This is a genomic window from Prosthecobacter sp. GW821-HT29F12, from assembly GCF_058803405.1.
This window is the reverse complement of the sequence record NZ_CM179517.1, coordinates 2,758,342-2,816,012: the sequence shown is the minus strand read 5'-3', so window position 1 is coordinate 2,816,012 and position 57,671 is coordinate 2,758,342. Positions and strand designations below refer to the sequence as shown.

Annotated in this window: 38 protein-coding genes, 2 tRNA genes and 3 rRNA genes (1 of these 43 running past the window's edge); 24 read left to right on the top strand and 19 right to left on the bottom strand. The window is 60.6% G+C overall.

What is annotated here, in order from left to right:
* Positions 1–101 precede the first annotated feature (101 nt).
* The 3 genes from AC3RLQ_RS11600 to AC3RLQ_RS11590 all read left to right on the top strand — a co-directional run bounded on the left by AC3RLQ_RS11600 (position 102) and on the right by AC3RLQ_RS11590 (position 2,358).
* Positions 102–875 (top strand): SDR family NAD(P)-dependent oxidoreductase, encoded by a 774-nt coding sequence (locus tag AC3RLQ_RS11600; RefSeq protein WP_493037202.1) that lies wholly within the window; start codon positions 102–104, stop codon positions 873–875.
* 44 nt (positions 876–919) lie between these two features.
* Entirely contained in the window at positions 920–1,186 is a 267-nt protein-coding gene (locus tag AC3RLQ_RS11595; RefSeq protein WP_493037200.1) for a hypothetical protein, read from the top strand.
* A gap of 119 nt (positions 1,187–1,305) precedes the next feature.
* The gene (locus AC3RLQ_RS11590; protein ID WP_493037198.1) at positions 1,306–2,358 is read left to right on the top strand and encodes a sialidase family protein; all 1,053 of its coding nucleotides are present in this window, start codon (positions 1,306–1,308) and stop codon (positions 2,356–2,358) included.
* Between the two features lie 20 nt (positions 2,359–2,378).
* On the opposite strand, the gene AC3RLQ_RS11585 is transcribed toward AC3RLQ_RS11590, so the two are convergent.
* From AC3RLQ_RS11585 to AC3RLQ_RS11560, 6 genes are all read right to left on the bottom strand, one after another.
* Positions 2,379–3,122 carry a PaeR7I family type II restriction endonuclease gene (locus AC3RLQ_RS11585; protein WP_487689465.1) on the bottom strand — a complete coding sequence of 248 codons (744 nt, stop codon included), beginning with the start codon at positions 3,120–3,122 and terminating at the stop codon, positions 2,379–2,381.
* 8 nt (positions 3,123–3,130) lie between these two features.
* Positions 3,131–4,843 (bottom strand): Eco57I restriction-modification methylase domain-containing protein, encoded by a 1,713-nt coding sequence (locus tag AC3RLQ_RS11580; RefSeq protein WP_487689468.1) that lies wholly within the window; start codon positions 4,841–4,843, stop codon positions 3,131–3,133.
* A gap of 116 nt (positions 4,844–4,959) precedes the next feature.
* Positions 4,960–5,127 carry a hypothetical protein gene (locus AC3RLQ_RS11575; protein ID WP_493037195.1) on the bottom strand — a complete coding sequence of 56 codons (168 nt, stop codon included), beginning with the start codon at positions 5,125–5,127 and terminating at the stop codon, positions 4,960–4,962.
* A 232-nt stretch (positions 5,128–5,359) separates the two neighbouring features.
* On the bottom strand, positions 5,360–7,069 hold the full coding sequence (locus AC3RLQ_RS11570) for a DUF3987 domain-containing protein (RefSeq protein ID WP_493037193.1): 1,710 nt from the start codon (positions 7,067–7,069) through the stop codon (positions 5,360–5,362).
* A 50-nt stretch (positions 7,070–7,119) separates the two neighbouring features.
* The gene (locus tag AC3RLQ_RS11565; protein ID WP_493037191.1) at positions 7,120–8,169 is read right to left on the bottom strand and encodes a hypothetical protein; all 1,050 of its coding nucleotides are present in this window, start codon (positions 8,167–8,169) and stop codon (positions 7,120–7,122) included.
* A 31-nt stretch (positions 8,170–8,200) separates the two neighbouring features.
* Entirely contained in the window at positions 8,201–8,533 is a 333-nt protein-coding gene (locus AC3RLQ_RS11560) for a helix-turn-helix domain-containing protein (protein WP_493037189.1), read from the bottom strand.
* Between the two features lie 463 nt (positions 8,534–8,996).
* Between AC3RLQ_RS11560 and AC3RLQ_RS11555 the strand changes: the two genes are divergently transcribed.
* Together AC3RLQ_RS11555 and AC3RLQ_RS11550 are read left to right on the top strand one after the other, a co-directional pair.
* Entirely contained in the window at positions 8,997–9,755 is a 759-nt protein-coding gene (locus AC3RLQ_RS11555) for a transglutaminase domain-containing protein (protein WP_493037187.1), read from the top strand.
* Between the two features lie 99 nt (positions 9,756–9,854).
* On the top strand, positions 9,855–10,289 hold the full coding sequence (locus AC3RLQ_RS11550; RefSeq protein WP_493037185.1) for a hypothetical protein: 435 nt from the start codon (positions 9,855–9,857) through the stop codon (positions 10,287–10,289).
* Between the two features lie 31 nt (positions 10,290–10,320).
* Here AC3RLQ_RS11550 and AC3RLQ_RS11545 read toward each other — a convergent pair whose 3' ends face one another.
* Positions 10,321–15,861 (bottom strand): hypothetical protein, encoded by a 5,541-nt coding sequence (locus tag AC3RLQ_RS11545; protein ID WP_493037183.1) that lies wholly within the window; start codon positions 15,859–15,861, stop codon positions 10,321–10,323.
* A 94-nt stretch (positions 15,862–15,955) separates the two neighbouring features.
* The gene (locus tag AC3RLQ_RS11540; RefSeq protein ID WP_493037181.1) at positions 15,956–17,686 is read right to left on the bottom strand and encodes an ABC transporter ATP-binding protein/permease; all 1,731 of its coding nucleotides are present in this window, start codon (positions 17,684–17,686) and stop codon (positions 15,956–15,958) included.
* A 145-nt stretch (positions 17,687–17,831) separates the two neighbouring features.
* Between AC3RLQ_RS11540 and AC3RLQ_RS11535 the strand changes: the two genes are divergently transcribed.
* Positions 17,832–18,842 (top strand): YihY/virulence factor BrkB family protein, encoded by a 1,011-nt coding sequence (locus AC3RLQ_RS11535; protein ID WP_493037179.1) that lies wholly within the window; start codon positions 17,832–17,834, stop codon positions 18,840–18,842.
* Between the two features lie 19 nt (positions 18,843–18,861).
* Here AC3RLQ_RS11535 and AC3RLQ_RS11530 read toward each other — a convergent pair whose 3' ends face one another.
* The 4 genes from AC3RLQ_RS11530 to AC3RLQ_RS11515 all read right to left on the bottom strand — a co-directional run bounded on the left by AC3RLQ_RS11530 (position 18,862) and on the right by AC3RLQ_RS11515 (position 20,822).
* On the bottom strand, positions 18,862–19,329 hold the full coding sequence (locus tag AC3RLQ_RS11530) for a hypothetical protein (protein ID WP_493037177.1): 468 nt from the start codon (positions 19,327–19,329) through the stop codon (positions 18,862–18,864).
* 14 nt (positions 19,330–19,343) lie between these two features.
* Complete coding sequence (locus AC3RLQ_RS11525) at positions 19,344–19,841, bottom strand: hypothetical protein (protein WP_493037175.1); 498 nt, start codon at positions 19,839–19,841, stop codon at positions 19,344–19,346.
* Between the two features lie 88 nt (positions 19,842–19,929).
* Positions 19,930–20,376 (bottom strand): hypothetical protein, encoded by a 447-nt coding sequence (locus AC3RLQ_RS11520; RefSeq protein ID WP_493037173.1) that lies wholly within the window; start codon positions 20,374–20,376, stop codon positions 19,930–19,932.
* Positions 20,334–20,822 carry a phage holin family protein gene (locus AC3RLQ_RS11515; protein ID WP_493037171.1) on the bottom strand — a complete coding sequence of 163 codons (489 nt, stop codon included), beginning with the start codon at positions 20,820–20,822 and terminating at the stop codon, positions 20,334–20,336. The genes AC3RLQ_RS11520 and AC3RLQ_RS11515 overlap by 43 nt, the downstream gene beginning before the upstream one ends.
* Positions 20,823–21,054: 232 nt before the next feature.
* Between AC3RLQ_RS11515 and AC3RLQ_RS11510 the strand changes: the two genes are divergently transcribed.
* From AC3RLQ_RS11510 to AC3RLQ_RS11495, 4 genes are all read left to right on the top strand, one after another.
* Positions 21,055–22,041, top strand: a complete 987-nt coding sequence (locus tag AC3RLQ_RS11510; protein ID WP_493037169.1) for a DHH family phosphoesterase — start codon at positions 21,055–21,057, stop codon at positions 22,039–22,041.
* Positions 22,019–22,750: a tRNA pseudouridine(55) synthase TruB gene (truB, locus tag AC3RLQ_RS11505; RefSeq protein WP_493037167.1), complete on the top strand. Its 732-nt coding sequence runs from the start codon at positions 22,019–22,021 to the stop codon at positions 22,748–22,750. The genes AC3RLQ_RS11510 and truB overlap by 23 nt, the downstream gene beginning before the upstream one ends.
* 247 nt (positions 22,751–22,997) lie before the next feature.
* A complete protein-coding gene (locus tag AC3RLQ_RS11500) occupies positions 22,998–24,452 on the top strand; it encodes an IS4 family transposase (RefSeq protein WP_493037165.1) in 1,455 nt (484 codons plus the stop codon).
* 228 nt (positions 24,453–24,680) lie between these two features.
* Positions 24,681–25,655 carry a hypothetical protein gene (locus tag AC3RLQ_RS11495; RefSeq protein WP_493037163.1) on the top strand — a complete coding sequence of 325 codons (975 nt, stop codon included), beginning with the start codon at positions 24,681–24,683 and terminating at the stop codon, positions 25,653–25,655.
* A gap of 87 nt (positions 25,656–25,742) precedes the next feature.
* Here the strand turns inward: AC3RLQ_RS11495 and AC3RLQ_RS11490 are convergent, their stop codons facing one another.
* Entirely contained in the window at positions 25,743–25,931 is a 189-nt protein-coding gene (locus tag AC3RLQ_RS11490) for a hypothetical protein (protein ID WP_493037161.1), read from the bottom strand.
* A 183-nt stretch (positions 25,932–26,114) separates the two neighbouring features.
* Here AC3RLQ_RS11490 and AC3RLQ_RS11485 point away from each other — a divergent pair.
* The 5 genes from AC3RLQ_RS11485 to rrf all read left to right on the top strand — a co-directional run bounded on the left by AC3RLQ_RS11485 (position 26,115) and on the right by rrf (position 31,272).
* Positions 26,115–27,660 (top strand): 16S ribosomal RNA (locus tag AC3RLQ_RS11485).
* A 163-nt stretch (positions 27,661–27,823) separates the two neighbouring features.
* Positions 27,824–27,899: transfer RNA gene (locus AC3RLQ_RS11480), tRNA-Ala, on the top strand.
* 12 nt (positions 27,900–27,911) lie between these two features.
* Positions 27,912–27,988 (top strand) — tRNA-Ile (locus AC3RLQ_RS11475).
* A gap of 182 nt (positions 27,989–28,170) precedes the next feature.
* Positions 28,171–31,014, top strand: a 23S ribosomal RNA gene (locus tag AC3RLQ_RS11470).
* Positions 31,015–31,156: 142 nt separating this feature from the next.
* A 5S ribosomal RNA gene (gene rrf, locus AC3RLQ_RS11465) occupies positions 31,157–31,272 on the top strand.
* The 16S, 23S and 5S rRNA genes sit together here with 2 tRNA genes alongside, the layout of an rRNA operon.
* 142 nt (positions 31,273–31,414) lie before the next feature.
* On the opposite strand, the gene AC3RLQ_RS11460 is transcribed toward rrf, so the two are convergent.
* Positions 31,415–32,587, bottom strand: a complete 1,173-nt coding sequence (locus tag AC3RLQ_RS11460) for a XylR family transcriptional regulator (RefSeq protein WP_493037159.1) — start codon at positions 32,585–32,587, stop codon at positions 31,415–31,417.
* 111 nt (positions 32,588–32,698) lie between these two features.
* Between AC3RLQ_RS11460 and AC3RLQ_RS11455 the strand changes: the two genes are divergently transcribed.
* The 4 genes from AC3RLQ_RS11455 (at position 32,699) to AC3RLQ_RS11440 (ending at position 37,471) form a co-directional block, all read left to right on the top strand.
* Complete coding sequence (locus AC3RLQ_RS11455; RefSeq protein ID WP_493037157.1) at positions 32,699–34,306, top strand: family 10 glycosylhydrolase; 1,608 nt, start codon at positions 32,699–32,701, stop codon at positions 34,304–34,306.
* Between the two features lie 153 nt (positions 34,307–34,459).
* Entirely contained in the window at positions 34,460–36,541 is a 2,082-nt protein-coding gene (locus AC3RLQ_RS11450; protein WP_493037155.1) for a penicillin-binding transpeptidase domain-containing protein, read from the top strand.
* A gap of 19 nt (positions 36,542–36,560) precedes the next feature.
* Positions 36,561–36,986, top strand: coding sequence for a DUF6941 family protein (locus AC3RLQ_RS11445; RefSeq protein WP_493037153.1), 426 nt, complete (start codon positions 36,561–36,563; stop codon positions 36,984–36,986).
* Positions 36,987–36,991: 5 nt separating this feature from the next.
* Entirely contained in the window at positions 36,992–37,471 is a 480-nt protein-coding gene (locus tag AC3RLQ_RS11440) for a hypothetical protein (protein ID WP_422319012.1), read from the top strand.
* A gap of 19 nt (positions 37,472–37,490) precedes the next feature.
* On the opposite strand, the gene AC3RLQ_RS11435 is transcribed toward AC3RLQ_RS11440, so the two are convergent.
* Positions 37,491–39,299, bottom strand: coding sequence for an exosortase/archaeosortase family protein (locus tag AC3RLQ_RS11435; protein ID WP_493037151.1), 1,809 nt, complete (start codon positions 39,297–39,299; stop codon positions 37,491–37,493).
* An 84-nt stretch (positions 39,300–39,383) separates the two neighbouring features.
* Here AC3RLQ_RS11435 and AC3RLQ_RS11430 point away from each other — a divergent pair, with 84 nt between their 5' ends.
* The 3 genes from AC3RLQ_RS11430 (at position 39,384) to AC3RLQ_RS11420 (ending at position 46,347) form a co-directional block, all read left to right on the top strand.
* Positions 39,384–40,490: a hypothetical protein gene (locus AC3RLQ_RS11430; protein ID WP_493037149.1), complete on the top strand. Its 1,107-nt coding sequence runs from the start codon at positions 39,384–39,386 to the stop codon at positions 40,488–40,490.
* Positions 40,491–40,548: 58 nt separating this feature from the next.
* On the top strand, positions 40,549–41,751 hold the full coding sequence (gene glgA / locus AC3RLQ_RS11425) for a glycogen synthase (protein ID WP_493037147.1): 1,203 nt from the start codon (positions 40,549–40,551) through the stop codon (positions 41,749–41,751).
* 261 nt (positions 41,752–42,012) lie between these two features.
* Complete coding sequence (locus tag AC3RLQ_RS11420; protein WP_493037145.1) at positions 42,013–46,347, top strand: PAS domain S-box protein; 4,335 nt, start codon at positions 42,013–42,015, stop codon at positions 46,345–46,347.
* Here the strand turns inward: AC3RLQ_RS11420 and AC3RLQ_RS11415 are convergent.
* The 4 genes from AC3RLQ_RS11415 to AC3RLQ_RS11400 form a co-directional block, all read right to left on the bottom strand.
* Positions 46,344–47,543: a family 10 glycosylhydrolase gene (locus AC3RLQ_RS11415; RefSeq protein ID WP_493037143.1), complete on the bottom strand. Its 1,200-nt coding sequence runs from the start codon at positions 47,541–47,543 to the stop codon at positions 46,344–46,346. The genes AC3RLQ_RS11420 and AC3RLQ_RS11415 overlap by 4 nt on opposite strands.
* A 112-nt stretch (positions 47,544–47,655) precedes the next feature.
* A complete protein-coding gene (locus AC3RLQ_RS11410; RefSeq protein ID WP_493037141.1) occupies positions 47,656–49,971 on the bottom strand; it encodes a PVC-type heme-binding CxxCH protein in 2,316 nt (771 codons plus the stop codon).
* A 132-nt stretch (positions 49,972–50,103) separates the two neighbouring features.
* Positions 50,104–51,738, bottom strand: a complete 1,635-nt coding sequence (locus AC3RLQ_RS11405) for an outer membrane protein assembly factor BamB family protein (protein WP_493037139.1) — start codon at positions 51,736–51,738, stop codon at positions 50,104–50,106.
* 43 nt (positions 51,739–51,781) lie between these two features.
* Positions 51,782–54,064, bottom strand: coding sequence for a PQQ-like beta-propeller repeat protein (locus AC3RLQ_RS11400; protein WP_493037137.1), 2,283 nt, complete (start codon positions 54,062–54,064; stop codon positions 51,782–51,784).
* 506 nt (positions 54,065–54,570) lie between these two features.
* Between AC3RLQ_RS11400 and AC3RLQ_RS11395 the strand changes: the two genes are divergently transcribed.
* Together AC3RLQ_RS11395 and rbbA are read left to right on the top strand one after the other, a co-directional pair.
* Positions 54,571–55,614 carry an HlyD family secretion protein gene (locus AC3RLQ_RS11395; protein ID WP_493038721.1) on the top strand — a complete coding sequence of 348 codons (1,044 nt, stop codon included), beginning with the start codon at positions 54,571–54,573 and terminating at the stop codon, positions 55,612–55,614.
* Positions 55,611–57,671, top strand: the 5' portion of a protein-coding gene (gene rbbA / locus AC3RLQ_RS11390) for a ribosome-associated ATPase/putative transporter RbbA (protein ID WP_493038719.1). The gene runs 693 nt beyond the window's last position; only the first 2,061 of its 2,754 coding nucleotides appear in the window; the start codon lies at positions 55,611–55,613; its stop codon lies off the right edge, out of view. The genes AC3RLQ_RS11395 and rbbA overlap by 4 nt, the downstream gene beginning before the upstream one ends.

Genomic DNA, 57,671 nt, shown 5'->3' with positions numbered 1-57,671 from the left:
CGTTCACCCATCTTAACCGCTCGCCATCCCCCGCACGCCATCCTTTCTGATCTTTTATCTGGCATTTGCGCCGGCAGGAGTCAGCTATCGGCCCACCTCTTATGCCTGCCCAATACGCCCGTTATCCTTCGCTTGTGGACCGCACTGTTTTCATCACGGGCGGTGCGGATGGCATCGGCAGTGCGCTGGTGGAGCAGTTTGCGCGGCAGGGCAGCCGGGTGGCGTTTGTGGACAAAAACGTGGCCTATGCGCAGGCGACGATCAAGCGCTGCAAGGACGCGGACGTGGCGCATGCGCCGTTGTTTTATGAGGTCGATCTGCTGGATATCGAGGCGCTGAAGGCGGCCTGTGCGGCGGCGGTGCGGGATCTCGGCAGCGTGACCGTGCTCGTGAACAACGCCGCCAATGACGACCGCCACGAATGGCAGGACGTGACGCCCGAGTATTTTGACAACCGGATCCACACCAACCTGCGGCATTACTTCTTCGCCATCCAGGCCCTGGCGCCGCAGATGATCGCCGCTGCGCACGGCTCCGTGATCAACATCGGCTCCAGCAGCTACATGATGCAGGAGGATTTCTTTCCCGGCTACGCCATCGCCAAGTCCGCGGTGGAGGGCATCACCCGCACCATGGCTCGCACCTTAGGCCCCCATGGCGTGCGCGTGAATACCGTGCTGCCCGGCTGGGTGCCCACCGAGCGGCAGCTCACCAAATGGTGGTCGCCCGAAGGAGAGGCGGGCACGATGAGGGATCAGGCGATCAAACGCCGCATCCTGCCGGAGGAGTTTGCGCAGATAGTCCTTTTCCTCGCCGCCGACGATGGCGCCGCCTGCACCGCGCAGCAGTTCATGGTGGATGGTGGTAGGTTTTAGGGAGCATTCAAAAACAAGAACCGTGCAGCCGGAAATCCGTGTGAATGAAAACTAAGGCGACGATCCTCTGCTCGGCAGTCTTTTCTTCTGCCGCCGCAGGATTATCGTTCCTGTTCTGGCAGCTTTACGGCCATGACCTGGACTACGATGTCTACTACAACAGCACCTATGCTTACTCCGAGCACTATACCGAGGGCTTCCGGCTTTTCACCGCCGTCGCTCCGTCCCTGCCTCTTGCAGCCTTGGTCACGTGGCTGCTTTCTTGGATTCGTCGCCGGTCCGAAAGGCCGGTGAGGGCACCTCGGCAGTGATGAGCACGAGTTCCATGCAACGAAGATTTCCACATGAAACGGCGGCTGATCCAGCGTTGTAGGAAACGGTTCCGGCGGCTCCATCACCTGCTTTGGGCCCTTCATTGAATCCTTTCCTCATGCGCCACATCCTCACCACACTCGCTCTCCTGCTGCTGGGTTCCGCCCAGGCTGCGGACACACCGCCGCAGGTCACCGTCAGCAACATCCGCCGCATCTTCCACAACGGGGAGCACAATGCCTTCACGGATCTCGTGCGCTTTCGCGGCCAGCTCTACCTCTGCTTCCGCAGCTGCCCGGACGGCCACATGGTTTTCAACACCGCCTCCGCCATCGTCATGCGCAGCGCGGATGACGGCGCCACGTGGACGCAGGTGCACCGCTTTGCCGTCAAAGACCGCGACACGCGTGATCCCCACTTCCTCGTCTTCAAAGACCGGCTCTTCGTGTACACCGGCACCTGGTGGAGCGGCCCCGGCAGCATCCAGCCCAAGGACTACGACATGAACAAGATGCTCGGCTTCGCCACCTGGAGCGATGATGGCACGAAGTGGAGCGAGCCCGAGCTGCTGGAGGGCACCTTCGGCCTCTACATCTGGCGCGCCGCCGCCTCCGGTGGCAAGGCCTACCTCTGCGGCCGGCGCAAGCCCGGCTACGACATCGGCCCCAAAGGCGAGGGCGACAAGGTGCAGTCCCTCATGCTGGAAAGCGATGACGGCCTCATCTGGAAAAAGCGCGTCTACTTCACCGAAACCGCCGGAGACGAAACCGCGTTTCTCTTTGAGAAAGACGGCAGCCTGCTCGCCATCGGTCGTCATGGCGGCGGCAAGAACGCCCTCGTCATTCGCTCCCAGCCACCCTTCACCGAGTGGAGCCGCCAGAGCCTCGATCGCCCCGTGGGCGGCCCGCTCGTCGTGAAATGGGGAGAGCACACCCTCGTCGGCGGACGCAAGACCACCAAAGAGCAGGGCGCCAAGACCTCGCTCTGCTGGCTCGTCGGCGATGTCCTGCAAGAGTTCGCCGAACTCCCCAGCGGCGGCGACAATTCCTACCCCGGCTTCATCGCGCTCTCAGACAAACGCGCCCTCGTCTCCTACTACTCCAGCCACGAAAAAGACGCCGCAGGGAAGACGATCACCGCGATCTATCTCGCGGAGCTCACGCTGAAGTGAGGGCGTTTGGCCTGTTTGATTTATGGATTTGCGGCCGCTGCGCCTGCGATATGACCAGCAAAGCTTGTGATGAAACTTTTGAAACTGGTCATCTCGCTCAGTCCTGTGAATGCACCGTCGCGTGATGCCGATCTGGGTGAAGCCAGAATGGTTGCGCTGGTATAGAGCTGCTCACGAACGAGCTTTTTGCAAAGGATGTTGTATCGGTCAAGATAGGAAGCCTTCTGAAATTCAGGGAAGACCGCAAAATGTGGACATGCGTCCCGCACGGGGGTGCGTGATTCTGGTGCATCCTCCACGAGCATGAGCCACCCGACGAAGGGCTTTGCCGCTTCTTCGCCAAACGCCTTTTCACGATACGCGGTCCAAAAGTCATGAGCAGTGCCGATGGCCTCTTCGGTGCGGTTGTTGAAATTGTTTCCAAAGGATGGACCCACCTGTGACTTGAACTCCAAAGCTGCAATCAACTTTCCCTTGTTCAGTATCAGCAGGTCCCACAGCTTGGTAGGTCTGAAATACCCGGGAAGAGTCAGGACCTTGCGCTCCAAGTGAATCTCAGCATGCGAGAATCCATTGGCATGAACCAAGTCAGTCACAATCTGAATGAAGCCATCCATGTTCTTGCCGCCAGTGACCGCTCCACGGCTGCCTTGATCCACTTTGCCTGAAACAAGCTGCTTCTGAGCTGCCGATTCACGGCCACCCCAAAAAGCCTTGACCGCCAGCCGAGCCTTCTTTTCGTAGTTTACTAAATCGAGTGCCATGGAAGTCCTTAGTTTGTTGCAATCAGTTCACGCTCTTTGGAACTGAGACCAAACATTTTCGCAACGATTTTATTGCAGGCTGTTTCATCGCCGGATTCCGCTGCCGCAATCAGTGAGTCCTGCACAGATGTAGAAATGCTGGACCATTTTGGGATGCGGATACGGCGAAGGTATTGTGCCTGAAAGCGGAAGCAACCACCTCTCATCTTCGTTGAATAGGTCGCCACAAAGAGCCTTGCCAGACCAGACATCAGTACTGCCTGCAACGCTTTAAGATTCCATTCGTCTGACGTGATGAAATACAGATTGTGATGAGGGTAGAGCAGGCCTTCTTCAAAAACCACATGTGCCCGGCCCTTGATGTCGGGGATCAGGAGTTTCGGCTGACGCGCCAGACTCGGGGTGATCTTGTCGATGGTCCGATACCAGCAACCACCACCTTTCTGCGCCACATGGCGCTTCTTCAAATCTGCGCTGTGCTTTTCAAAATAGCTCTTCAACAGCGGAAATTTCTCAAGATCCACGGCCTTGCCATCATCACCAAAAGGATTGACCACTCCGAGACCATGCCAAGTCACATGACCAGCATCGATGTCTCGTGTCATCACCAAAGGCAGCTTGCGGGACGGTTCTACATCCAGTTCATCCATCTTTCCGATAAAGACACGGTCTGCGCCCGTCGCTACACCGATGCCCACTTTGCACCCAGCTTCTTCGAGCGTGGGGAAGGCAGCTTCCAGACGACGCACCAGGCCAAGTCCCTCCAGCGAGTCCTCTTCAAGAACCCATGGCTCTGATCCGCCCACAACCGCAGGCAGTTCCTTCACCGCGCCATTGAGTTCTTTGCCTGTGCCCTTCAGCTTGCTTACCAGCAGCTTCAGTCCTTCAGCATTGATCTCCGGCCTGTGCGCGACGCGTGTAATGACTCCTTTCTCTCTTGTGATGACCGTGATTGCAGGATACGCCGTCACCTCGGTGGTGAATGCCGGAGTGCCCACCATGTCCACATAATACCGTAGATGGAAGTCACGGCTGACCATCTCTCTGAGAGGCCCGCCATATTTGTTTTTCATCCAGCGGTCGGAACAGATGAAAGCCACTGAACCACCTTGATTAAGCAGGGTAAGCGCTTTCTCGATGAAGGGGACATAGAGATCGGCACGGTCATACATCGTCGAGAACTGCTGACGATACTCAAATAGCAGTTCATTGGGAATCATCTCCTGCCGCACATAGGGAGGATTCCCGACAACCACGTCAAAATGGCCCTGCATTCGCTTCAAGAGGAAGTCGTCCTGATGCAGCCATGCCTTCAAAAGCCGGTCTGCGGTTTCTGCCTCAACGTCCTGCCCAACCAAGAATTCTTTGAGCCTCTGCTTGGTGGAGTGGAAGGTATCACGGTGCACTTCGATTCCCACCAGTGCAGCTTCGAGCTGGTCAGTGTTACGCCTCCCACTCCGGCTCCATGATTTCAGCAGCCGCGAGATTACCCCTTCAAGGAAGTCCCCGTGACCAAAAGAAGGTTCAAGCACCCGCATTCCGCAAAGGTCTTTTTCTGGCGTGTAACCGACAAGGTCCAGCATGAATTCCACAACCTCAGGTCGCGTAAACACGGCACCTCTTTCCGAGCCTGCGCTCAGTGACAGGCGCTCGATTGCACCCGCCAGTAACACAGCGGGATCAAACAGACCTGGAAGAGGGGAATTGAGCGCTGAAATCATGCCGTTTTAAATGAGGCTGTTCGTTGTTCCGTCACAGCACAGAGGTTTGTTCAAAAGAACACTTTATCAACAGCCTTTTTTAAGGCGACAACTATCCTCCGTGTAAACGAGACACATCACTCAATGACCGCATCGAGCTCTGCCATGACTTCCTCGTGCGTGCAGGAGCGGGTTTTGCCGCTCTCACGGCGCTGCACGCGGGCGTCCATTTCTTCGCGCCAGTGCGCTGGCATGGCGAGGGCGCTTTGGAGGACGCTGGTGATGTCGAGGGCGTCGGTGGGCATGCGTGGAGTGTATCAGCCTGCGGCGTGGATTTCAACTGAGGATGCGGCTCCATGCTGGCCGATCCCGGAGCAAGCCGGAGGCTTGCGCTACGGCCAGGCATTCCCGCCCTCGCGCCGCGCCCAGACTGCCACATCTTCCACATTTTCAACGGGGGGTGTGTGCCACTCCCCGCGTCTGCCGGGGAGTGACTTCCACATCTTCCACAGTTTCAACGGGGGAGTGTGTGTTCGCTCACTCCCAGGTGAAGGTGTAGGTTTGCAGTTTGCCAGTTTTGCTCACCACACACTGCTGGCGTGAGACGAGGTGGGGGATGATCTCGCTGTAGAGCTTGGAGGCGGTGAGTGCGCCGAGACGCCCGGGATTGGCGGCAAAGCGGTGGGTGAGCTGGCTCCGGGTGTACACGGCCTGGCGCTGGCCGGGTTTGACACTGTGATCTCCCATGATCTGGGCCAGCAGCCATTCGGCGGTGTCGTCCACCTGAAGGCGGCGGCTCATGCCTTCGAGCTCCATCAGGGCATCGAGACAGGCGTTTTGATGCGCCTCCGCAATCTCCAGGATGTCCGGGGTGATGGTGAAGGGATCTTTGATGCTGCCTCTGGCCCAGCGGCAGGCCTGGAAGATGACGGCGAGCTTCAGGCAGCGGGCGGGGCTTTCATTGAGGCTGGAGAGGAGGTTCTCACTTCCTGTGGTATAGTCTGGTATTGATTCGCAGCGGGCGCGGTTGCGCTGCTGCAGGTCCACCCAGTAGTGTTTGGCGGCCTTGGTGAAGCTGTCCCTGCCCACGGTGCCTTTGAGGCTGGTCAGATTGCGGAAGAGGTCGGCCATGTTTTGCAGGTCGTCTCCTTCCAGGGTTTCCGGCCACCAGATCTGCCGTGCCTGCCGGGTGGCCACGTAGAAGCCAAAGCGGCGGCGCAGACCGCAGCCGGCGGCGATCTGATCCAGCCGGGCCACGCCAAAGGTGCTGCCAATGCACAGGCTCAGCGTGGCCTGCTCAATGTGGCGCTGGGACTCGCCATCGGCGTTGTTCTTGCCTTCACGCAGGAAATTCTGATGCCAGGGTGAACCATCGTAGAGGCCCAGGTAGCGTGCGGAGACCTCTCGCCCGTAGGACTGCGTCTCCCAGCTGCGCAGGATGGCGTTTCCTTCGTCCTCAAACTGCAGGCGGTGGGGCTGCTGCTCAAAGGTGTCAAACAGCGCTGAGTCGCTGGCGTTTCCTCCGATGAGATCGTCCGGTGTGAGGATGTGGCGTGCGAGCTGGACCGCTGGCAAAAAGGTGGTGCTCTTGCGCATGCCTGCGCGGCTGGCCACGAAGTTGAAAATCGTCAGCGGTTTGCGACCACCAAAGCTTAGTGTGACATTGGGAGTGAGAAGCCTGCCACACAGAGCCAGGATGGGGGCCACGATGAGGCCGTCCGGCAGTTCTGAGACATTGCGCGTGAAGTCGCGGTAATCCATGAGGATGGAATCCTCCGGGATGGGATGCTCACGTATTGTCTCACTCTCCCCCGTTGAAACTGTGGAAGAAGTGGAAGTCTGCGCCTTGGGTGTGGCGGGAGAGATACTCACCCCCGTTGAAACTGTGGAGGATGTGGAAGTCTGCGCCTTGGGTGTGGCGGGAGAGACACTCACCCCCGTTGAAACTGTGGAAGATGTGGAAGTCTCCGCGCTCGTGGCCGCAGGTGGTGCTTGCGCGCATCCTCCCGCCGAAGTGTTGGATGTTGCCGTTGTTTTCTCCTCGGCGGGCGGCTTGGGCTGGGGTTTGTACCAGTCGGGCACGGGAGCGTTCACGGGGCGCAGGTAGCTCGTCCAGTCGGCGGAAGGCCGGAAGGCGGGGCGGGCCTGGAGCTCGGCGGTGCCATCCGTGAGGACAGGGGGCGTGGCGCTGGGATTGGAGCTGGAGTTCGAATCGGAGTTTGAATTGGAATTGGAGTCAGAGTTCATGGTAGAAAAGTTGTCGGGTTCAGAGGATTCAGATGAGTGGAGATGTGGATTCATTTTCGGGTGGTGAAGAGGCCGTCGAGGATGGACTGGCGCTCGGCCTCCCGCATTTGGAGGACGTCGCCGAGGTCTTTGCAGGGCTTGGGCAGGAGGCGGGCGATGGCGTACACGCCAGCGGCCTGCAGGTCTGCCAGCCAGGAGGAGGCGGCGTCCATGCCGGCCTCGTCAGCGTCCGGAATGATGTGCACCTCCCTGCCGCGCAGCCGCTCCAGCAGCGCAGAATCCCGCGCAAAGCGGGAGCTGGCGCTGGTGGCGGCGAGGATGCTCCACGCGTGCGGCGTATCCACGAGCAGCATGGCGGCGAGGCCCTCGATGAGGCCCACCGTGCCCTCCACCAGCAGCACGTGCGTGGTTTCTCCCAGCCAGCCCTGCCCGATGAAGGCGCCCTGGGAGACGGAGAGATTGCGCGCTTTGATGCAGGTGCCGTCTCCTCTTTCCAGCGGCTGCCCGTCCAGCCGCCGCGCCTGCGCAAAGGTGCCCTCTGTGATGATGAGGCAGCGGTGCCCCTGCACCCCCGCCACACGGAGAAACCCGTGCCGGTGCGCGAGATCCACCGCATCTGGCAAGATGCTGCGCAGATCCGCCACGGTGAGGATGTCTTCCTGCGTGAGCGGGTGAAACTCCGGCCACTTTTCGCGCAGCCGGGCGGGGTCTTCGGCGGGGGTGGCGGGTGTTTGGGGAGCGGTGTGCTCTGCACGGCTCTGTGAGGAGGAACCGGCCTTGCCGGACCTGTTCTTGCCCGGGGTCTTGTTTCCCGCCTTCCCGCCCGGTGCCATCTCCGCATCCCGCAGATACCCCGCAGGCTTCCCCGCGCTGGTGGTGGCGGCGCAGTGCAGCTTGTGGCGCAGATCCTTTTCCTGCCAGGGCGGGCGGCAGTCCTTGTTCCAGTGGCTGAGCAGGGGCAGGGCCTCCTCCTCGGAGAGGTCAAAGCCGCGCACCAGCGCCACGGCGGCGCGGAAGGCGGCGGCATCCCCCCTCTGCCCGGAGATGGAGACGGGCATCCTCGCCAGATAGGCGCTGGCACGCTCGGTGTTGGATTTCATTGTGTGGTAGAATGTGGTTTTAATGAGCAGGCTAGGCGCTGGGCGTGGCTGCTGCGTTCAAGTCACCTTCCCGGGAGGAGGAGCATGAGGCAGAGGAGGAGGAGGAGGATTTTGCGCTGCCAGAGGCATTCACCTCGTGCTGCAGCAGCGCGGCCCAGACCTTGGCGGGTTCAAAGCGGCAGAAGCCGCGGATCTTGATCATGGGCACCGCCCCGCTGAGCACCCAGGTGTGCAGGGTGCGGCGGGTGATGCCGAGCCGCTGCGCCATCTCCACCTGTGTGAGCAGTTCCACCGGCGGCGGTGGCATGGGGGCTGTCTGGTCGGCGCTGAGGTCTGCGGATGCTGTTTGAATGCTGGATTTCATAAGGCTGTCGTTTTGTTGTAATGAGTTCAATGGTAGTAAGATATGATTTTAACTGGTGCCTTGTGGTATCATGCGGCCGTGCCGGGGCATGGAGATGCCGTTTGGCGCGGAGTCCGCGTGAGGTCGGGCGTGAGTGGTGGGCCGGAGGCCGTTCAGGGCCGCCGGGATTTGTGCCGGGTGCGAATGCCAGAGTTCTTCACTGCCGTCTCGCCGCCATCTCTGCCGGGGGCCGCGTTCTTCACACCGGCCGTCCTCAGGAATGAAGAAAGACTTGGGTCCGGATTTCGAAAGTCAAAAAGATTTTCCGAAAAATGCAGATTCAGCGCACAGCGTTCGGAAAGCGGATGCCAGGAAACGAAAACGTTGCACGGCATTTGGCATGCAACCAGCCATCCTTTTCACCGCGATCCATTCCGTAAAACATTCTCCCCCTACACTCATGATACTCCAAGCCAGATGCGAAATGACCGTGGAAACAACCGTTCCCGCCGCCACCGTGATGATGATCGAGCCCGTGTCCGGCCCTGCGCAGGTCATTCAACACAGCTCGGTGACGATTGATCCCATGACGCCCCACGTCAAAACCGTGGACGTGTATGGCAATGCATGCCAGCGCGTGGTATTGCCCGCAGGCACTTCCGTGATCAAGGCGGAAGTCACCGCCAGCGTGCCCGATGTCATCGATGTGGACCCCTCCGCGCCCTTCACGCCGGTGCAGGATCTGCCGGACAGCGTGCTGCACTACCTGCTGCCCAGCCGCTATTGCCAGAGCGATCTGCTGCTGGATCTCGCCACGCAGATCATCGAAAACGTCACTCCCGGGTATGCCCAGGCCGAGGCGATCCGACAATGGATCCACAACAACATCTCCTACCAGTACGGCTCCAGCGGCCCCAGCACCACGGCCATGGACACCGCCAACAGCCGCATGGGCGTGTGCCGTGACTACGCGCACCTCGGCATCGCGCTCTGCCGTGCGGTGCGCATTCCCGCCCGCATGGTGTCGGGGTATCTGTATCAGCTCGATCCCATGGACCTGCACGCGTGGTTTGAAGCCTTCGTCGGCGGCCGCTGGTACACCTTTGACGCCACGCAGGACCAGCCCCGTGGCAACCGCATCATCCTCGCCTACGGCCGCGATGCCGCAGACACCGCGCAGCTCAGCGAATACGGAAACCTGGTGATGAAAGGCATGCACGTGCAGGTGGATGCCGCGCCGTGAGTTTGGTCTCTACCTTCTCGGATGAGGAATGGCGTTGATTCTTTCATCAGGCGTCCCATCCCGGCATCCAGTTGGCGGCGCTGCTGCGTTTCCTCCAGCATGAACGAGAGCTTCCATCCTGCCTGGCGGAGTCTTCTCTCCGGTTACTCGCTGCCACCCGCCTGGGAGGCCGTCTGGGGCTGGGATGGCCGGGAGATTCAAAAGGTGCTGCTGCACAATGAGGAGTTCGGCAGCAGCGGCTACTGGACGGATTTGAGCGACCACCGCGTGGGCACCATCTCGCACTGGATGCCCATCGCCGAAAATCCCGATCAGCCGCCTCGCCCGCCGGATCGCTGGTCCAACCGCCACGACGGCCTCTCCCAGCCGCCCGAGGATTCCAGCTTCGTGTGGGCCTTCATCGGCGATGACCCGCCCCGCCGCGCCCAATACATCGACGACCACTGGCTCGATCTCGACGGCCACCTCCTCGATGCCCGCGGCCTCAAATGGCTGCGAGATCTGGAGTACACGGATGCCATGGTGCGGGCGTGAGTGGCATGCGGAGTCGGTGACTGGCGGACGCTTATCTAAGCGACGGCCCGGGGCCTCGAAAAGGCGCAGACCGCTCACTTGCGCGGAAGGGAATGAGAGGAGGAGGGGTGAGGTAGTTCACATAGATCGTCCGCAGCGCGGCGACGGCGGAGGGTGAGAGCCGCAGGAAATCTCTGGCATGGGCCGCAGCGAAAGCGACGAGCGGCGCGGGACCGGTGTTGGGGCTGTACTCTTCCCCCGGGTACATGCGGATGCACTCGGTGCTTTTCAGCAGGGTCAGCGTGAGCTGGATGCCAAAGGTCTGCTCAGGCTCGGCCAGGAGCCGCTGCTGCAGCCATTTCGCATCTTGATCTTCCCGTTTCACGAGGTTGATGATCCTGAGCAGGAGCGTCGTGTTTTTGGAGTTGCGGCCTGTGCCCACCACGAAGTCATTGAAGTGCTCCGCATCGGCCAGCAAGGGGCTGCGCGTGAAGATCGCCGCGATGTATTCGCGGCTGGGTTTGATGGGGTAATCGGTCATCTTGCTGGCAAAGCCCTCCGTCCACGCCGCATCGAGCTGCAGGTTCTCACTTTCAGCCAGACGCATGCACGTGGCGAGGAGCTGCGGCACCTGGCCCAAAGACTGAATGAAGCGAGCGACGGGCGTGGTCGAGATCTGGCCTAAAAACCGTTGCTGCTCATCCTCCGGCGTCTGGCGCATGAGTTCACACATATGGAGGACCACCTGCTCCACTTTGGCAGGATGCCGCCGTGCGGCCTGGGCCAGCAGCGGCGGGTACTGCCAGTAGAAAGCATCCACCTTCATGCCCACATCGGCCCATTCCTTGGCGGCCAGAAGGCGGTCCAGCTCAGGCACAAGGTCATCCGCCTCAGCCGCCAGAAACGGCTGCAGCGCCCTGGCAAGACCAGCGTCCAGCTTTGACACATCCGGATAGTCCGGCAGCTCCTTGCGCAGCATCAGCGAGAACGCCCGGCGCTGCGCCGGTGGTATGGCCGCCAGCTCCGCCTGCCGCCGCGTCAGCACTTCACGCAGCAGCTCATCGCGCTTGTCCAGGTCCAGACCATGCTGAAGGACGTTGGTCCGGCTCAGGGCCAGGAGGGCCGCGAAGATCTCGCTGCCCAGCGTTTGCGGCTGGCGCGCTGCCAGCAGCGGGCGCAGCGGCGGCACTGGCTTGGCACTGCTCATCCCATTGTTTTTCCTGAATTCTCGCAGTTGTTCAGTCAGGCTGCTGATCCAGGTGTTGGGCTCGCCGTAGGGCGAGAGGATGTAGTTGCGCCAGCCTGGCGCGTCGGCCAGAAAGCCGAGGTTTTCAGCCAGAGTGATGATCGCTTCAGGTGATCTCAGCATCTCCGATGTCACCAGCTCACGGGCCACCGGAGCGAACTCGTACGGCCCGCAGAGCAGTCCTTCCTCCAAAGCCAGCGGCAGCAGGCAGAAGAGCGTGGGATCACGCAGGGCGCCCTTCAGCCAGTCTGAAAAATTTGGCACGTATGATGTCGTTTCCTCAGGATCAGAGCTGCGGTAGCGCGCTAGTTTGGCATGCCATGCCTTGATCAAGCGCTGCCGCACTACGGGATCGCTGCTGATCATCAGATCACGCAGCATTTTGACACAGGTGATGGCCTCGTCCTGACGCTTCGCTTTGACCAGCAGGGTGAGGTAGCGTGTCAGCGTCTCGGGCACGGCGCCGCGCTTCAGTTCGGCGCGTGCCAGATCGCTTTTGAGCAGAGTCTCGCTCAGGTCCACCCGCAGCGCGCGCCACTGCCACACATTCAGCACCTCGTTAAAGCTTTTCACCGGGGGATACTCCTGTCTCGGGCGCGTCGCCAGCCAGGCGACTGCCGCAGCAGGGTAGTCCGGCTCAGGCACGGTGAAGAGGCGTGCGTAAAGCCGGGCGCCGGTGGCCGCAGGGGAGCCCAGCGCTTGATTGATGAGCGGCAGGAACTCCGTTTCAAAACTCTTGAAGTCCTTTTTCTGCGCGGCGCTTCGCACCAGGATCGTCATGGGGCTGGGCACCGCGATGGAGCCTGGCCCTGCAAAGAGTTCACCACCACCCACAGGATTCAGCCATGATCGCAGCGGCGCCCAGGCCTGCGGATCACGCAGCAGGGCCGCCGCGTGCTGCGCGCATTCGCTGAGATCTCCGCCGTCATGGATGACCAGTGAGGCCAGCGCCGCCAGGGCGGAGGGCTGCTCCTCTGGCAGTCGCAAGAGGGCGCGGCAGAGATCGTCGTGCGCCTGGCGTGCCTCCCTCATGGCCTCGGCATTCGCGCCTTCCACCGTGAAGTGGTCTGGATGATCGCTGGCTTGATTGAGCGGTGGGAAACGCCTGGGCTCATCGGCTGCGCCATACCGCGTCATCTGAATCAGGCTGCTGCAGATGGATTGATTCAGCAGCGGAGCCAGATCGGCGGCATTCTCCGTGGAGTTGATCCAGCGGGTGATCAGCCGCGCCACTGCAGCCCGGTGCGCGGCGGGTTCATGCCCATTCACCAGCATGGCAAGCGGTGAGCCATCATAATCGGAGGCCACCACCGACTGCAGGCGTATCGAGCGCAAGTAGACCAGCGCCGTGGCGGGGTCGTTCTCTACAAGACAAGCGGCGGCATACACTCGTGGCCGGATGGCATTGACGTCACGCCTCGCCATCTCGGTGTACATTTCCCGGGCTGCCGCTTCATCGCCAAAGTTGATGAGGGTGTCTGCGTAGCGCAGCAGTTCGGCTTCGCCGCTGTCAGCATCGGGCTTGATGGCCTGCAGCAGCAGCTTGAGTGCTTCCGGGCCACCCAGCAGAGTCTCCATCTCCTCCCGGGAGTAGGTGCCGCCATCCGCACGGCTCCAGGACCAGCTCCTGCCCACCTCGGCGATGGCAGGCAGATTGCGCGCCTTGAGCACGTCGATCATGCGCTGCGTTGCCTCGTTGAAGCGTGCTTGCTGCTGGTTGTAGGCGGCATTGCGGGAGTAGGGCGACAAATCCGCTTTGGCAAACCGGGCCAGCTGGGCCTGGCGTTCGCTTTCCGCTATCTTCTCCAAATCCGCAGGAGTTCCGATGGTGCTCAGGGCTCTGTGGGCCCTTTCGGTGGAGGCCGGGTGCAGTTCGGCGCCCTCCAGCCTTTGAATGGAAGCGATCACAAAAGTCCGCAGCGGGTCGCTGAGTTTTCCCGTGGAGTGGTCGATCGATTGCAGCACGTATTTGTCGATGCTGCGGAGCTGGCCGGCATCCCGCACCAGTGCGCTGGCAGCGGCCAGATGCTTGAGCGCACCCACCGTGTCGTTCCGTACGCGTGCCAGCCAGGTTGCCAGCATATGGTCAGCCAAAGTCGGCTGGGGCTGGGCGAAGCGCCGCTGCATCTCCTCATCGATTTCTGAAAAATCAGCGAGGCAGAGCTCCAGCGTCAGCCGGACCTCCGTTTCGTAAACCTGGGCCAGCCTGGCGTGGACTATGGCCTGGGCGGGCTCGCGCGACCTGCGTGCCTTTTCCCACCACGCCCCCTCCGCCGCCACTGCGGCCAGCACCGGATGGGTGATGCCCAGCTCAGTCACTGGCTCCGGCAAGGATGCATCTGCCGACACGACCGGGGGCAGGCCTGAAGGTGCTGCCACGGCGGGCGCAGATGTTTTGGCGAGCGCACGCATCAGACGGATGGCATCCTCCAGGTCATTCATCCGAACGGCGGCACCAATGATGGAGATCGCCACTTTGGCTCGTTCGTCCGGGCTGCTCGCAGGCGCTTGCAGGGCCAGATCCACCGCCCGTGCAAGGATGCGCAGCTCCTCTGCCGAGGCCGCCACCACCGAATTCTTTGCCCCTGGACCATCGCGAGGTGGCAGCAGACCCAGCAGCGTGTTGATGGTCTTAGGGCAGGAGGGGATCTGATCCGCCAGCTTCAGCGCCAGTGCCCGCCGTGCCGCTGCCGAATCCGGCTGCGCAGCAGGCGCAGGCACCCCTGCCTCCAGCGCCACTGCCGCATGATACGCCCGGCACGCGGCGATGAAGGACAGATGCGGAAAGGACTCACGAAAAAGCTCCACCTCAGCGTCCAGCACCTCCAGAGGCAGCCTGTCGCCATACACTGCATCAAGCAGCCGCGCCGCATGCAGCGCCAGATCACGTGGGTGGCGGGACAGCACGCCCGGCGGCTCCATGCCCGCTGGATCCAGCAGCACCTCAGGCGGCTCCAGCCCGCCTGCCACCAGCGCCTTTTCCGCCTCTGCACGGCGCGCGGCAGCCACGCGGGGAAGGAGATTTTGCAGATGAGCGAGGGCGAGGTGCTTGGCATCGAGCAGCGTTTCTGGCAGCGCGATGAAGGCTGCCGGCGGGGCGTCCTCCACCTGCGTAAACGCGTAGCACGCGCTGTAACCGATGCTGTTCCGCCGGTAAATGTAGGCACTCATCCGCACTTTCCGGCTGTGCATGATCCCCAGCGTTCCTGGCGGAAGCGCAAGCCCCTTCGGCGAATCGTCATTGTAAACGGGGTGGAAAAACCGGCCGTGGAGATCCCCGCGGAACCTCCCGCCAAACCAGGGCGACTCATCCACCGGCATCTCCGCTGCCTGCGTGATCATCGCCATGAAGGCCGTGACCGCCGCCTCATGCTCTCCCATTTCCTCCAGAGCCACGGCACGCAGGTGCTGCATCTGGTAGTTCGTGGCATGAGCCACCAGCGCCTGGTCCAGCAGGTGCGCCGCGGCCCTCCAGTGCTGGCTGCGCGCCAGCGCATCCGCCGTGGCCAGCACCAGCTCCGGGTCCGCATCCGGCGGCGGCGTGAAGCCCTCCAGCACTGCCAGCGCCTTGGTTTCCTCGTCACAGTCCAGCCGTATCAGGCAGCGCAGCAGCTTCGTGCTTGCAGATTTCTCCAGCTTGTCCACCTCATCCAGCGTGCGCAGCGCCTCCGTCAGGAGGCCGAACCCAGCCTCACGCCGGGCGATCTCCAGCCGCAGCAGCGCGTCCTTCGGGCGCAGCTTGGCCGCCTTGTACACGCAGCGGCGGCTCTCCTCTTCCTCCCCGGCGCGGGCCTGCACCACGCCCAGCTCCAGCCACCCGTAGGCATCATTGGGCTCCTCCTTCATCTTCTTCACCATGGCATCCCGCAGCCCGCGCAGCCGGCCATTCTCCTGCAGCACCATGGCGAGCTGACGCAGGCATTCCAGCCGCGCATGTGGCGGGGAGGGCAGTTCATAAAGCTGCCTCAACACGGCCTCTTCATCATCATAATACCTGCCTTTGCTGAAAGCGCGCGCCAAGGCAGAGAGCGACATGCGGTCCGCCGGATGCCTTTGTGCATTCTGGCGCAGAACCGTGAGCGCCTCGGCATCACGCCCTGCTTCCTCCAGCAGCATCGCCAGCAAAACAGCCTCGCCGGGCCGCGTCTTGCCACCACTCGGCAGAGCCGAAAGCTCCGCAATGACCGAGTCCCTGGAGCCATCACGCGAGATGCTCTGCACGTAGGTGTCAAAGCCCAGTCCCGGCAGAGGACGCACACTCAAAGAGTTGCGTAGGGACGATTGCCCGTGGCCGACCTTCGGCAGAAACAACAGCGCAACGAAGGCGACGACTAAACGTGATGTCATTCCCCGATTCTCAGATGCCAGCTCCTGCTCTGCAAGACTCAAATCGCAACAGGATTGCCCACACCTAGGAAAAGTTCCGCAATGCCTTCTGCACCTACTCCCGCCTGCTCAGCACCCACTCGCCCGCGCGCTCCAGCCGCAGCACGTGCTCATGAAACGGCAGCAGTGTCTCGCGGTGGCCCACGCTGATGAAGCCGATGCCGGATTCACGGAGGAGGTTGTAGAGGCGGCTTTGATTGTTTTCGTCCAGGGCGCTGGTGGCTTCATCCAGGAAGGCGAATTTCGGCTGGCGCAGGAAGAGGCGGGCGAAGGCCACGCGCTGCTGCTCGCCCAGGGAGAGGATGTTCGTCCAGTCGATCACGCGTTCCAGATCTCCGTCCACGCGGGCGAGCACGTCGGAGAGGTTCACCTGCTCGACGATGCGGCGCACGGTGTCGTCCTCCACACTGTTGCTGTGGTCTGGGTAGCGCAGTTGATCGCGCAGGCTGCCGGGCACCATGTAGGGGCGCTGCGGGAGAAACATCAGGTGCTGCAGGGCAGGGCGCTCCAGCGCGCCCGCACCGCCGGGCCACAGTCCGGCGATGGTGCGCAGCACGGAGCTCTTGCCGCTGCCGCTCGCGCCCATGATCATGAGGCTTTGATTTGGGCCCAGCTCAAAGGTCAGCTCATGGGCCAGCACCTTGGTTTTGTCCGGCGTGAGAACGGTGAGCTTGCCCAGCTTCACCGTGCTTCCGGCTTCATCGAGCTGCTGCAGGCTCTCGCGTGCGCTGCGCTCCTCTTCCGCATCGAAGTCATCCAGATCATCCCACAGGATGCCGATGCGCTGCACTCCCGCGAGGTAGGTGCTGAGGTCTTCGAAATTGTTTGCCACGATGGACACCGCGCCGAGCACCTGCGCAAAGGATTCGATCGTCTGCGTCACCACGCCAAAGGGCGCTGAGCCGTTCATGAACATGGGCGCCACGATGAGGATGGGCAGGATGAGCGCGAGGTAGTTGTAGCTGTTGCGGAAGAAGCCCAGGTTGCGGTTCCAGAAGATGATGGTGCGCATGTTTCCCACCACGGCGGAAAGCCGGTGCACCAGGTCCCGGTGCTCGCGCTTCTCACCACGGTAAAACGCGATGGACTCCGCATTGTCGCGGATGCGCACCAGCCCGTAGCGGAAGTCGGCCTCCTTCTGGTACTTGTCGTATTGCAGGGACACCAGCCTGCGGCCGATGACGAAGCACATGAAGGTGCCAAACGCGGCATACACCAGCGCCACACTCACCAGCATGCCGGAGATGCTCCACAGCACGCCAAAGAAACCGATGAGCGTCATCACGGAGTTCACCAGCATCAGTGCGTAGGTGAGGGAGTCGGAGGTGAAGTTCCGCACGTCTTCGCTGATGCGCTGGTCCGGGTTGTCGATGCTCTCGGAGCCGCGCAGGCGGTAGTAGGCGCGGTTGTTGAAGTAGCGCTTGATCAGGTGCTGCGTCATCCATTCCCGCCACAGCAGCGCCAGCGTCTCCTGCGTCCAGCGGAAGAAGACATTGATGAGGACGGCGGCGACAAACGTGGCCGCATACCGGCCCATCGCTTCCCAGTAAGCGTGGGAATTCTTGCTCTCGATGGCCGTCATGAGATCCCGGCCCGCGTAGCTGATGAGAACGATGACGCCAACGTAGGCCACCGAGAGCGCGATCAGCAGGATCAGCCAGCCCCGCGCCTTCGCTCGTCGCTCGGATTTGAAAAACGCCCGGGTGATGGAACGAAACTGCCGCACCGTGTTGCGAAAGTTTTCTTTGGCAGCGATGCGGTTGGCCGGGGTGATGGGTTCATTCATGCAGTCATGCTTCGTTCGTAGCACCCGCCAGTGGCGGCCTTGTGGATGTGGGCGCTATTCACCAGTAGTGCATCTGCGGAGCCGATGGCATGGGGTGTTATCCTACCTCGGGTGGAATGGCCGATGCACAGCAGCATCGCCGCCCATGCGACGACCCTTTACAGCCACAGGCACCTGCGGGCGCGATGTCACAGACATGAAGTTCAAAGCGATCCTGCAAAATCGTTGGGTCTCGCTCATCAGCCAGACGGCCACGGAGTGGGTGGAAGACGGGGCTCTGATGCTCAGTGCAGCCCTCGCCTTCTACTCGGTCTTTTCCATCGCACCGCTCCTGATCATCAGCGTCAGCATCGCAGGCCTGGTGCTGGGCCCCGAGGCCGTGCGCGGCCACCTCGATGAGCAGCTCAGCGGCTACATTGGCAAGCAGGCGGCGCTCGGCGTGCAGAGCATGGTGCAGGGAGCCTCCAAGCCCGCGCAGAGCTGGATGGGTGCGGTGATGGGCTTCACCGTGCTGCTGGTGGGGGCCTCCGGCGTCTTCAACCAGCTCAAGGAAGCGCTCAACATCATCTGGGATGTGAAGGTGACGAAAAAGGTGGGCGTGGCGGGGTTCCTGCGCTCCTACCTGCTGTCCTTTGGCATGGTGCTCGTGCTGGGCTTCCTGCTGCTGGTGTCGCTGCTGCTGAGCGCCGCCATCGCCGCGCTGAACAAGTATCTGAACTACTACCTCGGCCTGCCTGTGGAGGTGTGGACCATTCTGGCCGCTCTCGTCTCCATGTCGCTGCTGGCACTTTTGTTTGCCACCCTTTTCAAAATGCTGCCAGACATGCAGGTGCGCTGGCGGGAGGTGTGGGTGGGCGCCGTGGCCACTGCCGTGCTGTTTGAGGCGGGCAAATACGGCCTCGGCTTCTACCTCGGGCGCGAGAGCACTGCCTCCACCTACGGCGCCGCCGCCTCCGTGGTCCTGCTGCTGCTCTGGGTGTACTACGCCTCCTGCATCCTGCTCTTTGGCGCGGAGTTCACGCAGGTCTATGCCCGGGCCTCCGGCCGGCACGTCAAACCTGCGCCGCATGCCGAACTGATCACCGAGGAGAGCTCAGGAAAGCACCCCATGACTGTGGGCGGCGAGCCTGCGGAGGTGCGGAAAGAGAAGGTGTAGTTGCGCGATCCAAGTTGAACTAAATATGAACTTTGCCGGGATCGGCCCACAGCTTGTCGAGAAAGACCAGCAGCGAATCAGTCCACGGCGTGAAGGCGGCTCGCGGCGCGGTCTCTTCACCCCAGAGCACCTCGTGCGAAACGAAGCCCATCTGCAGGCCGGAGGCTTCGTGGGTGTCGATCACCAGCATGTCCCCGCCAGGACTGGAGCCAATAAAGAGAAGCCCCTCACGCACAAACTCGTCCGGGGTGTCCATGACTCCTGCAGGCGTCTGCCAGCCGATGCATGCGAGGTCGTCCTTCCAAAGCATGTTCATGCCGGTGTCATCCAAGGTCTCCGCCGTAAAGCGGCTGAAATCTTCGGCGAATGGCCAGTGCGGAAAGCGTGATGTGAGCCAGGTGCGGTACTCTGGCTGATCGCTGAGAGTGCAGGTGGTGTTCCAGCGGCTCAGGCTCGTCATGAGTTGATCGGCAATGAGGGGCTTCATGGGGCACAGGGGGCTTAGGTGCGGATGTTGATCTCGTAGCTGATGCCGCGTACCAAGTCGATCAGGATGCAATGAAAACTCCCCGGTGAGTTCGGGATGTGAATGTAGTTTTCGGGACGCGCTGCACGGTCGATGACCAGATCACGCGGTGCGTTGTCCTCAATTTCCCAGCGCCACCAGATGTTTTCGGGCAAGCCTGCGGCCCACTTCTTATCCCTGCCAAGACATGCTTTCATTTTCAGAACATCTGCGAGGGGAAAGCAACAGATGGTCAGTTCCTTGCCGTCGCCATTGAACCGGGTGGAGCGGCCAACCTCGACAACACGAAAAATGGTGGATGGATAGTTGGCCTCGGCGAGCCGTTGCATGAGCTCTGCACTGGGTTTGCCGTCCCGCTTCCAGCTGTCCGTCTTCGTGGCCATGTAAAAGCCTGCCACGAGCAAGGCCATGCCCCCCAAACCGACAAGAAACACGATGCCGAGGAGATTTCGAATGAAACGAGGCTTCGTCATGGTCTGGGGGCACGGCTCATCCATGCGGAACCATGCGATGGATCACACCTCTGTCCAGCACGTGAACTAAGGCATGCTGGGCCCAGGCCTACGGCGCAGGCACGTTCGTTTCAGACGGCGATGCGGCGCGAGGGGCATGCCCGGTCCGCATGTAATGATCGCGCACCATTTTGAGGAGCATGGGCTTGCCCAAGTCGAGAGCCATCTTGCCCAGCAGTCCCAGCAGCACCGCCGTCAGGGAGCGGGATTCTATCTTTTTCGCTGACTCAGCGGCGGCCACAGCTTTCAGGCTGGCACGCGACTCACGGCGTGATCTGGATTTTCGGCTGGAAGGAAGGTAGGAGAGCAGCAGGCCGGACACCGCCGCAGAACCGAGAAACAGTCCCGTGTGATCCTGGTAGGTCTGCTGCAGGCGGCTTCCCACATGCGTCGTGCGGTGCAGGGCCGCACGATGCCCTGCCAGCACTTCACGATTCCGCGTGATCTCGGCGATCAGCTCGTCGGTGGACGGGGATGAGTGGGAGTCTTGGGCCATAGGATGTCCTTCTTGAATTCTTCTTTGGTTTTCTCAAACACACCCGCCTTCAGGCGCGCCTTTGCCATCAGCACAAGCACCACCGCCAGCAGCAGGTGCAGCGCCGTGGCTCCTGCGGTGATCTTGAGCCACACCAGGTCTCCATGCATCCATTCCGCCAGCGCAAACACTGCGGTGAGAATCAGGAACACATAAGCAAACACGCCCACGATGAGCGCGCCCACCAGCAGGCCGGCGATCACGGCAAAGTGTGAGCCCGCCTCCCGCGCCTCCATCATCGCCAGCAGTGCCCGCAGTTGCAGGTGCTTCACCGTGGCCTCAAACCAGCCCCACACATGGTGGAAAAAGCCTGAAGACGAGTCTTGAAACGCATCCGGCGCGAAGGCGTCCGGCGGCTGCGTCTCTGTGCCTGTCTTTGAGGTGGGGCGGGCAGGGGGAGGACTCATGTAGGGGGCGCTGTGGGTACTTCGGCAGCGGGACACAGGCCGGATGTGCGATCCTTTTTTTAAAGTGACTCCATCGAAGCACGCGCACCCCCGGGTCGCTTCCAGTCGCAGGCATGAGCGCACGCTCATCCTTGCGGCGGGTGCCTCTGTAGGTGCTCCCGCAAACATCTGGGAGGGGCTGCATCTTCACCTTGCAGCTTGGCTGCCGTGGTGCTTTGTGAATGCCCCCCGGATGCCAGCCAACTCCACCACCGCCGAAATCGTCGCCGCCATGCGCTCTGCGCAGCGCATCGCCATCGTCGCGCATGTGAGGCCGGATGGAGATGCGGTGGGATCAGTGCTCGGCCTCGCGCTCAGCCTGCGGGCCATGGGCAAGGACGTCATCGCCATGCTGGAAGACGGCGTGCCTTCCAATCTCGCCTTTCTTCCCGGCACCGACACCGTGATTCAGCCCGGCACCGAGCCGCTGAACATCGACCTCGCCATCGCGCTGGACACCGCCACGCATGAGCGCGTGGGGGAGAAAACCAAGGCCCTGCTGGATGCCGCACCGCTGCTGGTGGACATCGACCACCACCCCGCCAATCCCGGCTACGGCGCGCTCAATTACATCGACGCCGCATCTCCCGCCACCGGGCAGATCATTTACAATCTGCTCAGCGAGCACGGCCTGCCCATCGATGATGCCGTGCGGCAGAATCTCTTCATCGCCATCTCCACGGACACCGGCTCCTTCCAGTATTCCAGCACCAATGCGCGCACGCATCGCATCGTGGCCGAGATGATCGATGCCGGGCTGGACACCGCACACCTCGCGAAGCTCATCTATCAGAGCTACCCCGTGCGCCGTCTGGAGCTCATGCGCGACATGCTCAACCACATGGAGTTTCGCGCCGAGGGCCGCATCGTCAGCTGGCAGCTCAAGCAGGAAGTCATGGACGCCATCTCCATGGAGCCCGGCGATACCGAGGGCCTCATCGACACCCTGCGGATGATCGACTCCGTCATCACCTGCGTCATTTTTGAAGACATCCCCGGTGGCAAGGTGCGCGTCAGTTCGCGTTCCAAGGACAACCGCCTCGATGTCTCCGCCGTCTGCGCCCAGTTTGGCGGCGGCGGTCATCGCATGGCCTCAGGCGCACGCATGAAAGGCCCCATCGGCGCAGCAGCAGACAAATTTTTGCAAGCACTCGAACATGAAGTCAGACGAATTGATTAGCGGTGTCCTCCTGGTGGACAAAGACCAGGACATGACCTCGCACGATGTGGTGGCCGTCGCACGGCGCTGCCTGAACATGAAGAAGATCGGCCACTGCGGCACGCTCGACCCCATGGCCACCGGCATGCTCATTCTCGTGCTTGGAAACGGCACCCGCCTTTCGGATCTCCTCATGTCTGAGGACAAGGAATACGTCGGCACCCTCAAGCTCGGCCAGACCACCAACAGCCAGGACGCTGAAGGCGAAGTGGTGGAGGAAAAGCCCGTGCCTGCAGACCTTACTCTTGAGCAGGTGAAGGCCGCCTTTGACAGCATGAAGGGCGATTTTTACCAGATGCCCCCCATGGTCTCCGCCATCAAGATCGGCGGCGTCCCGCTCTACAAGCTCGCCCGCAAAGGCCAGGAAGTGGAGCGCGAGCCCCGCTTCGTGCGCGTGTACGATTACGAGATCACCCGCTTTGAGCCGCCCTTCGTGGACTTCCGCGTCGTGTGCAGCAAGGGCTTCTACGTCCGCACGTATGCGCATGACGTCGGCCAGAAGCTCGGCTGCGGAGCCCACCTCAGCGCCCTGCGCCGCACCCGCTCCGGCCACTTCAAGCTCCTCCCCGGCAAGCACGTCACCTTTGATCAGCTCAAGCAGGGCAAGAAGGACGAAGTCCTCGCCGCCATGCTGACGCTGTATGACGTGAGCAAGCTCCGCGGAGCGTAGCAGGGCAGGGGATAGGCAGGTCATTAAGGAAAGACGCGCCGCAATGGCAAAACGCGGGCGTATTTCAGAGAGGACACAAGGTGTCACCACCCCGCGTTGGGACGAAGGATTCAAGAGACACGCCCAGCGCGCCGTATCAACACAGCGCTGCCTCAGGGGATGGTAGGGAACCGCTGAGTCCTAACTCTTACCCACAAGTTTGAGGAAGGAGCGCTGTACAAAAACGGGTGCGGTTAAACTATGGGAGATGACAGCAGCAACGTCATCGAAAAGCAAAAGTATAGGCAGTCCCGTGGCGGCGGGCTGGTCGCAACGCGAGCTGGCGCATCTCAGTGGCATTGATCCGCGTCTTGTGCGACGGCTGGCCATCATGCTTGAAGATTGGGCGGCGCAGCCGCAGGCCTCCATCCCTGAAGGCAGCCGCAGCAAAGCGGCTGCCAAAGCTTCCTACCGTCTGCTCTCCAATGAACGGCTCGAAGCTGCTGACATTGGGCAGAGTCATCGAGAGGCCACCTGGGGGCGCATGGCCGGCCATGAGGTCGTGCTGGCCGTGGCTGACACGACGAGCTTCAATCACACGACTCATGCTGGCACGGAGGGTGTCGGCCCCATCGGCCAGGGCAATGGCTGCGCGCAGGGCTTCTTGCTGCACAGCGTGCTGGCTTTCAGCGAGCAGGGCGAAGCTCTCGGCGTGCTCCATGCCCACACCTGGGCGCGCGAGCGTGACGGCCCCTCGCGGCGGCAACGGCAGGCGCAAAAGAACCGCAAAGCGCTCGATCAGCGCGAGAGCCACCGGTGGGTCAGCGCTTATGAAGCCATCGTGGCCCAGCGTCAGGCGGCTTCCGGCAGGCAGCCTCGGCTGGTGCTCGTCGCTGACCGGGAGAGCGATCTTTACGAGCTCTTTGTGAGCAACCGGCAGCACGACGAGCAATGTGCGGTGCTCGTGCGCGCCCTGCATGCGCGCCGCCTGCACGAAACGGGAGAGGTGGTGTGGGACCACCTCGAAGCGCAGCCGGAGCTGGCGCGTGTTGAGATCGTGGTGCCAGCGCAGGGCACGCGCAAGGAGCGCACGGCCACGCTGGTGCTGCGCAGCGCGCCGGTGAAGCTGGGGGTGCCGCGGGACAAGGCGCGGTTCTTTGGTGCGAGCACACCGCTGGATCTCTGGGCCATCGACGCGGTGGAGACTGGCGCGCCAGAAGGCAGCGAAGCGTTGCACTGGAAGCTGCTCTCCAGCATTCCCTGCGGGGATGCGGCGCAGGTTCAACGGCAGCTGCAGTGGTATGCGAAGCGCTGGGGCATCGAGGTGTTCCACCGCACGCTCAAGAGCGGCTGTCAGAGCGAGGCGCGGCGTCTGGGCAGCCTGGAGAGACTGCGCAAGGCGCTGAGCCTGGACTTGATCGTGGCCTGGAGGCTCATGGCCTTGCGCGATGCCGCGCGTCAAAAGCCGCAGGAGCCCGCGACCCAGTGGCTGGAGGCCGAGGAGTGCGCGGTGTTAAACGCCTGGGCCACGCGTCAGCTCAAGACGAAAACTCCAAGTCCACCCAGCATCGTCGAGGCGGTGCGCTGGATCGCGCGGCTGGGAGGCTACCTGGATCGCAAGAACGATCCACCGCCAGGCATGGAAGTCCTCTGGCGAGGTCTGCGCCATCTTCACGACATGACCGAAACCTGGAAGCTGCTTCATGTTGTGGGTAAGAGTTAGGCTGAGTCGGGTCCGTGATTAAGGGGCTATGGCGTCTCAGGCGCTGAAAAAGGTCCGCCGTCCTCATCGCAATGAAAATGCATGTGGCGCTCATCTTCGATCCAACCGCTTTCAGTTCTCCCACGGCCTAAGCATGGCTTGCGCATCTCCGCTGCTTTCTTGCCCCTGTGAAAACTTCAGGCGGGCCGCACTGTTTCATCCGCACAGCCCCAACCGGCTGCTTCCACCATGAAACTCTGCTTCCTTCATCGTTACGTGGCGTTGGTGTTGGCCTGGTACTCCGGCCAGATGCTTTTCGCCCAAGCACCTGCGGCTCCGGCCTCTCCCCCGCCGGCAAAGGCTCCGGCGCTCACTCCCGCCCAGGCCGTCCTCAAAGCCCGCCTCGCAGGTCAGGCTCAGCGCGCCAGCCTGCTGGGCAGCGAGATCCACAACGCGGACCTGCGCATTGAAGCCCGCTTTGACGATCTCCTCACCACCCTGCGCGTTGTCAGCGACTCCAAGGACTCGCGCACCAAGGTTACACGCATGAAGGAGCAGACCATCGCCAGCCTGCAGCAGGCCGTCACCTACTACCAGCAGAAGCGCGCCTGGCTGGAAGAGCAGATGGTGCGCCCCACCTTCAATCTCACCCAGACGCAGAAGCAGATGATCAGCAATGACTTCGAAGAGCGCATCGAGAAGCGCGTGAAGCAGATCGTGGATCTCTTCAAAACCTTCCCCAAGCACGAGGAGTTTGAGCGTTACAAAGCCACAGGCATCAACAGCTTTGGCGGCGTGAGTTATGAAGACAGCGAGGACTACCGGCAGAACCTCCGCCTCTCCAGTCATACCACCACCATGCGCAGCAAGCTCATCAAGGACATCCAGGCCAGCATCAATCAACTCGATCAAGAAAACCTCACGCTCGCAGACATGGCCTCCAAAGCCGCCAATCCCGAGCTGGGCGAGGTGTATGGCGATGAACAGCGCAAAAACGAACAGCTGCGCGACGTCCTCAAAGAGAATCTCGAAGCCATCAAGGCCGGGCCCACGGTGCCTGGCCGCCCCGTCAGCGGCCACGAGGCGCAGGCTCTCGACAAGGTCATCAAACACTCCGTCGATTCGTTGCAGGGAGAGTTCACACTCCTCTTCTCACGCTATGCCGACTGGCTCACGGCAGCCTCTGCCCTCAACACACTGCGTGCGGCCGTGGCAAAGCCGTGATGAATGCCTGCTGCGTGCTCTTCATTACCATCGATTGCATGGCTTCAGGAGATGCCTTCGCGTCATTCATACGTCATTGGTGTGATATCACGGTTCCTCACGCCAAATGAGGTCGTTTGAGCCGCGTTTCTCGAAGGCAAACACCCAATCGGCGAAAAAAAAATGCATTTTGATGCACAATGATGTTGCACCATCTCCGACCTGCGTTACTCTCCTAACCCGCAGCGAAAAACGCGGGCTGAGAAAAAGAAGATTGGGAAGCGAAAAGCGGCTCATGAAACTTGGAATCAGAAACGATCTTTTAGAAAACACAGAAGCAGTTTTAGCGAGGCGAAAGCCGAGTGAAGACTGTTAGAAAACAGAAAGCTAAATTGTGCGCTGTGCATGAAAATGCGCAGGCATCTGTGGTTTAAACAGATGCAGTCAATAGAGATCGTCTTGAAAAGAGACGGCTCGAAATTTTTGGAGAGTTTGATTCTGGCTCAGAACGAACGCTGGCGGCGTGGATAAGACATGCAAGTCGAACGGGACACCATGAGTAGCAATACAAGTGGTGTCTAGTGGCGAACGGGTGCGTAACACGTGGATACATTCCGGGAAGCGGGGGATAGCCCAGGGAAACTTGGATTAATACCGCATGTGGTCGAAAGACTAAAGGCAGGGACCGCAAGGCCTGCCACTTCCCGATTGGTCCGCGGCCTATCAGCTAGTTGGCGGGGTAAAAGCCCACCAAGGCTACGACGGGTAGCTGGTCTTAGAGGACGACCAGCCACACTGGAACTGAGACACGGTCCAGACACCTACGGGTGGCAGCAGTCGAGAATCTTTCACAATGGGGGCAACCCTGATGGAGCGACGCCGCGTGGAGGATAAGGTCTTCGGATTGTAAACTCCTGTCATGTGTGAACAAGGCTGTCTCGTTAATAGCGGGGCAGATTGATGGTAACACAAGAGGAAGAGACGGCTAACTCTGTGCCAGCAGCCGCGGTAATACAGAGGTCTCAAGCGTTGTTCGGAATCACTGGGCGTAAAGGGTGCGTAGGTGGCGTGGTAAGTCAGATGTGAAAGCCCGGGGCTCAACCTCGGAATAGCATCCGATACTACCATGCTAGAGTACTGAAGAGGTGACTAGAATTCTCGGTGTAGCAGTGAAATGCGTAGATATCGAGAGGAATACCAACGGCGAAGGCAGGTCACTGGGCAGTTACTGACACTGAGGCACGAAGGCCAGGGGAGCAAACGGGATTAGATACCCCGGTAGTCCTGGCAGTAAACGGTGCACGTTTGGTGTGGGCGCAATCGACCGCGTCCGCGCCGGAGCTAACGCGTTAAACGTGCCGCCTGGGAAGTACGGTCGCAAGATTAAAACTCAAAGAAATTGACGGGGACCCGCACAAGCGGTGGAGTATGTGGCTTAATTCGATGCAACGCGAAGAACCTTACCTGGTCTTGACATGCATTGTGTCTCCGGTGAAAGCCGGATAGGGTAGCAATACCCGCTTTGCACAGGTGCTGCATGGCTGTCGTCAGCTCGTGTCGTGAGATGTTGGGTTAAGTCCCGCAACGAGCGCAACCCCTGTGATTTGTTGCCACCGGCGTATGCCGAGCACTCGAATCAGACTGCCTCGATCAACGAGGAGGAAGGTGGGGATGACGTCAAGTCCGTATGGCCCTTACGACCAGGGCTGCACACGTACTACAATGCCCAGTACAATGTGAACCGAGACCGCGAGGTGGAGGAAATCAATAAAACTGGGCTCAGTTCAGATTGGAGTCTGCAACTCGACTCCATGAAGCTGGAATCGCTAGTAATGGTACATCAGCTACGGTACCGTGAATACGTTCCCGGGTCTTGTACACACCGCCCGTCACATCATGGAAGCTGGTTTCGCCCGAAGTGCATGCGCCAACCGCAAGGGGGCAGTGCCCTAAGGCAAGACTGGTGACTGGGATGAAGTCGTAACAAGGTAGCCGTAGGGGAACCTGCGGCTGGATCACCTCCTTTCTATGGAGAATGTCCGATGGCTCACGCCTGATAACGGACAAGGTCGACACTGACTGCCAGCAATGGCAAAGTGTGTGAATGATGAAAGTCCTCACAAACCTTAATACTGCGAGCAAGTAGTCGCAGCGCACAATTTAGTTTTTCTGTTTTCTGTGCCTTGAGCGGGGGTTTAGCTCAGTTGGTAGAGCGCTAGCTTTGCAAGCTTGATGTCAGGAGTTCGAGTCTCCTAACCTCCACCATCAATGATCAGCGGGCATGTAGCTCAGTTGGTTAGAGCACCGCCTTGATAAGGCGGGGGTCACTGGTTCGAGTCCAGTCCTGCCCACCATTCATTGTGCACAATCTGTTTTTTTGGGAATCATGTTCTTTGACAACTGTATATAGGGTAGAAAACAAATTCAATTGAGCCATCTTGAGAACCGTGAGGTTTGTAAAGATAAGTAAAATTAAGAATCAGGCGAAAACATTTCGGCGCGGTGAAAGCCGCGCTATTCGAAATGGATTTTAACAATGTAAGATTTATAGGGTATGTAGTGAATGCCTTGGCACTAGCAGGCGATGAAGGACGTGGTAAGCTGCGATAAGCTCCGGACAGCCGCAAACTGGCTTTGACCCGGAGATCTCCGAATGGGATAACCTGTAACGATTCATCTCGTTACGTGACGCTCTGAATACATAGGAGCGTCGACGCAATACCGCCCGAAGTGAAACATCTCAGTAAGGCGAGGAAAAGAAAGCGAATGCGATTCCGTCAGTAGTGGCGAACGAAAGCGGAACAGCCTAAACCGGAAGTTTACTTCCGGGGTTCGGGGCCCGATGTGGTAGTTGAAGAGTTAGGTGAAGCGAATGGAAAATCGCTCCAAAGAGGGTGAGAGGCCCGTAACCGAAAACTTAACAACGCCTAGGGATTCCCAGAGTAATACGATCCACGTGGCATTTCGTATGAATATGTGCCGACCACGGCATAAGGCTAAATACTCGCTAGTGACCGACAGTGAACAAGTACCGCGAGGGAAAGGTGAAAAGAACCGCCGTGAGCGGAGTGAAATAGTACCTGAAACCACATACCTACAAGGTGTCAGAGCCGGCTTGTCCGGTGATGGCGTGCCTTTTGCAAAATGAGTCTGCGAGTCAGTCTGTGTGGCAAGCCTAAGTCCTTCTGGGACGGAGGCGGAGCGAAAGCGAGTCCGAACAGGGCGACAAGTCGCACGGGCTGAACCCGAAGCGGAGGCGATCTACCCATGGCCAGGTTGAAGCGTTGGTAATACGACGTGGAGGACCGAACTGGTGAACCTTGAGACGTTCTCGGATGAGCTGTGGGTAGGAGTGAAAGGCTAATCAAGCCCCGTAATAGCTGGTTCTCCCCGAAATGTATTTAGGTGCAGCGTCATGCGCTGATCGAGGGGGGTAGAGCACTGAATGAGCTAGGGGACATACCCGTCTACCAAACTCAATCAAACTCCGAATACCCTCGAATGTAGCATGGCAGTAAGACAGTGGGGGATAAGCTTCATTGTCGAAAGGGAAACAGCCCAGCCCTGCAGCTAAGGTGCCCAAATGCCGCTAAGTGGAAAGGAGGTGAGATTTCATTGACAGTGAGGATGTTGGCTTAGAAGCAGCCACCATTTAAACAGTGCGTAATAGCTGACTCATCGAGAGATCTCGCGCCGAAAATGATTGGCGATTAAGCGGCATACCGAAGCTCTGGATTGTATCAGCTACGGTTGATACAGTGGTAGGGGAGCGTTCTGTGAGCGTCGAAGCGTGAAGGCGACTGACCGTGGAGTTCACAGAAGTGAGGATGCAGACATAAGTAACGTTAAGGGCGGTGAAATCCCGCCCCGCCGTAAACCCAAGGTTTCCTGGGCAACGATATTCGTCCCAGGGTTAGTCGGGAGCTAAGTCAAGGCCGTATGGCGTCGGCGATGCACATTGGGTTAATATTCCCAAACCGGCTATGGTTAAACCAGGACGTTCGTGGAAATTGAGAAAGCATGCCGGCTGAAAGTGGCAGAAGGAGGCGGGGCAACCCAAATCCGGTCTTTTGATCCGACCACCGAGAAAAGCGTTTTGGCCCTTTCCATGGCCGCCCGTACCGCAAACCGACACAGGTGGGTGGGTAGAATATACCAAGGCGAAAGAGTGAAACCTCGTTAAGGAACTCTGCAATCTAGTCCCGTAACTTCGGAAGAAGGGATGCCCTCTTAGGAGGGTCGCAGTGAAAGGGGACAACCGACTGTTTATCAAAAACACAGCATTGTGCCAAGACGAAAGTCCAAGTATACGATGTGACACGTGACCAATGCGGAAAGATTAAGGCAAGGGGTTAGCCGCAAGGCGAAGCTCTGAACCCAAGTCCCCGTGAATGTCGGCCGTAACTATAACGGTCCTAAGGTAGCGAAATTCCTTGTCGGGTAAGTTCCGACCTGCACGAATCGTGTAACGAGTTGTCCGCTGTCTCAACGAGGGGCTCAGTGAAATTGTATTAGCAGTGAAGATGCTGCTTACCCGCAGAAGGACGGAAAGACCCTATGCACCTTAACTGTAAGCTGTCACTGGTCGTTTGGTTTCCATGCTTAGCGTAAGTGGAAGACTTTGAAGCGTAACTTTCGGGTTACGCAGAGTCGTCAATGAAACACCACCCTTGGGTATTGAACGATCTAACCGCAGTCCATGAATCTGGATGTGGGACCATGTCAGCCGGTCAGTTTTACTGGGGCGGTATCCTCCCAAAGAGTAACGGAGGAGCGCGAAGGTTGGCTCAGCGTGGTTGGTAATCACGTGTTGAGTGCATTGGCATAAGCCAGCCTAACTGTGAGACCTACAAGTCGAACAGATGCGAAAGCAGGCCAAAGTGATCCGGTGGTTTAATGTGGAATTGCCATCGCTTAACGGACAAAAGGTACGCTAGGGATAACAGGCTGATTTCATCCAAGAGTTCATATCGACGATGAAGTTTGGCACCTCGATGTCGGCTCGTCGCATCCTGGGGCTGGAGAAGGTCCCAAGGGTCCGGCTGTTCGCCGGTTAAAGCGGCACGCGAGCTGGGTTCAGAACGTCGCGAGACAGTTCGGTCCTCTATCCTCTGTGGGCGCAGGAAAGTTGAGGGGTTCAATTCCTAGTACGAGAGGACCGGAATTGACGCACCTCTGGTGTTCCAGTTGTTCTGTCAAGAGCATCGCTGGGCAGCTATGTGCGGAAGGGATAAGCGCTGAAAGCATCTAAGTGCCAAGCCCATCCCAAGATTAGCTTTCCCTGAAGGATCGTGGAAGACTACCACGTTGATAGGCCACGGGTGCAAGCGCAGTAATGCGTTCAGCTTAGTGGTACTAATCATCCGTTTGTCTTACATTGTTCCATTTTAAACTGAAGCCTGGTTCAAAGGCTCAAGAAGAATTTGATACTCCCTATATGCAGTTGTCAGAGAACACTCCCTGAAGTGTCTCCAGACACTCGGTTCATTGCCTGCCTCATCCGCAGCGCACATGGGCCGCAGTCTGGTGACCATGGCACAGTGGTACCACCCGTTCCCATTCCGAACACGGAAGTGAAACGCTGTTGCGCCGATGATAGTATGGCGAAAGGCTATGCGAAAGTAGGACGTTGCCAGATTAAACATCATCCCGCATCTCGTAAGAGATGCGGGATTTTTTGTGCCCGCGTTCCGAGACCAAACCAAGCACTGCGACCACAGGCCGCAAACCACGGGCGCAGCCCCAGCACCACAGACAACAAACCCGTAGGTCCTCACCGTTCAGCCAGGCGCCGGCGCACGGAACGTCTTCGGACTCGGCCACGCCTGGCTCTTGAAGGCCACGCACAAATACTCGCCCGATGAAAAACCGGCGCGCTCGGCAACTTCCGCCATCGAAAGCCGCGTCGTGCTCAGCAGCTGACGCGCATGCTGCAGCCGCACCTTCAGGATCTCTTCATACGGCGAGCATCCGAAATGACGGCGAAACTTCCGCTCAAACGCCGTCCGCGACATCGGCACCGCCTGCAATACCTCCTGCACACCGATTCCTTCGCATGCATGTTCTCGGATGTACCGCACCGCCGCAGCCAGTTGTGGGTCCGGCACGGCGATTGCGTCCGTGGATTGACGGGCGATCACTCCCAGCGGCGCAATCTTCAGCGGCTTCGTGCTCACTCGCTGGCCGCGCATCATGCGGTCCAGCAATCGGGCCGCTTCAAAACCTGCCTGCCTGGCATTGGGCATCACGCTGGACAGCGGCGGCTGGCAGAACGCGCACAGAAGTTCGTCATTGTGCTGGCCAATCACAGCCACTTCATCCGGCACCTGCACGCTGAGCTCCCGGCAGACATCCAGCACATGCTGGCCACGGATGTCATAGCTCGTCATGATGCCCACGGGTTTGGGCAGCGCCGAGATCCAGCGTGCCAGCTTGCGGCGCTCGCGATTCCAGTTCAGCGCGTCACCGGGCTGGGAATCAAACACATCGCACCCATGCCCCGCACGTTGAAGTGCCGCTACGAAATGCCGCGAGTAGTCGCGAGCCCAGGCGAAACGGCAGTCTCCACAAAAGCCAAACTGGCGGAAGCCGCGCTGCAGCAGATGCTCCGCAGCCAGCCTTCCCAGGGCCGCGCCATCCGCGATCACCGCAGGAAACTCCGGCGCCAGCTCTGCACCACTCACATTCACCACCGGTACGCCCTTGGCTCGCACGGCTTTTTCAATCACTTCATTCTCGATACGGGCGATCACGCCATCGCCCTGCCAGTTGGCAAACCACGGTGCTTCACCGCTGCGGCCCAGCTCCGTGAGATGCACGGCCCATTCGCCATGCGTGCGCAGGTAGTCACGGATGCCCTGCAGCAGTTCACGGGAGTAGGCATTGGAGGTTTCGATCAGCAGCGCCACCGCTGGAAGCTGCGGCTTGCGGCCCTTCGTTCGTTTCGTGGCCATGGCAGAGAGCTTGCGGCAGGCTGACGCAAAATCACAGAAAAATTGTGCAAAGTCGTCTGGAAGCGCAGGCCCGCCCTGTGTTTGTATGTAGTGTAACCATCCACGCCAGCCATGCGCCTTCCACTTTTCCCTCAATTCTTTCTCGTCCTGCTGACATGTCATTTCACCCACATGTCAGCCGGCGGTGCAGACAAGTCCCCGCCGGCCAAAGAAAAGCGCCGCCTCGTGCTGTGCAATGACGGCGGCTCCCTCGGCGCACCGGACATGGAGGCTCCCATCGGCATTGAAGGCCTCGCGCGCGAAGCCATTGACCCTCTGCGTGACACCATGGTGGACACCTTGTACTGGCAGATCGGCGTGGACCCCTGGATGGGCACGGACACGCATCGCCTGAGCGACTGGTATCTGCACCGCACGAAAGTGGGCACCCTGTGGGGCTCAGACCGCGACAAATTCAAGACCGCCTCTGAATGGCGCATTTATGAAAATGCTCACCAGATGATGGAGCAGGGGACTGATCCCGTGGCCGTCGTCATCGAGCACGGGCACAAGGCCGGGCTGGATGTCTTCGTTTCCTTCCGCATCAATGACGGTCATGATTCGCGCCTGAAGGATGGCAGCAAGGACACCAACCTCGTCCCCATGCGCCGTGATCATCCCGAGTGGCTGATCCAAGGCGATGGCTTCGCCAAGTTTGAGTACAACTTCGCCGTTCCCGAAGTGCGCGCTTACACCCTGGCGCTCATCACGGAAGCCATCGAAAACTACGATCTCGACGGCTTCGATCTCGACTTTTGCAGGCAGCCAAAGCTCTTCAAGAATGGCGAGGGCGAGAAGAACATCGCGCTCATCACCGACATGGTGCGCACCGTCCGCACTGCGCTGGATGCACGGGGCAAAGTGCTTGGCCGCAAGCTTCTCCTCTCCATGCGCGTGCAGCCCGAGCTGGATAAAATGCATGACGAAGGCATGGACGTCGCCTCGTGGATCAAGGACAAGCTGGTCGACATCATCATCGTTGGCGATCCCTTCGGCTGGAATTACCGCCTTCCTGTTGAGAAGTACAAAGAACTGGCGAAAGGCACCGGCTGCAAGATCCTCGCGCAAAATCTCTGCGCCTTCAAAGAAGACCGCGGCCGCTCCGCCAGCGTGCTCTTCGGCGAGCGCGACTACTACAGCACCGCGCAGTTCCGCGCCGTGGCCGCACTGCACTGGCAGGCCGGCGCAGACGGCATGTACCTATGGAATCAGCACTGGCTGAAGCATTACCGTGACGCCCAGTTTGACCGCCAGTCATGGAAGGAAATCGGCGATCCCGCCGTGCTCGCCCACAAGGACAAGCATTACATCGTCGGCCCGCAGGAGCGTGGCGGTCCGCTGCCGCTGACTCTCGCGCAGGCTGGGGACAACGTCGAACTCAACGTCGAAATCGCCGACGCCCCCACCGCTTCCGGCGCTCAGGCCACTCTGCGCCTCATGATCGAACAACTCACCACCCTCGATCATATCGACCTCCGCCTCAATGGCACCGTCCTCGACCTGGCCTCCGCCAAGAAGCGCCTCAACTACAACGACTGCTGGCTCGACCTCGATGTCACCAAGCTCATGCGCAAAGGCGGCAACGCACTTGTCATCAAATGCACCGCCCGCAATCCTCATGTGCTCGCACCGCTGAAGGTGAGGCGTGTGGATGTGCTGGTGAACGGACTGGGGAAGTAACAAGGGTGAATCTGCTCTGGCTGGTGACGAAAAAGCCACCTCCTGCGAAATATCCCACCCCTGACCTCCGGCTTGACGCCGTGGGTGCGTAGCCGCATGTTCCCTTCAGGCCCGGCCACTCGTAAGCACTTCCGGCGCTTGTCTTTTATTCCCATGCTTTTTTCGTATGATCTGACCTCGTCGTCCCTGCTCAGCCGGTTTCTGGCGGTGGGTTTTGGGATGCTGGCCGTGCTCGGTTCGCAGGTTCGGGCCCAAGTGGTGCTGAAGGCACAGCCGGTCGTGTCAGTCGAAGACGAGTCGAAAAAGGTGAAGCCTGCCGTGCCGGAAAAGCAGGATCTGAGTGCCTCATGGGCCACGCAGAAAGAGGCACGGGCCATGACCCTGAGCGTGCCGGCACCCCGAGGGCAGATCGTGGACCGTCACGGCATCCCCTTTGCGCAAAACCGCGCCGCCAACTACCTGGCGCTCGTCATGCCCTACATGGATCGCGCCACGGATGCTGAGATCACCAGCTTTGCCCGCACGACCATCGACAAGGTGAATGCGGCGCTTGGCAAGACTTGGTCCCTCTCCGACGAACGCGTGCTGCTTCACTACAAGCACCGCCGTTGGTTGCCGCTGGTCTTTTCCGTGGAAGAAGGTCTGAATGTGGAGATCACCCCGGACATGGAGGCGAAACTCAAGCCCCTTCTTGGCAGCAGTCTCGTCATCCAGTCGGCCTATCTGCGGCATTACCCCCAGGGGGCCACCGCCTGCCACATCATCGGCTACACAGGCAAGACCCGTCCTCTGCCCACCGGTCCCATCGTCGATGGCGATCCCGTGTTTGAAGAAATGGAAGGCCGTGAAGGCATCGAAACCGCCTTCGACACGGATCTCAAAGGCCAGTCGGGCATTGTGAACGTCCTCTTCAGTCCAGATGGCAAGCGCCTCTCCGAGGATGTGCGGCGTGCGCCAAGTCCGGGCCACAACGTGGTGCTCTCCATTGATTATAACTTCCAAAAATACGCCGAAAACGCCCTCAAAAAACACACCACGGGCGGTGCCATGGTCATCATGGACGTCACCAATGGCGACATCCTCGCCATGGCCTCCAATCCCGGCTTTGACCTCAATGAATTCGTGCCCGGCATCCGCCAGAAGCGCTACGATGAACTGACGAAAGATCCGCATCTGCCGCTCTACCCGCGCTCTTTCCGCGGCGAATATCCCCCGGCCTCCACCTTCAAGATCGTCACCGCACTGGGCGCGCTGGACAGCGGCAAGGTGGACGCCAAAACGCAGTTTGACTGCCCCAATGCTCTGGAGATCGGCGACCGCGTTTTCAAGAACTGGAACAAGGAAGGCGAGGGCTCCATGAACGTGGTCACCGCCATCAAGCGCTCCTGCAACACCTGGTTCTACCGTGCCGCGCTTGAGTCGGGCGCTGATTACATCACCAACATGGCCCTGCGCCTTGGTTTTGGCGAGCGCACCGGCATTCCTCTCAAAGCCGAAGGAGAAGGCTTCGTGCCCACCAACAGCTACCTCCTCCAGCATCGCGGTCACAAGATGCTGCCGGGAGATCTGGCCAACGTTGCCATCGGTCAGGGCATGGTGCTGGCCACGCCGCTCCAGGTCTGCCAGTGCATGGCCGGTCTCGGGGACGGAGCACGCATCCCCCAGCCGCGTCTGGTGCTGCAGGTTCAGGACTTGGGCGACCGTGTGGTGATGGCCTACGAACCCAAGGACCGCAGGCGCATCGACCTCAATCCCGAACAGAGGCAGACGGTGATCAGCGGCATGGTGGCCGTCGTCAATGGTGGCGGTGGCACCGGGCACGCAGCGGCCATCAAGCAGGCTGAGATCGCGGGCAAGACCGGCACCGCCCAGTGGCGCATCAACAAAGATCAAAACCTCGCCTGGTTCACCGGCTTTCTGCCAGCGGGCAAGCCCATGTTTGCCTTCGCTGTCGTTTATGAAGGTGAACCTGGTGAAGACATCAGCGGTGGTAAAAAGGCCGCACCCATCGTGAACGAAGTTTTCACCAACATCTTTGAAAAAGCTCCGGCGGACGACCCCATGCTGCTGGCCATGAAGGAAGTTCCGAAGGCCAGTTTGGTGGAGGAGAATTCCGGAGGAGGAGGCGGAGAAAGATCTTCGGAGGTGCAGAATGCCAAGCCGGTCCAGCCACCGCCACCGCCACCCCCTAAAAAAGGCATCGGCGGCTTTTTCAAAAGACTCTTTGGCCGCTAGCCGCCGCCCCAATACACGCATGAACATCCAGCTCGCCATCGTCTGTGACTTTGCCGCCGACTACCAGGGCAAGCTCTGCATCCAGGGCGCGTTTGACACGCTCTGCGCCCAGACCTTTCCCGTGGTGCATCCGCAGTGCTCCATCGCCGTGCGGGCGGTTTTTCAGGCGGAGGACGCCGGCATGCATGAATTCGTGATTCGCTGCGTCGACCCAGACGGCAAGGAATGCCTGCCGCCCATGCCTGCGCAGCTGGACGTGACCTTCCCCTCGTCCTTCATCCCCTTCGTCTCACGCAACATCGTCTACACGCTGCAGCGCTTGAAGTTTGAGCGTCAGGGCCTCTACCGCTGGCTGGTCCAGCATCAGGACGAAACCCTGGCAAGCATCCCGCTGCGCGTGACCTTGTTCGATGAGCGCCGCTCCGCCACCGGCCCAGCAGGCTAGCCCCCATGATCACCTCCAAACCCAAGACACAATCCGAAACCAGCACTCCGGCAGGCACTCCCGTACGGCAGTTGTCCGTGTTCCTGCACAATCGTGTCGGAGCGCTCATGTCCCTGGTCAAGCTGCTCACAGAGCACCGCATCGAAGTGCTGGGCCTCTCCTTGCAGGACACCACCGAGCTCGCCCTCGTGCGCCTCATCCCCAGCGATCCTGAAACCACGGAGATGCTCTTCATTGAAAAAGGCATCCCGCATGTGGTCTTTCCCGTCACGGTTGTTGAACTGCGTGAGACGGACCATTCCCTGCCTCATGCGCTCTCCGCGCTGCTCTCCGCCGAGATCAACATCGACTTCACCTACGCGCTGTTTGTGCGTCCTGCCCAGCATCCCGTCTTTGTGCTCCACCTCGACTCCCCTGAAGTGGGGGCTGAAGTGCTCACCGCCTCCGGCTTCAAGGTGCTGACTCAGGAAGATTTGAGCCGGTAGGGCAGGGGATGACCTGCTCTCAATGGGCTGCAGCAGGTGCCTGGGCATTCTCGAGCCACTCTTCTTTCGTCAGCATGAAAGTGGGGGCCAGTTGCGAAAGAAATGCGCGTGCATCCTCCACCGCATTGAGTTCCTGCATCGGGTCCTCCTGTCCCACTCGCTGCTCCGGTAGCGGCACATAGATGGAGGCCATCGACCAGCGGTGCTGGATGTTGCGGAACACCGCGTCGTAGTAGGAGAGGAAGACGTGCTCGTAGTGGTCGGCGCAGGAGGTGCCGTCGGAGCCGATGTACCAGTAGAAATTGATGGCCCGCGTGCGGACCTTCACCCCCGGCTGGGGCTCCGCATCGCGGAAGATGCGCATCATCATGATGGAGATTTCACGGCCATCCTTCATTTGCAGCGGGATTTGGGTGCGGTCAGTCACGGTCCAGCCCTGGTTCGGCAGACACACCTCCGGGCGGTGCAGGCTGCGCTTTTCAAATCCGCTCAGGATCACCGTGGCCATGATCTGCCTGCCTGCAGCGGACGCATACACATTGCGCGCCAGCCTCACCCCTTCATCCAGCAGGTTTTTTTCATCGGCCGTCATGTCAAACTCACGACCCTGGTAGTCCCCCAGAGACAGCGGGAGGTAGGGCAGCCGCGAGTCATCCGGCCTCAGCTTCACCCCCGGTGCCGCCACATGAAAGCTGATGTCCGTGCATATGCAGATCCCCAGCACCAGCAGCGGCAGCCCGATGGCCGCCAGAAGGTGGGCCAGCGTGCGGCGCGGCTGAGGAATCGCGCAGACCTCACCCGCAGCCAGCGGTTTGCCATGACGCTTGAAATTGGCCTTCATCTCACGTCCTTCCAGCAGCCAGCACAGCGCAAACATGCCCGCCAAGGCGATGCCAAAGACCGCAAAACCCGCAAACGTGTGGTAGGGCGACATTTCCTGGTGGTCCCCCATGTGCCTGCCCACCGCAAAATCAGTTCCAAACAGCTTCGTCCCGGCCACCAGCAGCAGCAGCCGCACCACATTGCCCGCCACCGCCAGCGGCACGGCGCACACAAACAGCAGCAATCGCGAGCGCGGCCGCCTCAGCGCCAGGTAGCCCAGCAGCGCCGAGATCATCATCAGCGCAAAGAGCGAATTGATCCCGCTGCACTTGGCATCCACATCCAGGCTGAAGACATCCCCGATCTGCTTTCCGCTTTCAGCATCCGGAGCGGACTGCAGCGCGGAGCCCTCATTGATCGCCGGCACTCCCACCGCGTTCAGCACCGCTGCAGCCATCGCCGCCGTCTGCGGGCGCAGCGGAGAGGCCAGGGAATCCTCCAGCGGCTGCATCGGCCAGGTGAAAAGCAGAAACAGCCACGCAAAGGAAAGCGTGCGCATCCACGCCGTCCCAGCCACCAGCAGAATGAAGCCTGAAAGCACAAACTGCACCGCCAGAAAGCCCGGGTAGCCTGTGTTGGCCTTGTAGCCGATCCAGTAAAAGAACATTCCCAAGCCGAGGGAAAGCAGCCCCAGCCAGGTGCCCTTCAAGGGCAGGCGGCCCAGCTCCTCGCGCCGCAGCCACACCAGCCAGCCCACCAGCAGCGGCACCAGCAGGCAGAACTGCCAGTCCGCACGCTTGCTCACCCAGCGGCCCCAGCCGATCAGGATGCTCTCACGACTGTCATAGTCCCACTGCTGGTACGGCCAGATTAGAAACAGCAGCACCAGCACCGCAGGAAGCCCCCACAGCACCGCCCGCCGCAGCGTTTCCGGCTGCTCAAGAAGGGGCGTGGTCGAAGGAGTGAAGGTGGACACACTGGGCGTCCGGGTGGAATCTGTTGCCATGACGTGGATTGACGGACAAAGGCTGGCCTTGTTTGTTGATTCTGGCAACCTTCATCGCGTAACGTCACTGACGCATCATTCTCCATGTCCGATCCGCTTCCCCCCACCTCATCCCCTGCCACTGACGCCGAAGACGCGGAAGAGCAGGCTGCCCTGCTCTTTGCGCGCTGCAGCCCCACAACGGCAGACGCTGCGGCCAAGGCAAAATCCACTTCGGGCCTTCCCAAGGAGGGAAATGCACCGAATGTCGTTGCTTCCCACCTGGCCTACCGCCATCTGGTCATCTCACTCAGCACCTCACTCATCATCGGCCTGCTGCTCCTGTTTGCAGGCAGATGGTTCTACTTCGAGAAGATCGAACCCCGGCTTTCCGCTGCCGCCGCCCCGGCTCCGGTTCCGGCACCCGCTTCGGTGCCCACTCCAGCACCTGCGCAATCAGATGCCAAGCTCCGGGAAGAGCTCGCCAAGTCTGCCGAGCACATCGCTGCACTTGAGAAGCAGGTGGACGTCATGCGCCGCGAGCAGCTGCTCATGCAGCAGAAGACCCGGGAATCCCTCGAAAGCATCTCCGCCACGCTGAAAATTCCGGAACTCGCGCCTGCACCTGAGTCCCCCGTGACCAATCAGCCCGGCACCCCGCGCATGGCTGATATGAAACCCCAGGTCACGCCCACCCAGGAGGAGTTCATTCTGCTCAAGGAGCGCAACCGCCTCACGCAGTACGCTGACGAAGCCATCGCCACCGGCATGCGCCGCCCCGTTGAGGTACTCGTCGACTACATGCGGGATCCGCAGCTCCCCCATCTGCATGACGCCGCGCAGGCCGAGTACCTGCGTGCCATCCGGGCCATTCAGCTCCTTCAGCGTGAAGACCCTGGCTACCGTCTCCCTGTGGCCGAACTCTTCAAAGACAGCAGCATTCGCGATGAGGCCGATGTCCCCCCCGCCGCCCTGCTCAAGCTGCTGGCTGACTACAAGCTCTCCTGGGAGGTGCGCGTGCGCGTCTGCTTCCTCCTCCTCGGCAGTCCGCTGCCCGAAACCAACGCCCAGCTCATCAAGTCCATCAAGGAAGACCCCTCCCTCGATGTGGCCAAGCACGCGCAGCTAGCCCTGGAGCAGCGCGTCAAAAAACGTTTCCGCCTCTTCGACATCCCCGCTATCGAGGCGTGGTTCCAATCGCAGGGCAAGTGACCCTGAGAACCCCTTTTCCACCCCTCGCCCGCCACCAGGCGCCATACCGCCCGCACCCATGAAAGCACTCTTCCTCACCAACGAATTTCCCCCTCACATCTACGGCGGCGCCGGCGTCCACGTTGAATACCTCACGCGCGAGCTCGCCAAGCTCATGGAGATCGACGTCCGCTGCTTTGGCGATCAGGCCAGTCATGAGGGCAATCTTCATGTGGAGGGCTTCGGCCTCGACACCACCGGCTGGGACAGCCCCTTGAATTTGAAGTCCGTCTTCGGCGCCCTGCAGCGCTGCCTCGACTTCAACACGCATGGCATCGACGCCAGCCTCGTGCACCTGCACACCTGGTATGCGCACTTCGGCGGCATCCTCGCCAAGCTCAACTACGGCGTCCCCATGGTCCTCACCGTCCACTCGCTGGAGCCTCTGCGCCCCTGGAAGCGCGAGCAGCTCGGTCACGGCTACGACTTCACCGTCTGGCTGGAAAGCACCGCCCTGAAAATGGCGGATGCCATCATCGCCGTCTCCGAAGGCACCAAGGCCGACATCCTCCAGCACTTCGACGTCGATCCCCACAAAGTCCACGTCATCTACAACGGCATCGACCTCGCGGAATACCGCCGCACGGAAGCCCCCGACGTGCTGCGCAAGCACGGCGTGGATCCCGACAAGCCCTACGTTCTCTTCGTCGGTCGCATCGCCCGGCAGAAGGGCATCGTCCACCTCGTCCGCGCCATCCAGCATCTCGATCCCGGCTTCCAGGTCGTCCTCTGCGCAGGCGCGCCCGACACCATCGAAATCAAAGAGGAGATGGAAGCCGCCGTCGCCGCCGCCAGCAAGGTGCGTCCCGGCGTCATCTGGGTGCAGGCCATGCTGCCCTTGCAGGAGAAGATCGTCATGTACTCCCATGCCGATGTCTTCTGCTGCCCGTCCATCTATGAGCCCTTCGGCATCATCAATCTCGAAGCCATGGCCTGCGAGACCGCCGTCGTCGCCAGTGCCGTGGGTGGCATCAAGGAAGTCGTCGTCGATGGCGAGACCGGCATCCTCGTTCCTTTGGAACAGCAGACCGAAAGCCCCTTCGAAGCTCTGCACCCCGAGAAATTTGCCCGCGACCTCGCGGCAGGCATCAACAAACTCATGGCTGACCCCACCCTGCGCAACCGCATGGCCCAGGCCGGCCGTCAGCGTGCCGAAGACCACTTTAGCTGGAAGAGCATCGCGCGGAAAACGCTGGCGTTGTACAAAACTCTGGCGGTGTAGGGCGTTGGTGAGTCATCTGCTCCCAAGGGGTAAAATTGAGCAAAAAAGGAGGAGATGCCACCGGAGGCATGGACCGGTGGTCATTGGCATTCTATGATCTTTTTTTGTTCTAAAAAAATGTAAGCTCGCATTTATTTGCTCGGGCGAATTAAATGCGCCTGAGTTCTAAAGGTTTGGCTCGCGTATGGCAGACCCGTTGTTGTGGACGACGAGGACAAAGTGACCACTGCCAAAGAAACCAGTCGGAATGCGAAGCCCGTAATGAACCATAAGCGCAACACCTCCTTCCAAATACGGCTGGCGAGCATCGCTATTTTGATGCTTCTAATAGCTCTGGCAGCGGTGGCTTACTCCAGCGGGCGGAAAGTGGAGACTGACAGCGACTTGATCACGCAGGATGCAGTGCCCGGCACCATCAACGCGCACTACATGCGGATGTCCATGTCCCGCAGCCTCACCTTGGTGCTGGCGGCTGCTTCGGGCAAGACCACCGAGTTCCGGGATGTGAGCCTGAAAGCCGTCCATGAGGCCGACGTGGCCTTTGCCGCAGCGCTCAAAAATTACGAGGACAGCATCCGGAAGAATCCACAGCAGGACCGGTCGCTGCTGGAGAGGGTGAAGAAAGGGTACTCGGCCTTTAACACCAAGCGCATGGCTTATGAGGCCCTCATTCTGGCCGGGGACCGTGAAGGCGCCTCTGTCTTCCTCGAGCATGAATTGGCTCCGGCCTACCTGCCTGTGCTCCAATCCGCCGAGGAGCTGCTCAAATACAATCACAGCAACAGCATCAGCCTTTCGGGGGCGATCCACCACAGCGTCAGCCACCTGTATTGGGCGGTGTTGGTGGTGATGGTGCTGGCCCTCGCGTGCGCGCTGGTGCTGGTTTTCAACCTGACCACCCGCCGTCGGGAGCTGGCGGAGCTGGAGGAAAATGAGGAGAAATTTTTCAAAGCCTTCAAATCCAACCCCAGTGGCATCGCCATCACCGAGATCGAGACGGGCCGTTTCATGGAGGTCAACGACAGCTACTGCCGGATCATCGGCTTTTCACCCGAGGAAGTGGTTGGGCATACTTCTTTGGAACTGGGCATTTGGCAGAGCTCTGAAGAGCGCCGCCGGAGGTTTGAACCGCTTAAAACCGGTGGCTCCCTGCGTGACATGGAGATGGATGCGATCACTCGGGATGGCAGCCGCAAGGCAGTCAATGTCAATGCCGATCCCATCGATCTGGGCGGACGCAAATGCGTCATTTCATCCGTTGTGGACATCACAGAACGCATGGAACTGCAGCGCAAGCAGGCGCAGCTGGCAGCCATTGTGGAGTCCTCCGAGGATGCGATCATCGGCAAGTCCATCGAGGGCGTCATCACCAGCTGGAACTGCGGCGCGGAAAAAATCTTTGGATACACTGCGGCGGAGGCCATCGGCCAGCCGTTGCAGATTCTGCTCCCGCCCGAGCTTCGGCATGAGGAGGCGGAAATCCTGGCCAGGATCACCCGCGGCGAGACGGTGCAGCATTTCGAAACAGTGCGCGTCTGCAATGACGGGCGGAGGATTTTCATTTCCGCCACCATCTCCCCGCTCAAGGACAGCCAGGGAAAGGTGATCGGAGCCTCGAAGATCGCGCGTGACATCACCGCGCAGAAGCTGGCGGGTGCAGCCCTGCGGGAAAGTGAAGAGCGCATCCGAGTCCTCGGAGACAATCTGCCCAGCGGCATGATGTACCAGCTCGACATGGGCGCAGATGGGACGGACCGGCGCTTCACATACGTCAGCGCCGGCGTGGAGAGACTGCATGAAGTCACCGCCGAGGAGGTCTTGCTTGATGCGAAGGTTCTCTACGGGCAGGTGGTGGCAGAGGACCGGCCCCTGGTGGCTGCACGTGAGGCCGAGGCGCTGGCTGGCATGAAGCCCTTCATGGCTGAACTGCGCATGCAACTGCCCTCCGGGGCCATCCGCTGGAGCCTGTTCAGCTCCGCGCCGCGCCGCGCGGCCAACGGGCATGTGGTGTGGGACGGCATCGAACTCGACATCACCACGCAGAAGCAGGCGGACGAAGCGCTGCGGGAAAAGCAGTCCCAGCTCTTGCTGGCGATGGACATCGCCAAGCTGGCGCACTGGGAGTTTGACGTGGTGAAAAACATCGTCACCGCCGACGAGCACATTTTCCAACTGCTCGGCACCACCTCGGAGAAGGAAGGCGGGGTCTCCATGTCTCCGGAGGAGTACATCCGGCGGTTCGTCCATCCGGAGGATGCCGGGATCGTGGCCCAAGAAGTGGCGCTGGGGATCGCGGCGGAAAATCCGAATTTCGCGCGGCAGTTTGAGCACCGCATCACCCGCAGAGACGGCACGGAACGCGTGATGCTGGTGCGCTCCCAGATCATCATGGACGCGGGAGGCCGGACGGGTAAAATCTTGGGAACGAACCAGGACATCACGGAGCAAAAGCAGGCCGAGCTGCGCATCCGGCAGCTCAACCGCATCTACGCGGTGCTCAGCGCCATCAACCAGACCATCGTGCATGAGAAAGATCCGCAGGCGATGCTGACGAAGGCCTGCCAGACCGCCGTGGAGAAGGGCGGCTTCCGCATGGCGTGGGTGGGACTGCACGACGCCGCCACGAACAAGCTGCAGCCGGTGGCCTCTGCGGGCGTGGTGGAGGGGTACCTGGACCAGCTAAACATCGACCTGAGCGACAAGGTGCGGAGCAGCGGCCCCTCGGGGCGGTGCTTCCTCTCCGCAGAGCACATCACCAGCAACGACATGGAGCATGACCCGCTGATGGCGCCGTGGCGGGAGGAGGCGCTGAAGCGCGGCTACCGCTCCTCCGCGTGTTTCCCGCTCAAAGTCGCGGGCAGGATCGTGGGCGTCTTCATGCTGTATTCGGACAAGACCGGCTTCTTCAACGAGGAGGAAACGCTGCTGCTGGATGAACTGGCCATGGACATCGGCTTTGCGCTGGAGGTGGGCGAAGGCGAGGCCAAACGACTGCAGGCGGAGAAGGAGCTGCGCTGGCGCACCGCGTTCTTTGAGGCGCAGGTTCATTCCGCGATCGATGGCATCCTCGTGGTGAACAACGAAGGGCGGAAGCTGCTCCAAAACAAGCGGATGAACGAGATGTGGAAAATCCCGCCGCCCATCGCCGACGACCCTGACGAGTCCAAGCAGGTTCAGTTCATCCTTGGCCGGATCTGCGAGCCTCAGGTCTTTGCCGAAAAGCTCGCCCACCTCAATGCGCATCCGGATAAATCGAGCACGGATGTCATCGAACTGCTGGATGGCACCGTCCTGGAAAGCTACTCCGCACCCGTACGCGGCAGTGATGGCACCTACTACGGTCGTGTGTGGACCTTCCACGACATCACCGAACGCAAGAAGCTTGAGGCGCAGTTCCTCCGGGCGCAGCGCATGGAGAGCATCGGCACCCTGGCCAGCGGCGTGGCGCATGATCTGAACAACATCCTCACCCCCATCATGATGTCCGTGGCCGTGCTGCGGCTGGGACTGCCAGCGGAAAAGCGGAACAGTCTGTGCGACACCATCGAGTCGAGTGCGGCGCGTGGGGCGCAGATCGTCAAGCAAGTGCTTGCCTTTGGCCGTGGCTTGGAGGGCGAAAAGCATCCTTTGCAGGTCGAGATGCTGATCACTGAGATGGAGCAGATGATACGGAGTACTTTCCCCAAGGACATCACCGTCGAGTGCGTGAATGCGCCGCAATTGTGGCCCGTGCTGGGGGATGCCACGCAGCCGCACCAGGTGCTGCTCAACCTCTGTGTGAATGCGCGTGACGCCATGCCCGAAGGGGGGCGGCTGCGGCTGAGCGCCGCCAATCTCGACATCGATGCCAGTTACGCGAGCATGCTGCCCGACATAGCGCCAGGCCCGCATGTGCTGCTGGAAGTGAGCGATTCCGGTACTGGCATCCCGCCGGAAATCCTCGAACGCATCTTTGATCCCTTCTTCACCACCAAGGAAATTGGCAAAGGCACAGGACTCGGACTCTCCACGGTGCACGGCATCGTCAAGAGCCATGGCGGCCTGCTCAAGGTGGTGACCGAATCTGGCAAAGGGACGACCTTCCAGATATATCTGCCAGCCGCCCCGGATCATAAGGGGAATGCGGACATCTCTGCCATTTCACCTGTTCCGACCGGCCACGGTGAATGCGTGCTCGTGGTGGATGACGAGGTGGCGATCACCCAGGCGGCGCGTGAGGTGCTGGAGGCAAACGGCTACCGCGTCTTGCTGGCCAGCAATGCGACAGATGCCCTCGTCTTGTACACCGAGCACTCGCAGAGTGTTGCTCTCGTTTTGACGGACATCATGATGCCTGTCATGAATGGTGTGCTGTTATTGCGCACGCTGCGGAAAATAAACCCCGGCCTCCCGGTGATCGCTTCCTCGGGGTTGTGCAATCAGGCCCAGCTCGACAGCATGAAATCGCTGGGTGTGGAAGCAGTCCTGCACAAGCCGTACAATTCGAACGTGCTGTTGCGCACGATCTACGGAGTGCTGCATCCGAAGGCGCAAGATGAAACAACCCGCCGGGAGAATGTGCCCAGGGCTGTCATTGATCCCGCGGCTCTCATCTAATACCCCTTCATCATCTCCTTCCGCCCTTCGTTGAACAGGTGCACGCCCTGCGCACCGGCGGCGCGGACTTTGGCGGCGCGAGCATCGTACTGCTCGCGGGTCAGGAGTGTGCTGGGGGCGGGCTTCATCTTGCCGGCGGCAATGAGGCGGTCCTCCTCCGCGGTGCGGTCATGGCCTTTGACGATGGATTCCTCCCCAAACAGCACGGCGCAGCCGCTGCCCTGCGCCAGCTTCACAAACGGCGCGATGTCGAAGTCGTAGCCACCCAGCCCATGCTGGCCCACGACGAGGTAGTCGAGCAGGCCATCCTTCAGCCACGTGTCGATGTCGCAGCCCCAGGTGGCGTACTTCTTCCAGTCAATGCGCGCGGAGAGGCCCAGGTGGCAACCCTTGCGCTTGCCGGCCTCATCCAAAAGCTGGCGCACTTCGCGGATAAAGATGTTCATCATTTCAAAGCGCAGCGGAAACCAGCGCGGATCATCCTGTGGCACGGTGCTGGCCTCGATGCCGTACTTCGCCTTGAAGGCATCGCTCATAGGCTTCTCAAAACCGAAGAACGTGGGGTGGCGCTGGAAGTCGAGGTTGAGGCCGTCGATGTCCTGCTCCGCCACTTCGCGCAGGATGTTGAGCTTGAACTCGCGCACTTCGGGAAAGGCGTAGGACTGGTGATAGCCCGGCTTGCCCTTGGCATCCAGCACGCGGAACTCGGGGTGCTTCCACCAGAAGCTGCCGTTGGCAAAGCGTGGAAACGTGCCACCCCACATGCTCTCCGGGTAGTCGCCATTCATGCGCAGCGATGCATAGCACGAAATGCCCGCATCATGGCAGGCCGCCGCCACGATGCCCAGGGTGTTCTCTCCCGCATCCGCCATGCGCTTCACCGTCTCATGCGCCAGCTTGTCGCCACGCCGTGGAAACTCCGTCATGCCCGTGCCGTAGAGCTCCGTGACCTTGGAGGGATAATTCGAGCAACTGCCTGCAATGACGCACCACTCCATCACCGCGATCTGCGTGTCCTTGTACGCCAGCATCGCCTTGCGCAGATCCTCCGCGCCCTTGTAGCGCCCGCTGTGAAACGAGCTGAAGCCATCGTCATTGGTGATGAGGATCAGCGATCCATTGCGCGGCTTTGGCGGTTCAGCGGAGAAGAGCGAAGCGCTGAGCGCGAAGACGGCGGGCAGGAGAAAGCGGGTCATGGCAAAAGAACGCGGATGGCGGCGGATTCGTTGCGGATGGCGCAGCAAAGCAGTCCAGTTGCGCTTCAACTGGAGTTTTGTCCGGACCAGTTGCGGCGAAACTGGACTACTTTCACGGTGCGGACCGCAGAAACGCAATGATGCTGGCCACCTGCTCAGGCTTGAGCGCATCGCCGAGTCCGGCGGGCATGAGGGACACGTTGCGCAGCGTGCGGATCTCGGCGCGTTTGCGCAGCACGGTGCGCTCCGTGCCGCCGGGGAGTTTCAAGGTCACGCTGGTGGGCGAGTCAGACGCGGCGATGCCGAGGAGCGTCTCGCCGCGCTGCGTTTTCACGCGCAGCGTTTCATAGCCCGGGCGTGCGGCCTCGCTGGGAAAGAGCACATCGCGTACAATGATCTCCGGCGCGCGCTGAAACTCCGCATCCAGGTCCGGCCCCACACTCACGCCGATGCCGTGGGACTTGTGGCAGGCGCCGCAGATGCTTTGAAACAGCACGCGGCCTTCTTCGAGATTTGGCTTCTCCTTCAGCGCGGCCAGCACGGCGGGCACGCGCTTCTCCCACGCGTCATTCTGTTCGGCGCTGGGGGCGGTGGGCGCAGGCACCTCGGCTTGTTGGGGCAGGGGCTTGGTTTCTTCGAGACCCAGGCGCAGGATGTCGCCAGCCTTGCCCGTGGTAACGACCGCGAGGCAGGCGGAGATCTCCCTGGCATCGCCACGGCTGGCGATGATGCCTGCGAGGTTGTTCATCACCGGCTCGCTCTTTCCTGGATTTGCGGCGAGCGCCAGCAGGATGTCCTTTTCCAAATGATAGGCGGAGCTCGCAATCGCCGCATCCATCCACTTGAGCTGCCCATGATTCCGCGCTAGTGCGAGGAGAGCTTCTTGATCGGCACCGACACTGAGCGCCAGCTGCAATGCGAGGTTCGGCTCCAGTTCTTGTTTGAGGCTGAGTGCGCGCGTCGCGGCATCCAACGGCTTGTCATCATTCTTTCGGAGTTGCAGCACCATGGCCTCGCTGGCGCTGAGCTTTGGTTGTGCGTACGGCTCCTTCGCTTCGAGAATCCAGATGCGGCCTCGGTCGTTCCCGTGGGTCACGCCATACTGCTGCTGCAGGTGGCGCGGGATGGCGGAGTAGTCCTCAATGATTTCGCGGTAGAAGTCGCAGATGGCCATGCTGCCATCGGGCGTGCGCGCGAGGCTCATGGGGTGAAACCAGGAATCACGCGAGACGAGAAATTCGCTCTGCTCCTCGCCTTTCACGCGCTCCAGCCGCAACCGCGTGCCGTCCCGCATGATGTCTGCGCGGTGGATGAGACTCTGCGCGGGCTCGCACACGAAGTACTGGCCACGCCACACCAGCGGGCCACAGGCGGAGGTGAAGTAACCGGACGCTGCGGCATCGCTGAGACTGATCTTGCGGTAGAAGGCGAAGTACTCCGCATGCTGCTCGCGCTTGGTGCGCCAGGGGTGCGGTTTGGAGATGGGATAGACGCGCGTGTCATCGCTGGCCGGTGCGTCCAGCAGCGGCGCGGCAGCGTCCGGATTGCGCATGAGGTAGCGCCACGGGATGGGCGTGACGTACAGACCAGGATGCGTCGTGGTGCAGACAAAGCGCTCGCCGCCGGGCGTGAAGGCCATGCCCATCGTCTTGGTGCTGCCGCTCACAGGCTCGATGGCGCTGCCATCTGCGCGGATGCGGAAGTCCGTGGCGGGCAGCTTCACGGGCTTCGCCAGATGCGGTCCTGTGATCTCGCCCCCGGCCCAGCCGCGACCCAAGTAGTACCAGCCGTCCGGCCCGAGTGTGGGCGCATTGATGCCGCGCTCCAGATTGCCCGTGCCAAAGCCGCTGAAGAGCTTCTCATTCACGTCGGCCTTGTCATCGCCATCGCTGTCCTTCAGAAAAACAATGTGCGGCGCACAGGCCACGATGAGGCCGCCATTCGCTGCGGCGATGCCATAACATGGTGGCAGGCGGTCAGCCCACACGATGGCCTTGTCCATCAAGCCGTCGCCATCGGTGTCGCGCAGCAGTTTCACCGTGCCGTAGGTTTCCGCCTCGGCCTTCTTCTTCGCCGCCTCGCTCGCCTGAATGCGCCGCACTTCGAGATCGAGCTGCCCCGTCTTGTTGAGTTCGTCGATGTCGTACTGCCCTTCGACATTGTAGCCGTGCAGTTCACACACAAAGCAACGCCCCTTGTCATCCCAGCAGATGCCCGAGGGCTCATGGATCAGCGGCTCGCTGGCCAGCAGGCGGATCTGAAAACCCGCCGGCACCTGGAATAGCTTGGCGCTTTCCGCCGGAGACAGCGGCTTCGGTGCATCGTCGGGTTTGGGGATCTCTCCATGGGCCGTGGAAAACACGAGCAGACCGAAGATCACGCGGCGGAGGCTGGGGGCATCCAACAAACAAGAAAGGCTGGGCAACATTCAAAAACTACGGGGTTCGCAGCAACAATCTTAAAAACGTCCGCTCCACCGCGCGCATCCAGCACGGGAGAGTGAGCACAAAAAAGGCGGGCCATCGCTGGCCCGCCTTCGTGAATTGTCCGGCTTGGAAACTTACTTCGCCTCAGGCGTCTTGGCGCCTTCCTTGAAGCAGTAGAGGTGCGTGTGGGTGGTCACATACAGCGCACCGTTTGCGGCAACGACGCTGCTGAGGAGGGGGGAGGGGAACTCGATGGTGGTGATTTCCTTGAGCTCCTTGCCTTCGGCGAGGACGAAGAGTTCGCCTTCTTCATTGCCGATCCACACCTTGCCATCAGCAACAAGCGGGCTGGCCCAGATGTGGCCCTTGGTGTCGAACTTCCAGTACTCCTTGCCGGTCTTGGCATCGAGGCAGAAGAGGCGGCCGGTGTAGTCCGCAGCATAAACGAGACCGTCCTTCACCGCAGGGGTGGAGATGGTGCGCTCGATGCCTTTGAAAGTCCAGAGGGCTTTGCCGGTGATGTCGCCCTTGCCTTTGGGGTCGATGCAGCTCAGGCAGCCGACGCCTTCGCCGTGCTCAGGGTCCTGGCCGATGTTCACATACACCAGGCCATCAGCGATGGTTGGAGTGGCGATGATTTCGCTCGGGCCGTCATACTCGACGTACTTGATGGGCTCGCCGGCGGAGTTCTTGCGATACTCCGGTGGGTTGGCGTCATAGCGCCAGAACTCATTGAGGATGTCCAGGCCTTCAGCGTCCTTGTGCGTCTCAGGGGCCATGGAGTAGACCCAGCCGTCACCAGCGGCGAAGACGATCTGCTTCTTGCCGTCCACGTCCACGGAGTTCGGGGAGGACCAGGAGCAGTGCAGCACGCGCTCGGAGGCTACGTGATCCATTTCACCGAGGAGTGCACCGGTTTCGGCGTCCAGCATGATGAAGCTCGGGGAGTTCGGGGAAGGGATGTTCGTGTGGGTCCAGTCCACGCCGTTGCAGGTCGGCACGAAGACCTTGCCATCGATCACCAGCGGATAACCGGCGGTCGCATTGTGCTGGAAGACGCCGAGTTCTTTGTACATGTCATACACCCAGAGGATGTCGGCATCAGTGTCGCCGGGGGTGAGGGCTGCGGTCGGCTTGCCGTCTTTGTCGAGAGGGGCCATGAAGGCGCCTTCGTCCTGCATGCCCTGGTTGCCGTTGGACAGGCCCTTGACGTCGAGGCAGACGATCTGGCAGCGGTTGCTCGGCACGTAGGCCTTTTCGCCGACGATGGTCGGGCTGGCGCAGATGCCGAGGTACTCCCAGTCATTTACCTTGCCGCTGCCCATCTTGGGGGAAACCATCTGCCACTTGAACTGACCTGTGTACTCATCAAACACCATCATGATGCCGCGGTCACCGATGTGCTTGTCGTTGCGCGGAGTCTCGTTGTTCGTGCCCACATACACCTGACCGTTGGCGATCATCGGCGTGCCGTAGGTCTGGGAGCCCAGCTTGGCCACCCAGAGGCAGTTCTTGGTGGTGCTCATGTCGATGTCTTCGGCGCCGGGAGCCTTGTTGGCGTCCTGGGCGTTCGGGCGGAGGCGTCCGGCTACTTTTGGCGCGGCCTTGGGTCCGTACTTCTTGCCGGGACTGAAATCTGTCGGCAGGCCCTTTTCATCAGACACCATGTTGCGGGTGTTGCCGCCACCCCACTGGGTGTAGTCGGCGGCATTCAGCGAGGCCGTGGCAACCAGGGCCGCGGCGAGGATGGGAGAAAGTTTCGTGGTCATGTGGTTTAAAAAACAAACGTTTCGTGGCGCGTTCCGTGGGTGATTACTTGTTGGGGGTGACGCTCAGGTTGTCGAGGAAGACCCGCTTCTGATTCAGGGCCGTGAAGCCAAAGATGCCGGGGGAGCCGTTGGTCTGCACATTGTTGGCAATCTTGACTTCGAGCGTCCAGGCCTCGGGTTCAGGTTGTGACTTGTCCCAGACTTTGGCACGGACGACACCGCTGCCGTCTTTGGCGGCATCCACCCGCGTCTTGAGGGTGTACCAGGTGTTGGCCACCACTTTGAAGGGGATTTCCTGCTTCAAGCGCTCAGGGTTGGAGCTGACCTCAAGCTTGCCGGCATTGCCGCGCAGGCAGATCAGGTAGCGCTGGTTGATGAGGCCGATGTCGGACTTCGCACGGGCGCTGCCTTCCGTCATGACGTCGGCCTGCATGGTGTAGTTCGACAGATGAGACGGGGCGACGAAGACCGTGGCACGCTGGAACAGCAGACGATCGAAGGTCTTGGCAAACACCTTGTTGCCGTTGAGCTCACGCACGTCGAATTTGAAGCGTGCGCCGATCCAAGGCAGGGGAGGGTAGGAGAATTTCACCCCTTCGGTGGGCTGCGTTTCGGTGAGATTGTATTTTTCGAAGTCTTCGATCAGCGGCAGATTGCGCAAAGCACGTCCGCGGATCGTGCCGGAGATGCCTTCGGGGGAGGTGGCTTTGAAAGCACCCGCGCTGGACTTGGCGTCCGCAGCGACTTCGAGCTCGCCGGCGTCGTTGAACTTGCCGTCCATCGTGGCTTTCACTTTGGCGGTCGGCGGGATGAAGGTCTCCCACTTCACGCCTTTGACGTCTTTACTGACAACGAAGCCGTTGGCATCGATGCTGCGGATGCGGAACTTCTGCTTCTCGCCGGTCATGATGACGGTTTCGGCAGGAATGATTTGCAGGGCCACGGCCTTGCCGGCCTTGGGGATTTCCACGGCAGGCGCCTCGTCCACCTTGATGCCCTTGTTCGGAATGGCGAAAGCATAGAGATGCTTTGTGGTGGTCACGTAGAGAATGCCATTGCAGACGCTGGGTGCGCCAAGGCAGTTGCCATCGAGCGTGAGCTCCTGGACGATTTCACCGTCCTTCTCGCCGGGCTTCACCACGACGAGTTTGCCTTCCATCAGGGGGCAGTAGAGCAGGCCGTCCACATACAGCGGGGAGGAATGCAGGTTGGCATTGCTGAGCTTCTTTTTCCACAGGTCGGCTCCGGTGTTGGCGTCGATGGCGTAGAGTTCAGCGCCGTCCGTGAGCTGATAGATCACGTCACCGACGATCACAGGGGAGCTGCTGGTGGCACCAATGGGATTGCGCCACAGTTCAACGCTGGGCTCCAGCGTGGTGGATTCGGTGGCTGGCGGCACGGCCGCAGTGAGCTTCTCCGGCAGCTTGATGCAGGTCATGCGGCCCTTCTCGGAGTTGTCGACGTTTTCATCGCCATGGATGGAGATGAGCTTGTTGCCTTTGTGAATCACCACGGAGGAATTGATGCCGTTTTTGCAGGTCTGCATCTTCCAGTAGGGTTTGCCGCTACGAGCATTGAGGCAGACGATGTTACCGCAGCCGGTGGTGAAATACATCACACGCTTGCCGTCGCGGGTTTCCAGCACCGGCGTCGAGTAGGAGCTGTCCACCGGCGGGCTGACGCCCGGCAGCGACCACCAGGCGAGTTCGCCGGTCTTTTTGTCAAAAGCATACACACGGTCTGCCGCAGGGCCGTCGGCGCCCCAGTTGGAAAAGATGAAGTGGGTGATCACATAGTCACCTTCGATCACAGGGCTGCCCACACGTGCGTTGGGGAAGGTCATGCGGCCAAAGTCTTCCATCAGCGGAATCTCGAAGACCTTCTTGCCGTCGAGTTCATAGCAGAGGAAGCGACCGGCATTGCTGACGAGGTAGATGCGCTTCGTTTCAGGATCGACCGTCGGCGCGCCGATGGAGTAGCGGTTGTAGATCGAATCGCTGAGATAGTCGCTGAACTCATGCTGCCACAGCTGCTTGCCCGTCTTGGCATCCATGCAGGTGAGGGTCTCGATGAGATCCGTCGTCTCTCCTTTGTAGCCCCAGAGGATGACCTTGCCATCCACCACCACCGGGATGCCACGGCTGCGGATGTCCGCAGTCCACGTGGGCTTTTCGTCCAATTTTCCTGCCTTGGTGTAATGCTCCAGGCTCACGCCGTTTTGCAGCGGGCCACGCCAGTTGGTCCAGTCATTCGCTTGGGAGATTCCGGTCAGTGCCAGAGTGGCGGCAAACAAACAGCCGAAGGAGGGTCGGGGACGGTGGTGCATGGATTGGGAGGGGAGGATGGAAAATGAAACATCGTGAGCATGTGACGCGCTTCAATGCGATTTTCATACCTTTCGCACAGGAGGCGTTACTAGCTGTCAATGGGGGATGATGGCAACGCATCATACGCCTGCCATCTTGCAGAAGGCCGACCACAGTTGCGGGCGGAAACGTGGAATCCTCGGTGCATTCCATATTAAACTTTGGCCGTGGCTGCCTTTGAGCCCCCATCAGCGTAGCGGTTGGCATGACCGCTGTTTCAGCACCTGCAAGAATGGCACAGGAATCGACAGTTCAGATTCTTGGAAAGGGGTAAATTGAAGGCGCTTCCAAACCTGTCTCCTTCCTCTCCCTGATCATGACTCTGCCCGTTACACCGAATGCTTCGAACAGTGTCACTCCCGTGCCTCCCGCTGCCACGGGTGCGGCACCGCCAGTTCCGGCCTCGGACTTGGCAAGCCGGCCCTTCAAAAAAACAAGCATGTCTTTGATCAAGGATCATGGGGGCATGATCGCCACTGCCGTTATTGTGGTCGTCATGGCTGTTGTGCTGGGGCTCAAATTAAAGCCTGCAGGACCAGGCGCTGGCTTTGTGAGCGGGAACGGGCGCGTGGAAGCCACCGAGGTGGACATCGCCACCAAGCTGGCCGGACGCGTCCAGAACATTCTGGTGGATGAGGGGGATTTTGTGCAGGCGGGGCAGTTGCTGGCGCAGATGCAGGTGGACGTGCTCAATGCGCAGTACGACGCGGCGAAAGCCCAGCTGCAGCAGGCCATCACCGCCGTTGCCAGTGCCGAGGCCCAGGTGGTTGCTCGGCAGAGTGACGTGGCTGCCGCGCAGGCTGCGACCGCCCAGCGCCAGGCAGAGCTCGGAGCCGCCAAGAGCCGATTTTTGCGCACCAAAGCGCTGTCTGCCAGCGGTGCGATATCCCTGCAGGACCACGACGATGATCTCGCCCGCCTGCACGGTGCCGAGGCTGCGGTGACGGCGGCACAAGCCCAGGTGGCCGCAGCCCAGGCGGCGATCAAGGCAGCGGAAGCCCAGGTCATAGGAGCCAACTCCGCCGTAACCGCGAGCAAGGCGACCGCCGCCAGCATCGAGGCGGACATTCTGGACTGCCAGCTCAAGTCGCCACGAGATGGTCGTGTGCAGTATCGCGTCGCACAACCGGGCGAAGTGCTGGCCGCCGGCGGCAAGGTTCTCAATCTGGTCGATCTCAGCGATGTTTATCTGACCTTTTTTCTGCCCGAGACGGCGGTGGGCAAGGTGGCGCTGGGCAGCGAAGTGCGCGTGATCCTGGACGCGGCACCGCAATATGTGATCCCGGCGCAAGTTTCCTATGTGGCCAGTGTCGCTCAATTCACACCCAAGACCGTGGAGACCGCCACTGAACGGCAGAAGCTGATGTTTCGCGTCAAGGCGCAGTTCGGCCGCCCATTGCTGCAAAAGAATTTGAAACTGGTCAAAACAGGTGTGCCCGGTGTGGCATGGCTGAAACTTGACGCGAAAGCAGCATGGCCGGAGAGCCTGGCGATCAAGGTCCCCCAATGAACCGGGTGCCATCCAGTTCCGTGCATGTGGCCCACTTGGTGGATGTCAGTCTGCACTACGGCAAAACCAGCGCGCTGGCAGGTGTCACGTTGGAGATTCCGGCCGGGCAAATGGTGGGGCTGATCGGCCCGGATGGCGTGGGCAAATCCAGTCTGCTCGCGCTGGTGGCCGGAGCCCGCAAGGTGCAGCAGGGGCGCGTCGAAGTTCTGGGTGGCGACATGGAGGGAGTGCGTCATCGCGAGGAGGTCTGCCCGCACATCGCCTACATGCCGCAGGGGCTCGGCAAAAATCTTTATCCCACGTTGTCGGTGGAGGAGAATCTGCAGTTCTTTGGCAGGCTCTTCGGTCACGATGCCGCCGAGCGCCGCCGCCGCATTGACGAGCTTACGCGCAGCACCGGGCTGCTTCCCTTTTTGTCGCGTCCGGCGGGGAAGCTTTCCGGCGGGATGAAACAGAAGCTGGGTCTGTGCTGCGCGTTGATCCATGATCCGGATTTGTTGATTCTCGATGAGCCCACCACCGGCGTGGATCCCTTGTCCCGCTCGCAGTTCTGGGAGCTGATCCAGCGCATTCGCGACGAGCGCTCCGGCATGAGCGTCATTGTCGCGACGGCTTACATGGAGGAGGCAGAGCGGTTCGACTGGCTGGTGGCGATGGATGCCGGCAAGGTGCTGGCCACCGGCTCACCCGCAGAGATCCTCGCCCGTTCTCAGAGTGAATCACTCGACGCAGCTTTCATTGCCTTGCTGCCAGAGGAAAAGCAGCGCGAACATCGTGCGGTTTCGATCCCGCCGCTTGGCACTGCGAACAAGGATCAGGTTGCCATTGAAGCCTCAAATCTCACCAAACGCTTCGGCGATTTCGCTGCGGTGGACCAGGTCAGCTTTCGCATTTTGCGGGGAGAAATCTTTGGGTTCATCGGGTCGAATGGCTGTGGCAAGTCCACCACCATGAAGATGCTGACCGGCCTGCTGCCGGCCACCGAGGGGCGTGCGATGTTGCTCGGTCATGAAGTCAATGCCAGGGACATCACCACGCGCCGGCGCGTCGGCTACATGTCGCAGGGGTTCTCGTTGTATTCGGAGCTGTCGGTGCAGCAGAACCTCGTGCTGCATGCCCGACTGTTTTCGGTGCCGGAAGTGGAAATTGCCGCACGCGTCGCGGAGATGGCCCGGCGGTTTGGCCTGGCTTCGTTGCTGGATGCCATGCCAGACAGCCTGCCGCTGGGCATCCGCCAGCGCCTGTCACTCGCCGTGGCGATGGTGCACAAGCCGGAGCTGCTGATCTTGGACGAGCCGACATCGGGCGTGGACCCCATCGCCCGTGACACGCTCTGGCAGCTGATGATTGATCTCTCGCGCAACGACCAGGTCACGATTTTCATCTCCACCCATTTCATGAACGAGGCGGGGCGCTGCGACCGCATCTCGCTGATGAATGCGGGCAAGGTGCTGGCCACCGATGCTCCCGCCGCCATTGTGCGCGAGCGAGGCGCCGCCTCGCTGGAGGAGGCCTTCATCGGCTATCTGCAAGAAAGCGATGAGCAGGAGAAGCAGGCGCCCGCGGTCGAAGCGGAGGCTCCACCTCCTTCGGCGGCGCCGGTCACTCGCGCTGGTCGGAAAGCATTCAGCTGGCGGCGTGCGTGGAGCTACAGCTTGCGTGAAGCTCTGGAACTCAAGCGCGATCCCGTCCGCGCCACCATGGCCCTGCTCGGGTCCATCTTCCTGCTGTTCGTCTTTGGCTATGGCATGAGCCTGGACGTGGAAAACCTGACCTATGCGGTGCTTGATCGTGACCAGACCGGCCTGAGCCAGAATTACGCGCTCAACCTGTCCGGCTCGCGCTACTTCATCGAACGTCCGGCCATCACCGACTATGCTGATCTGGATCGACGTATGCGATCTGGCGAACTCGCGCTGGCCATTGAGATTCCCCCCAACTTTGCCAGGAACCTGGAGCGCGGCAATCCCGCCCAAATCGCAGCCTGGGTGGACGGCTCCATGCCAGCCCGCGCCGAGACGGTGCAGGCGTATGTGCATGGCATGCATCAGAACTGG

Bases quoted from the DNA above. Each gene is read 5' to 3' on its own strand.
- AC3RLQ_RS11450 (WP_493037155.1), top strand. From the start codon at position 34,460: ATGCTTTTTTCGTATGATCTGACCTCGTCGTCCCTGCTCAGCCGGTTT.
- AC3RLQ_RS11590 (WP_493037198.1), top strand. From the start codon at position 1,306: ATGCGCCACATCCTCACCACACTCGCTCTCCTGCTGCTGGGTTCCGCC.
- AC3RLQ_RS11500 (WP_493037165.1), top strand. From the start codon at position 22,998: ATGACAGCAGCAACGTCATCGAAAAGCAAAAGTATAGGCAGTCCCGTG.
- AC3RLQ_RS11535 (WP_493037179.1), top strand. From the start codon at position 17,832: ATGCGACGACCCTTTACAGCCACAGGCACCTGCGGGCGCGATGTCACA.
- AC3RLQ_RS11565 (WP_493037191.1), bottom strand. From the start codon at position 8,169: ATGAAATCCAACACCGAGCGTGCCAGCGCCTATCTGGCGAGGATGCCC.
- AC3RLQ_RS11455 (WP_493037157.1), top strand. From the start codon at position 32,699: ATGCGCCTTCCACTTTTCCCTCAATTCTTTCTCGTCCTGCTGACATGT.
- AC3RLQ_RS11510 (WP_493037169.1), top strand. From the start codon at position 21,055: ATGCCAGCCAACTCCACCACCGCCGAAATCGTCGCCGCCATGCGCTCT.
- AC3RLQ_RS11540 (WP_493037181.1), bottom strand. From the start codon at position 17,686: ATGAATGAACCCATCACCCCGGCCAACCGCATCGCTGCCAAAGAAAAC.
- AC3RLQ_RS11555 (WP_493037187.1), top strand. From the start codon at position 8,997: ATGACCGTGGAAACAACCGTTCCCGCCGCCACCGTGATGATGATCGAG.
- AC3RLQ_RS11600 (WP_493037202.1), top strand. From the start codon at position 102: ATGCCTGCCCAATACGCCCGTTATCCTTCGCTTGTGGACCGCACTGTT.
- AC3RLQ_RS11415 (WP_493037143.1), bottom strand. From the start codon at position 47,543: ATGACCCGCTTTCTCCTGCCCGCCGTCTTCGCGCTCAGCGCTTCGCTC.
- AC3RLQ_RS11460 (WP_493037159.1), bottom strand. From the start codon at position 32,587: ATGGCCACGAAACGAACGAAGGGCCGCAAGCCGCAGCTTCCAGCGGTG.
- AC3RLQ_RS11570 (WP_493037193.1), bottom strand. From the start codon at position 7,069: ATGAACTCTGACTCCAATTCCAATTCAAACTCCGATTCGAACTCCAGC.
- AC3RLQ_RS11530 (WP_493037177.1), bottom strand. From the start codon at position 19,329: ATGAAGCCCCTCATTGCCGATCAACTCATGACGAGCCTGAGCCGCTGG.
- AC3RLQ_RS11515 (WP_493037171.1), bottom strand. From the start codon at position 20,822: ATGAGTCCTCCCCCTGCCCGCCCCACCTCAAAGACAGGCACAGAGACG.
- AC3RLQ_RS11435 (WP_493037151.1), bottom strand. From the start codon at position 39,299: ATGGCAACAGATTCCACCCGGACGCCCAGTGTGTCCACCTTCACTCCT.
- AC3RLQ_RS11495 (WP_493037163.1), top strand. From the start codon at position 24,681: ATGAAACTCTGCTTCCTTCATCGTTACGTGGCGTTGGTGTTGGCCTGG.
- AC3RLQ_RS11420 (WP_493037145.1), top strand. From the start codon at position 42,013: ATGAACCATAAGCGCAACACCTCCTTCCAAATACGGCTGGCGAGCATC.
- truB (WP_493037167.1), top strand. From the start codon at position 22,019: ATGAAGTCAGACGAATTGATTAGCGGTGTCCTCCTGGTGGACAAAGAC.
- AC3RLQ_RS11545 (WP_493037183.1), bottom strand. From the start codon at position 15,861: ATGACATCACGTTTAGTCGTCGCCTTCGTTGCGCTGTTGTTTCTGCCG.
- AC3RLQ_RS11400 (WP_493037137.1), bottom strand. From the start codon at position 54,064: ATGCACCACCGTCCCCGACCCTCCTTCGGCTGTTTGTTTGCCGCCACT.
- AC3RLQ_RS11575 (WP_493037195.1), bottom strand. From the start codon at position 5,127: ATGCCCACCGACGCCCTCGACATCACCAGCGTCCTCCAAAGCGCCCTC.
- AC3RLQ_RS11410 (WP_493037141.1), bottom strand. From the start codon at position 49,971: ATGTTGCCCAGCCTTTCTTGTTTGTTGGATGCCCCCAGCCTCCGCCGC.
- AC3RLQ_RS11585 (WP_487689465.1), bottom strand. From the start codon at position 3,122: ATGGCACTCGATTTAGTAAACTACGAAAAGAAGGCTCGGCTGGCGGTC.
- AC3RLQ_RS11445 (WP_493037153.1), top strand. From the start codon at position 36,561: ATGAACATCCAGCTCGCCATCGTCTGTGACTTTGCCGCCGACTACCAG.
- AC3RLQ_RS11525 (WP_493037175.1), bottom strand. From the start codon at position 19,841: ATGACGAAGCCTCGTTTCATTCGAAATCTCCTCGGCATCGTGTTTCTT.
- AC3RLQ_RS11490 (WP_493037161.1), bottom strand. From the start codon at position 25,931: ATGAGCCGCTTTTCGCTTCCCAATCTTCTTTTTCTCAGCCCGCGTTTT.
- AC3RLQ_RS11440 (WP_422319012.1), top strand. From the start codon at position 36,992: ATGATCACCTCCAAACCCAAGACACAATCCGAAACCAGCACTCCGGCA.
- AC3RLQ_RS11595 (WP_493037200.1), top strand. From the start codon at position 920: ATGAAAACTAAGGCGACGATCCTCTGCTCGGCAGTCTTTTCTTCTGCC.
- AC3RLQ_RS11395 (WP_493038721.1), top strand. From the start codon at position 54,571: ATGATCGCCACTGCCGTTATTGTGGTCGTCATGGCTGTTGTGCTGGGG.
- AC3RLQ_RS11550 (WP_493037185.1), top strand. From the start codon at position 9,855: ATGAACGAGAGCTTCCATCCTGCCTGGCGGAGTCTTCTCTCCGGTTAC.
- AC3RLQ_RS11520 (WP_493037173.1), bottom strand. From the start codon at position 20,376: ATGGCCCAAGACTCCCACTCATCCCCGTCCACCGACGAGCTGATCGCC.
- AC3RLQ_RS11560 (WP_493037189.1), bottom strand. From the start codon at position 8,533: ATGAAATCCAGCATTCAAACAGCATCCGCAGACCTCAGCGCCGACCAG.
- AC3RLQ_RS11430 (WP_493037149.1), top strand. From the start codon at position 39,384: ATGTCCGATCCGCTTCCCCCCACCTCATCCCCTGCCACTGACGCCGAA.
- AC3RLQ_RS11405 (WP_493037139.1), bottom strand. From the start codon at position 51,738: ATGACCACGAAACTTTCTCCCATCCTCGCCGCGGCCCTGGTTGCCACG.
- glgA (WP_493037147.1), top strand. From the start codon at position 40,549: ATGAAAGCACTCTTCCTCACCAACGAATTTCCCCCTCACATCTACGGC.
- AC3RLQ_RS11580 (WP_487689468.1), bottom strand. From the start codon at position 4,843: ATGATTTCAGCGCTCAATTCCCCTCTTCCAGGTCTGTTTGATCCCGCT.